This window comes from Actinomyces qiguomingii, from assembly GCF_004102025.1.
In the GTDB taxonomy this organism is placed as follows: Bacteria; Actinomycetota; Actinomycetes; order Actinomycetales; family Actinomycetaceae; genus Actinomyces; species Actinomyces qiguomingii.
In genome coordinates this window covers 1,037,566-1,095,236 of sequence record NZ_CP025228.1, presented here as the reverse complement: position 1 = coordinate 1,095,236, position 57,671 = coordinate 1,037,566, and the positions used below count along the sequence as shown (strand labels likewise).

Genomic DNA, 57,671 nt, shown 5'->3' with positions numbered 1-57,671 from the left:
AACGCGGGCCCTCACACGCGCGGGACGCGGTCCAGCGTGGGTTCGCCAACACGGGTGTCGAGGTACTCGCGCACGCGCTTGCGGCGGTGCATGGCCACGTAGTGGCGCTCGATCTCTCCGGTGTACACCTGCCGGGGACGGCCGATGCGCTTGGCCGGGTCGCTCATCATCTCCCGGTACTGGGCGATCCAACCGGGCAGGCGGCCGAGGGCGAACAGCGGGGTGAACATCTTCGTGGGGAAGCCCATGGCCTGGTAGATCAGCCCGGTGTAAAAGTCCACGTTCGGGTACAGGCTGCGGGAGATGAAGTAATCGTCGGACAGGGCCACCTCCTCCAACTCCATGGCGATCTCCAGCTTGCGGTCCCCGTCCTTGGAGCCCAGGCGCGTGAGCACCTCGTGGGCGGTCTCCTTCACCAGGGCGGCGCGCGGGTCGTAGTTCTTGTAGACGCGGTGCCCGAAGCCCATAAGACGCACCCCGTCCTCCTTGTTCTTCACCTTGCGGACGAATTCAGAGGTGCTCATCCCCTCGGACTGGATGGTGTCCAGCATGCGTAGCACCGCCTCGTTAGCGCCGCCGTGCAGCGGCCCGGACAGGGCGCCGACGCCGGCGGCCACGGAGGCGTACATGTTGGCGTCCGAGGAGCCGACCAGGCGCACCGTGGAGGTGGAGCAGTTCTGCTCGTGGTCGGCGTGCAGGATCAGCAACATGTCCAGGGCGCGCACCACGGTGGGGTCGATGTCACTGGCCTGATAAGGCATGCCGAAGGTCATGTTGAGAAAGTCCTCGACGTAACCGCGCTTGGGATCGGGATACAGCAACGGCAGCCCGATGGCGCGGCGCGCGATATAGCTGATCATCGTCGGCATCTTGCTCAGCAGTAGGACCGTGGCGAGCTCGGTCTCGTAAGGATCGTGCGGATTGAGAGTGTCCTCGTAGTAGGTGGCCAAGCCGGCGATACCCGCCTGGAGGATCGCCATGGGGTGTCCGGAGGAGGGGAAGGAGGTGAAGAAGCTACGGAAGTCCTCGTGCAGCAGGCGGTGGCGGCCGATGCGCCGCTGGAAGCGCTCGAAGGTCTCCGGGTCGGGCAGTTCCCCGTTGATCAGCAGGTAGGCGACCTCCAGGAAGGTGGAGGACTTGGCCAGCTCCTCAATCGGGTAGCCGCGGTAGCGCAGAATGCCGGCGGCGCCGTCGATGTAGGTAATGTCCGAGGTGCAGGCGGCGGTGTTGGTGAAGCCGGGGTCGAGCGTGACCAGGCCCGTGGTCCCCAGCAGTTTGCCGACGGCGAGACCATCCGAGCCGTCGGTCGCGAGGGCTCGCGGCAGTTCCAGGCTCGTCTCGCCGACGGTGAGCATCCCGGGGGCGTCCTGGGCGCGCAGGTCAGTGGGCGTTTCGGTCATTAGTGTCTCCTTGCTGGCGACGGCGGGCCGCGGGAGTGGCCCCGGAACTGTCTGCCCGGAACCATACCGGCCCGCGAGCGCCGTCGCCGCCACGGAGCATGCCGACGGCGCGGTCAGCGGTCCACACCCACCGCGCCATCGGCGTATTAACAGCAGCATTCACGGCAGCGCCGTCGCCGCTACAGCTCCCTGCCGTTGGTGGCGATCACATGCCGGTACCAGTCGAAGGACTGCTTGGGGGTGCGGTGGTATGTGCCGTTGCCCTCATCGTCCGCGTCGACGTACACGAAGCCGTACCGCTTGCTCATCTCGCAGGTGGACATCGACACCAGGTCGATGCAGCCCCAGGGCGTGTATCCCATGAGTTCGACGCCGTCGTCGATCGCCAGACCCATCGCACGAATGTGACGGCGGAAGTAGTCGATGCGCGCCTCGTCCCGGATGGACCTGTCCGCATCCGGCGTCTCCCGGATACCCACCCCGTTCTCCACGATGAACAGCGGCAGCCGGTACTTGTCGTACAAGGACACCAGAGAGTAGCGCAGGCCCTCGGGGTCGATCTGCCAGTTCCATTCGTTGACCTCCAGGTACGGGTTCTTCACCCCTGAGGACAGGTTGCCGCTCACCCGCTCCCGCTCGCCCTCATCGTGGGCGGAGACCAGCGACATGTAGTAGCTGAAGGACAGGAAGTCGACGGTCCCGGCCGCCAGCTCGACCCGGTCGGCATCGGCCACCTCAACGTGCAGTCCCTTACGGACCCAGTCGCGCTCCACCCACCGCGGATACTCGCCATGCACATGGACATCCGCGGCCATCTCGTTGTCCCGGTTGGTGCGCTGGGCCGTCAGCTGGTCCTCCGGGTGGGCGGTGAGCGGGTAGTGCAGCAGCTTGGTGAGCATGCATCCCATACGGGCGTCGGGGACGAGCTCATGCAGGAGGCGGGTCGCACGCGCGGAGGCGAGGAGCTGGTGGTGCAGCGCCTGGTAGCAGACCTCCTCCATGTTCATCCCCTCGAAGTGTTCGGCCAGCAGACCGGCGGTGGTGAAGGGATGCCGGAAGATAGAGTCGACCTCATTGAAGGTCAGCCAGAGCTTCACCGCCTCCCCGTATTCGCGGAAGCAGACCTCGGCGAAACGCATGAACAGGTCGACCATGGCGCGGTCGTACCAGCCCCGATGGTTGAAAACCGTGGCCAGCGGCTGCTCGTAGTGGTGCAGGGTGACTAGCGGCTGAATGTTCCGCTCACGCATGGCACGGAACAGCTCGTGGTAGAAGCGCACTCCGGCGGCATTGGGCTCGGTCTCTTCCCCGGTGGGGAACAGCCGACTCCACTGGATGGACACCCGCAGAGTCTTGAAGCCCATCTGGGCCATGAGGTCCAGGTCCTCCTGGTAGCGGTGGTAGAAGTCGTTGCCGCGCCGCTTGGCGTAGGGACCCTTGGAGTCGGTCCATTCCAGGGCGGCCTGGATGTCCGCCAGGGTGATGGCATGACCGGCCCGGTAGTCGCGCGGGTCGACGTCGGGCTTGTGCCGGGTGACGTCGGCGACCGACGGGCCCTTGCCGTCCTCATCCCAGGCGCCCTCGCACTGGTTGGCGGCCAGCGCCCCTCCCCACAGGAAATCGTCTGGGAAAACCGGGTGCAGTTGGTGTGGTGTGTTCATGCGGAAACAGCCTCCTTGCTGTCGCTGAGGGCGGCGGAGTCCTCCTTGAGGGCCTCCTTCGCGGCGCGGCGGTCATCAATGGCCACGAAGGGCAGCCACATCAGGGTGGTGGCAGCCAGAATGACCGCCTGAACCACTATGCCCTGCCAGCCGAAACCGATGAAGCCGTTGATGAAGATCGGCACCCCGAAGGGAACGTCGACGGTGTTGGCCTGGATGAATCCGAGATTCATCGCACCCAGGGCGATCGCCGCCGAGATGCCGGTGTTGAAGATGAACGGAATAGCGTAAAGGGGGTTGAGCACCAGCGGCACTCCGAAGACAAGCGGCTCGGAGATGCCGCAGACCGCGGGTACAAAACCTAGTCGGGAGATCATTCGCAGATCCTCCTGCTTTGATATCAGCGCCCCCACTATCGTCAGGCCGAGAATGCCACCGGCACCGCCGAGGACAATGAAGGTCACCCAGAAGCCGTATGTGAGCGGCTGGGTTGGCTGCGCACCGGCGTTGACCGCCGCGATATTGGCGGCGATGGCGGTGGCGAACAGCGGGTTGCGGATAGGAGAGATCACCAGTCCACCGTGGATACCAAGGAACCAGAACAGCTGGGCGAATACTGCCATGAGAATGATGCCTGCGGTGGATTGGAAAATGCTCTCCAACGGATGCTGAAGCACCGCGTACACCCACTCATTGAGGTAGCTGCCGGTCCCCAGGCGGAACAGCACGCCGAAGACGGCGGAGAAGGTCAGGATCAGGAAGACCGGGATGAGCGAGTTGAAGGACTGGGTGATGGCGGGCGGGACGGAGTCCGGCATGGTGATGCGCAGGGCCTTGATGCCGGACAGCCAGCGGAACAGCTCGGTGATGGCGACGGTCCAGATGATGCCGATGAACAGGCCCTGGGCGCCCAGGGCGCCGTCGCCCAGGCCCGCCGCAGTGCCGCCGTCGGAGCCGTCCTCGAGCAGAGCCTGCACACTGTGTGGGACGACGGTCACGTATGCGGCCACGCACAGGACGGCGGTGGCCTGCGTGGGCGTGCCGTTGCGTTTGGCCAGCTGCCAGCCGAGCAGGATGACGATAGGGATCGTCATGAAGCTCATGGTGGCGAAGTTCATAGCGGTGAAGGCCCCGTCGAGGCTGGCCAGGGCCGGAACCCAGCGGGCCAGTCCCGTCTCCTGCGAGGACACCAGGGTTCGCAGCAGGCTGGCGAAGGAGCCCACCAGGATGAAGGGCAGGAAGTAGCTGAAGGAGTTCTTCAACGAGTTCAGGTATTTGTTGTCGTCCACCTTCTCGGCGATGGAGGTCAGCCCGTCGGAGAACCGGTCGGAGAGGGAGGGCATGTCATTCGCCCCCGGTCAGCGACTCGGCCTGGGCGATGACGGTGGCGCCGTCTCCGCGGCCGTAGGCGCGAGCGTCGATGACCTCGACCGGGGCGGCGTCGCCGACCACGCCCCGCACCTTGCGCAGAATGTGGCGCACCTGCGGGCCGAGTAGGACGACGTCGAAGTTGCCGAGCTCGGACTCGATGGATGACTGGTCGGCCGCCCAGATCTTGTAGTTCTTGCCCTGTGCGGCGGCCGCCTCCTGCATGCGCTGGACAAGTATGGAGGTGGACATTCCGAGGGCGCAGGCCAGCATGATGCGCAGCGTCGGCCCCTCCTGACTGGTGGCCTTCTCCGGCTGGGAGCTGTGTTCGGTCATTTCAGTTCTCCTTCGTGTTGGTGTTGGTGACGGTGGTCGGGTCCGCTGGTGCGGTCGGGGAGGCGGCCGGGCCGTCTGACGGCCGGAACCGCGCCTCCAGCTTGTGGATTCGGGAGTAGAGCTCAATGAGCATTTCGGCGTTCTCCTTGGCCATGAGCGCCATGGTCAGGTGGTCATTGGCGTGCACCAGAACGATGTCCACGTCCACGTGGTCCTGGCCGGCCTCCTTCTGGAGGAGGGCGAATTGGATGTCATGGGCCTGGCGGAAGTCGTCGTCCGCACGGGCCAGGGCCTGACGGGCCGCGTCCAGCTGTCCCTCCCGGGCGAGTTCAACGGCCTCCATCGCCTTGGACTTCGCCGTCCCGGCGGCGAGGATCAGTTCGAATGACACGGCATAGGGATCGTCTGCTGGTTCGCGCGCCGACTGTGGCTCGCTCATACTTCCTCCTGTGGTTGCTGGGTGATCTCTCGAATCGAATGGACGATGGCGGTGAAGTCGCGGCTATCAATGAGGGTGGTGATGTGTTCCTCGCTCATCAGGTACCTGGACAGGTCCTGGTAGAACTGCTGCAGGTCCTTGCCCTCCCGCGTGGATATGGACACCAGGCATACGACCTGGACCGGGTTGCGCGTCCAACGGATGGGTTCGTCCAGGACGCCGACGGCGATGAAGGTCTCCTTGCTCATGGCCACCTCGCCGTGCGGCATGGCGACCCGATTGCCGAAGTCGGTTGGCGCCAGCGCCTCTCGCCGCAGCACCGAGTCGAGGAACACGGCGGGCAGGTCATATCTGGTGCGCGCGAGCCGGGTCAGTGCCGCTATCGCCTCACGCGCGGTACGGGCCTCCAGGTGCGGAATGAACAGCTCGGCTGAGAACACCCGGTCTATACGGGTGCTCGGTTCACTGACCAGCACCCGCCGAATCCTGCGGATGTCGGCATCATCCAGGAACGGACCGACTTCGATGACGGGGACACCCGGATCGGTTTCGAGGGCGACCGTGGTCAGAACCAGGTCCGTGTCCGGCTGTGCCCGGATCGGCTCCCGCGTGCTGACGGTGATGAGCGACTCGATAAGGTCTCCCAGGCGCTCACGCAGCCGCAGCTCAATGAGCCGGGTGGCGGCGCCGTCGGCGCCGGATACGAGCACCAGGCGCTTGCGCCGTTGCTCGGGCCGACGGCGTTCGAGGGCGAGCGCGAACCACAGGGCGATGTACCCGGCCTCATCCTCAGATACGGTGCCGCCCAGGTGGCGGGCCAGGGCGGTGCAGGCCTGCACGGCCACCGCGTAGGCGAGCGGATAGGCCTGCTTGATGCGTTCCAGGCTCTGGTTGGGCATCCGCATCTGGAAGCGCAGACGTACCAGTAGCGGAATCGTGTGCTGAACCAGGGATGCCCGCAGCTCGTCGTCGGCCGACAGGCCCAGGCCGAAGCCCTCGTCGACTATGCGAAGCATCCCATCCACCACCTGGCGTGCCTCGACGATGCTCTGTGAGTCGGAGGCGTCGGCAGGGCAGGTGAGCACCCTGCGTCCGGCGAAGTGCAGCGCCAGGTAGAAACGCTCCTGCAGCGGGTAGGTCAGCCCCAGGTCCCGCTCCAGGCGGTCGAGGATGTCACCGGCGACGCCTAACTCCGCTTCGGTGATGTACCGCCCCAGTCCGGCGGTCTCCCCCTCTATGGTTCTGCCTGCCCTTACTCGGCTGGTGGCGATGGCGATATGCAATATCACGCTGCGCACCACCGCCGCCGACGCAGGGATGTCATGGGCATCCAGCACCTCACGAACATGGTGTTCCGCCCGGTTCACCCCCGGTTCCAGATCCTCGACCGCGAACCCGGAGCTGCGCTCGGGGTTGTAGACGGTTGCCAGGCAGGTACGTATATCGAGTTCCGCACCGATTACGCGCACGCCCTTGTAGGGGCGCCGGTCCACCAGCAGGCTGTGTTCGGCGAGTATGGACTCCACCTGGGCCAGGTCTGCCGTGACCGTTTTCTTCGAGACGAACAGCGCCTGTGCGATGACCTCGAGTTTGATGTAGTCCTGTGCGGTCAGCAGCAGCCGCAGCAGATAGCGTCGGCGTTCCACCGCCGTCACGGGTGTGCCGTCGACGGCGCCGCGCGTCTCCTTCAGGTCGGCGAAGGCCTCGGCATCGGTGATTGTCAGGGTATAGCCGGTGCCGGGCTTGGACTCGATGCGGGCGCCGCCATCGGCCAGGGCGCGGCGCGAGCGCGACAGGAGGGTGCGCACGGTGCGACTGGTGACGCCCAGGCGGTCGGCGAGTTCTGCGGCGGTGACCACCTCGGTGTCTCCGAAGGCGTCCAGCACGTCCCAGATGCGCTCGTCCACCGCTCGCCTCCTTCGCCGTCGTCGTCGACAACAAAAAAGGTATGAGCATTCGCGGGCGTCCTCCATCCCGTCGTTTTCCGGGGTACTGCGGAAAACCGCGGGTCACGCGGGGCGGCGGGCGGGCGCTGGACCCCGGCGGATGCATCAGGTGCGGCGGGCGAATGAGGTCACCTACTGCCCGCGGCGGCACCGCCGGCGCCGGGGCGGGTGCGCGCAGGGGCTCAGCCGGCGAACAGTGAGGCCGCGCCGGGGTCGTGCAGGCGGCTCACGGCAGCGGCCACGCGCTCGTCGGTGTCGGTCAGGGACATGCGCACGTGTCCGGCGCCGGCCTGGCCGTAGAAGTCCCCGGGTGCCACCACGATCCCCAGTTCGGCAAAGGCCCCCACCAGGTCCCAGGCGCTCATGGACGCCGGGCCGCTCAGCCACAGGTACAGGCCGGCCACAGACTCAGGGTCGTTCACCAGTCCGACGGCGGCGGTCGCCTTCACCAGCGCTTCGCGCCGGGCCCGGTAGACGGCCTGCTGCGCCACCACGTGTGCGTCATCGGCCAGGGTGGCGGCCAGGGCGGCCTGCACGGGCGCGGGCGGGAGCATGCCGGTGTGACGGCGCACCTCGGTGACGGCGGCGACCAGCTTCGGGTCGCCGGCGAGGAAGGCGGCCCGGTAACCGGCGATGTTTGACTGCTTGGACAGGGAGTACAGGGCCAGCAGGCCCGTGAAGTCCGGCGCGCCGTCGGGACCGGTGCCGGTCACGCGCGGATCCAGCAGGCTGGGGACGCCGGCGGTGACCCAGGGCTCCTCCCAGGCCAGTTCGGCGTAGCACTCGTCGGACAGGACGACGACCCCGCGCTCACGCGCCCAGGCGACGATGCGGGCGAGCTGGGCGACGGCGAGGACATGCCCGTCGGGGTTGCCGGGACTGTTGAGCCAGATGGCGACGAGGCGGCCGTCGGGCAGCTCCCAGGTGTCGGGGTCGACGGCGGTGTCGACCGGTACGGGGGTGGCTCCGGCCAGGCGGGCGCCGACGTCGTAAGTGGGGTAGGCGGCGCGTGGGTGGGCGATGAGGTCGCCGGGGCGGGCACCGAGCTGGAGCGGCAGCTGAGCCACCGACTCCTTGGAGCCAATGGTCGGGATGACGGCGGCGTCGCTCAATCCGGGTACGCCGCGACGGCGCCGCATCCAGTCGATGATGGCGGCACGCACCTGGCCCGTGCCGTCGGCGGGCGGGTAGCCGGGGGCGTTGGCGGCGGCCGCGAGGGCCTCGCGGGCGACCGCGGGGCTGGGGTCCACGGGCGTGCCGATGGACAGGTCGACGACGCTGCCCGGATGCTGGGCGGCGCGCTGTCGGTAGGGGCGCAGGGAGTGCCAGGGGAAGTCGGGCAGGGCGAGCGGACGAGGCAGGGCGGTCGCAGTAGAGGTGGCGGGGCCGGCGGGCGTGGAGGCGTTCACGTCGTCATTGTGTCGTGTTCCCACCTCCGCGGCAGCGCTCTGGCGAACCGCGGCGTGAGGCGTCTCATCTTCCGATACCTTTCAAACACTTACTACACCTGATGCATCTGCTGCTCGTCCAAGGAGACCCCGATGGCCACCAAGATCAGCACCGTAACAACCGTTAACGCCTCCTCCATTGATGCGCAGAGCATGGATGTCCTGCTTGACGCCGCTGTCCGCCGAGGATCTCACCGAACTCGAAGAACTCTGATCCGCTCGCCTTGTGGCCGAACAGCTACCGCAGCCGTTCGGCCACAAGGCGAGCGACCGGCAACCTCGTCTCGCAGGCCTCGCATACCGGCAGCCCCTCGTCACACCTGACAACGAACCACTCACCACACAGGGCACGTACAGCCCGTTCCTCCAGCCGGCTACGGTGGAATGAAACCGGTCATGGCGCTGCGCGTAGACGATCCACCCGGTTACGTATTAGTGCCGGTCTCGGTGTGTACTGGTGCCGGTCTCGGTGAGGGGGCGGGGGTCAGTAGCCGTTAGCGGCCCTCCACTCCTCGTTCTGAGGCTCCAGGGCGGCGATCATGGGGTCGTCGTAGTCCTGCGGGCCGACGTTCTGCGCGCCGCCCGGGGAACCCAGGCCCTTCAGGGAGAAGAAGTCGATGTTCGCCCGGGTGTAGTCCTCCCACTCCTCGGGGACGTCGTCCTCGTAGAAGATCGCCTCGGTGGGGCACACCGGCTCGCAGGCACCGCAGTCAACGCACTCGTCGGCGTTGATGTACAGACTGCGTTCACCCTCGTAGATGCAGTCGACCGGACACTCGTCCACACACGCACGATCCTTGACGTCCACGCAGGGCTGAGCGATGACATAGGTCATTGACTGCTTCCTCTCTGTCTCGGAGCGTGCCGCGCGGGGCCGCGGGCGTGCCCCCAAGTATCTCCCCCGCGGTGGCACCGTGCCCAACAGCCACGCAAGGTGTCAGCAAGTCCGCCGGATTCTCCCGGACCAGCGAGCGTTTTTGCGTCACGCACCGAGTGCGAATTGCGTGCGCCGACGCCGGCCCCACCGACCTCAATACCGCCGCCACAACCCGGATCTCCGGTACCGCCCCGCCGAGCTCAGCGACACACCACGGGGTTGTCGGAATCGTAGGCGGTGGTCAGCACGTCGTCAGGCAGGCGCTCGCCGTCGTGACTGCGGGTGCGGGTGACGGTGACGTCGAAACCCTGAGTGCCGCCACCGTAGGGCTCACAACCGGGACCGGACTGGTACTGGGTGCCGTAAGCCCGGTAGTTCGTGTGCTCCCCCTCAGTGATGGCAACCTCGTAGTAGGGGGTGGACCACAGTCGCACATGCACCTCGCCATCACCGGCCCACGCCTGCACCAGCACCGTGTAAGGCGTGGAGTTGCGCCATTTGACATCCTTGACGCCCGTCCAAATGGTGGCCTCGCGCCCGGCCGGGTAGCGGGTGAACCAGTAGGTGTGGGGCCAGTGCTCCACATCGTCCATACCAGCCTCGAAACCAGCGTTGAACACGGTCGTGCCCACTTGGGACAAGCCGCCGCCCATCGCGTCGATGTGCTGCCCGTCGGCCACCACGCCGGCGTAGGTGTAGCCGTTGTCGAGGTCAACCGGGCCTAGGGCGTCGGTGGTGGAGAAGGTCTCCCCAGGGGCCACCAGCGTGCCGTTGATCATCTCGGTGCCGCGCTGGAGATTCTGGTCACGCCCGTACTGGGAGACGTAGGGGGTGGAGTACTCGCCGACGATCTCGGCGATGCCCCATTCCTCCTTCGGCGTGGCCACGGCCGGCTGGAGGACGGTGACGGTCGCGGTCGCGGTACGCTCCCCGTTTGCGTTGGCGCCGGCCGCAAGAACGGCGTCGGTCAGGGCATCGGGGTCGATGCCGGTGCCGGTGGTGGCGGCGTGGAAGACGGGGGTGGCGTCCGCGGCGGTGGCGGGGTCGCCGTCGACACTCCAAGTGGCGTCGGTCGCGGGTGTCTCAAGCCCCTCACCCAGGTCGGCTATAACGACGTCGTGTAGCGCCTCGGCATCGAGGGTTACGGTCAGGATGCCGTCTGGGGCGGTAATGGCGGCCATGGCGGCCAGCGCCTCAGGGGTCAGGATGCTCACGCCGGTGGCGTCCGTGCCGGTACCAGCGGCATTGACGGTGATATCGGCGCTCAGCAGCGGAGTGAGGACGTTGTCAATGAATTCCTCGGCGTCGGCATCGGTGACGGCCGGGTTGGCCGTGCCCGAGGCCAGCGCGATGCTGTCCGCGCCCAGCGGCCAGGTCTCGGCCAGGGCGGTCACGCTCACCGCCACGTCCAGGCCGGCGCCAACCGAGCCGGGAATAAGCACGGGCGTGGTGCCCTCCAGGGCGACGACGGCGTCGGCGGTGCCGGTGGCGAGCGTGTCCAGACGGGAGTTCAAGGCGGTGGTCAGGGCGTCGGCGTCGACCCTGACTACAGCATCAACGCCGGTTCCGGCCAGCCGCCGTACCAGGGTAATGGGGTTGAGGGTGGGGCCGGTTAGTAGGTCTACGCTGGCCGCGGCGTCCACGCTCACGCCTGATTGTGCGGGGATGAGCGTGTCGGTGGCGTCGTCGACCGTGAGCGTGACCGGCCGGTTCAACTGGGCGACAATAGCGGCGTCGACGGCGGCCACCGCCTGGGCGCGGGTCATGCCGGACACATCGACGCCAGCCACCGAGGATCCCGGTGCCAGAGTGCGGGTGGTCGCCCAGGCCAGCCCCAGCCAGGCGATGACCAGGGCAGCGCCCGCAGTGCTCAGCAGTGCGCGGGCGACGGTGCGCGGGGCGCCCGCAGCCGCCCGGGTAGGCGCGGCGTCGGCGGGCGCGTCGTCGCCGTCGGCGGTGTCGCGGTCCGTGCCGCGCGGCTGTAGCTCGTTCATGCGTGCCTTCCGGGGCCGTACGATTCGGAACCCGCGTCAGGCGCCCGCCCGACGACGGCGGGCGGCGTCCTTGAAGCGCTCCTGGGAGTCGAGGATGACCTTGCGTATGCGCACGGCCTGCGGGGTCACCTCCACGCATTCGTCCTCGGCGGCGAATTCGAGGGCCTCCTCCAGGGTGAGACGGCGCGGCGGGGTTAGTGCCTCGTAGACGTCAGCGGTGGACGAGCGCATATTGGTCTGTTGCTTCTCGCGCACGACGTTGACGTCCATGTCCTCATCGCGGGGGTTCTCCCCCACCACCTGGCCCTCGTAGGTCTCCTGGCCGGGCTCAACGAAGAAGGTGCCGCGCTCGCCCAGGCGGGTCAGGGCGTAGGCGGTGACGGCGCCGGCGCGGTCGGAGACCAGGGAGCCGGTTGTGCGGGCGGCGATCGGGCCCGCCCACGGCTCGTAGCCCTCGGAGATGGAGGAGGCGATGCCGGTGCCGCGGGTCTCGGTGAGGAACTGGGTGCGCCAGCCGATCAGGCCGCGGGCGGGCACCAGAAACTCCATGCGGATCCAGCCGGTGCCGTGGTTGGCCATGGTCTCCATGCGGCCCTTGCGGGCGGCCATGAGCTGGGTGACGGCGCCGAGGTGCTCCTCGGGCACGTCAATGGTCATGCGCTCGACCGGCTCGTGGCGCTTGCCGTCGATCATCTTGGTGACCACCTGCGGCTTGCCGACGGTCAGCTCGAAGCCCTCGCGGCGCATCTGCTCCACCAGGATCGCCAGCGCCAGCTCACCGCGGCCCTGCACCTCCCAGGCGTCGGGGCGGGTGGTAGGTAGCACGCGCAGGGAGACATTGCCGACCAGCTCGCGGTCCAGGCGGTCCTTGACCTGCCGGGCGGTGACCTTGGCGCCCTTGGTGCGGCCGGCCATCGGCGAGGTGTTGATACCGATGGTCATGGAGATGGCGGGGTCGTCAACCTTGATTAGCGGCAGGGGCCGCGGGTCTTCGGGGTCGACCAGGGACTCGCCGATGGTGATGTCCTCAATGCCGGCGACGGCGACGATGTCACCGGCGTGGGCCTCCTCGGCGGGCTTGCGCTCCAGGCCCTCGGTGACCAGCAGCTCGGAGACGCGGGCGGAGGTGACGGAGCCGTCGTGGCGGGCCCAGGCGACGGTCTGCCCCTTGCGTAGGGTGCCGGCGTGGATGCGCAGCAGGGCGAGGCGTCCCAGGAATGGGGAGGCGTCCAGGTTGGTCACGTGCGCCTGCAGCGGGGCGGACTCATCGTATGAGGGGCCGGGGATGCGCTCGATTAGGGTGCGGAACAGGGGCTCGAGGTTCTTGGAGGCGGGCAGCTCGCCGTCGGCGGGCTTGACGGTGTCCGCGCGGCGGGCCTTGGCGGAGGCGTAGACCACGGGCACGTCCAGCACGGCGTCCAGGTCGATGTCCGGGTGCTCGTCGGCCAGGTCGGAGGCCAGCGAGAGCAGCAGGTCGGTGGTCTCGGAGACGACCTCGTCCAGGCGGGAGTCGGGGCGGTCCACCTTGTTGACCACCAAGATGACGGGCAGGGAGGCGGCCAGGGCCTTGCGCAGCACGAAGCGGGTCTGGGGCAGCGGCCCCTCGGAGGCGTCCACGAGCAGGAGCACGCCGTCAACCATGGACAGCCCGCGCTCGACCTCGCCGCCGAAGTCGGCGTGGCCGGGGGTGTCGATGACGTTGATGGTGATGCCGGCGGGCAGTCCCGCATCGATGGCGGCGGGACCGGTGTAGTGGACGGCGGTGTTTTTGGCGAGGATGGTGATGCCCTTCTCACGCTCCAGCTCTCCGGAGTCCATGACGCGTTCGGTCGTGTTCTCCTCGGTGGCACGGTTGCCGAAGGCGCCGGCCTCCCAGAGCATCGCGTCGACGAGGGTGGTCTTGCCGTGGTCGACGTGAGCGACGATGGCGACGTTGCGCAGATCCTGGCGCACAGTCATGTGGGCTCTTTCCTCCATTTGGTAAGCGCCCGCGGGCGCACAAACTCAGGCAGGGTACCGCTACTGCGGCCGGCGGACCATGACAGGCGCGACATGCGGCCTGTGCGGCCGCTCACCTCTATTGGCCCGGGATCTGGCGGCGAGCGGAATAATTGCTGCCGCTCTCCCCTTCTCGGGCCGGGAAGTGTCCACGAGCCGGCCGCGACATCGCCGGACGCCCGGAGTGTGGGGCTTCAGAGGGCGATTAGCGCGGCGGCGAGCAGGGCCAGGACGGCGGCGGTGGCGATGCTCGGTACCCGGTCCCACCGGGTACCGAGCCCGAGGTCGGATACGTCCGGTTGCTGGGCGGCGGTGTTAGCCCGGGTGGAACCGGCACGGTCGGGCGAGTCCGTAGAGCCTGCGGGCAGTTTGCCGAGCCGCTGGGCGCGCCGCCGCAGTCGGCGGGTCAGTGCCAGGTGCTCGGCGCGGGCGGCCTGATACAGCTCGATCAGGTGGGCGGCGTCACTGGCGTCCATATGGGTTCGGTAGGTGCGGCGCTCGCCATCCGACGCTTCCTCGGACGGGTCGGTGACCGTGGCGGTCACATAGGCCTCCTCCACATAGACGGCGCGGCGCTCGTGCCGGGCGGCGGTGAATACCCCGCCGCGTTGACAGGCGGACACGTTCACGGTGCTGACAGTAGCAGCAGATTCGATGGCTGCCGCGGCTGCCTCGCCGATTTCCAAGACGAGTCCCCAGCGGGTACGGGTGCCGCGCAGCGACTCCCAGGGGATGCGATGGCTGCGGAAGGCGTTGCGTACCTCGATCTCGTCCTCTGCCACCACTGCTTGCGGACGCCACCACAGCAGCCAGACCGCAAGGACAACCACTGCTGCCACCGCCAGCGCCTTCAGGCCGTTGCCGTAGCCGTCAGCTAGCCAGATGACCATGACCGGGTAGAGGCAGGCAAGCGCGACCAGCACGGTCCCGATCCGGCCGACCAGTGAACGCAGAACAATCGTAGGCACTGCACCATTCTGTCTCATCCTCTTGGCGGGTGGAGATCCCCTGAGTAAGTGGCGGCGCCCGCCACAACCGTCTGGGTTGGGGCGGGCGCCGGAGTCCAGAACACCGGCTGCGAATCCGCACGGTTTCCACGCAGCACATGAGCGCCGATGAGAACCGACGCCCGGCGCAGTCGCGTCACTCAGCCATGTAGCCCACGTCCTCCGCTCGTCCGGTGGACAGGCCGAAGGCGCCGTAGTTGGCAAGCTTCTTCGGCAGGGCAGCGTAATCAGCGCGCGAGTAGATGGGCGTGACTGTGGCGAGTTCCCAGATCTTGACGTCGGCCTGGTTGGCCAACTCGACGCGCTTGTCCGGATCGGCCTCGACCGCCACCTGGCCGATGAGCTTCTGCAGCTCCGGGTCGGACACGCCGGTGTAGTTGGAGGCAGAGCCCTCGCCGTAGATCTGGCCGATGTTGTTCATCGGGTACGGAGTGCCGACCCACGTGAACGCCGTGATTTCAAACTTGCCGTCACGCAGGCGGGCATTGAACTCATCGGGATTGGTGTCGTCCATGACAATCTCCACGCCGATTGCCGCCATATTGGCCTGCAGAATACGGCCCTCGGTGGCGGAGGTGGAGATGTCGGGCATGCGCAGATACTTGATGGAGAGCCGCTGCCCGTCCTTCTCCCGGAACTCGGCGCCCTCGGCCAGAGTCCAGCCAGCGGCGTCGAGCTCGGCGGCGGCCGCCTCCGGGTTGTAGGCGTAGTCGCCGGTGTTGTCCTTGTAGCCCTGGTTGTGGGGCATGAACAGGTGGTTGCCGAGTTGCAGCTGGGAGGCCGGCACCGGCAGGCCCTGCAGATCGCCCTCGGTGATGGTGAGGCGGTCCATGCCCTTGACCAGGGCCTGGCGCACGGCCTGATCGGCCAGGACACCCGAGGAGCCGTTCATGGTGAAGTGGCGCCACTGCAGGCCGGCTGCCTGGCGGATCTCGCCGTCGGTCCGCTGTTGGCACTGTTGATACGTGGCCGAATCGGTGATTGGGGAGACGTAGTCGATCTCGGAGTTGCCGAAGGCGGTGCCGAACTGGGAGGTGTTCATGACTCGCATGGTGATCTTGTCCAGCAGCGGGGCGTCGCCCCACCAGTTCGGGTTGGGCTCCAGGGTGAGGACCTGCTTGGCGGAGTCGGCGTCCGTAACGATGTAGGGGCCGGTCCAGTGGTCGGTGACGGAGGCGTCGGTCCAGGAGGAGAAGGTCTCCGCGTCGGTGGTGAGCGACGCCGGAACGAGGGCGGCCTCGCCGAAGATGGCGGACCAGTCGGGGAAGACGCCGTCGAAGGTGGTGATCATCTCGAACTCGTCGGCACCGGCCTCAATGGACTCGATGTGCTCCCAGCCGTCGGTGGAGGCGACCACGGCGTTGAAGTCCTCATCCGTGCCCCTGCAGGCCTGCCAGCAGCCCTGATAGTCGGCAACCTGGATCGCGTCGCCGCTATTCCACTTGGCCTCGGGGTTGAGGTGCATGGTGATGACGGTCTTGCCATCCACCTCCGCCTCGGTGTAGTCGAGGCAGAAGTTGGTGTTCACCTCGAAGGTGCCGTCCTCGTGGTACAGCCAATTGCGCACACCGGTGAAGCCCAGCAGGGTGGTGCCGTTGTCAGCAACGTTGCCGTCGATGTGCAGCGGGTTGTAGTTGGGGATCATGGCATTGATGGGGATGCGGAACTCACCGCCCTGTTGCAGGGCGGAGCGCTCCTGCCGGTTGATGTCCGATGCGGCCAGCTCCACCGGCTCGGCGGACGCATTTGATGAGGAAGAGCCCCCTCCGCAGGCGGCCAGGGCGGCCAGGGCCGCCGCCGAGGCGGTGCCCGAGAGGAAGAGGCGTCGGTTGATTTGCATGGTGGTGCTCCGTTTCTGGATCGGGTGAGCGGATTTGCTGGGGGCCTTCGTTGGCGAACGGAACGCGTACGCGCCCGGCAGCTGAGAAAACCATATGAGTTTGTTTGACAGTCAGGTTGGTATTCACTCCCGATTCGCGCCTGCCCGGTAGCGCTCGAAGAGGCTCAGAACACGTTGGCGTGTTCCGAATAGTGACAGGCGGACCGGTGGTCTTCCCCCATTGATGAGAAATCGGGCAGCCGGGTCAGGCAGGCCTCCCGCTGCTCATCGTTCAGCTCGCCCGCGAACTTCTGGCAGCGGGTGCGGAAGGGGCAGCCCGAGGGCGGGTTGGCCGGCGAGGGCAGATCGCCCTGCAGAATGATGCGACTACGGGTGCGCTCCTTCACCGGGTCCGGGATCGGGATGGCCGAGAGCAGTGCCTGGGTGTAGGGATGGGCGGGCGCGGAGAACACGGCATCGACGTCGCCGATCTCCACGATGCGTCCCAGGTACATAACTGCCACCCGGTCGGCGATATGCCGCACCACGGACAGATCGTGCGCCACGAACAGGTAGCTCAGCCCCAGGGTGGCGCGCAGCTCATCGAGCAGGTTGATCACGCCGGCCTGAATGGACACGTCCAGGGCTGAGACCGGCTCATCCAGCACCAGTAGGCTCGGTTCCAGCGCCAGCGCCCTGGCGATGCCGATGCGTTGACGCTGACCGCCGGAGAAGTTGCGCGGGTAGCGGTTGACGTGGCTGGGTTCCAGGCCCACCAGTTCCATGAGTTCAGACACCCGGTCGGCGATCTCCCGCTTGGGGCGTTTGAAGGCGCGCAGCGGCTCGGCGATCAGTTCGAAGACCGGTAGGCGCGGGTCGAGCGATGCCATGGGGTCCTGGAAGACGATCTGGACGTCCTGACGCAACCGGCGGCGCTCGGCGCGGGAGAGCTCATCGGTCTGCCTGCCGAGCACCACGATCCTGCCTTCCTGGGGCGCCTTTAGATCGAGCACCTCCAGCAGGGTGGTGGTCTTGCCGCAGCCGGACTCCCCCACCAGCGCCAGGGTCTCCCCCTTGCGCACGTCGAAGGACACATCCGCGACGGCGTGGACGGTACCCACGCGGCGCTTGAACACGGCGCCCTTCATCAGCGGGAAGTCCTTGACCAGGTCGGTGACTCGCAGGACCTCCTCGCGCTGTGCGTGCGGCAGATCGAGGGCCTGCGGAGTCTTGAGCCTGGGCACCGGGAAAATGTCCCGGTAACTCAGGTTATCGGCCTCGATCTCCGAGAAGCGGCGGCAGGCGGCCAGCTGCGGGCCCGCAGGAGCCTCACCGGCCGCGTCGAGTCCGCCGTCGGGACGCACGAGCGCCAGTTCCGGCTCCTCATCCAGGCAGGCGTCCTGCGTCATGGGGCAGCGCGGAGCGAAGGGGCAGCCGGCGGGCTCTGCCAGCAGCGAGGGCGGGTTGCCCTCCAGAGTGGCCAGGGCGGAGTCCTTCCTGGCGTCCAGGCGGGGCAGCGCCCCGAGCAGCCCGATCGTGTAAGGCATGCGGGAGCGGTAGAACACGTCGTCGACGTCGCCGGACTCCACGATCCGGCCGGCGTACATGACGGCGACGCGGTCGGCCATACCGGCAACGACCCCCAGATCGTGGGTGATCATGATGACGCCGGCGCCGGTCTCCTGCTTGGCGGTGCGCAGCACGTCCAGAATCTGTGCCTGGATGGTCACGTCGAGCGCGGTGGTCGGCTCGTCGGCGATGATCAGATCGGGGTTGTTGGCAATCGCGATGGCGATTACCGCACGCTGCCGCATGCCGCCGGAGAACTCGTGCGGGTAGGCATTGACGCGCACCGGGGGATTGGGGATACCCACCAGGTCCAGCAGCTCGATGGCGCGCCGGTTCGCATCCTTGTCGGACATGCCGCGGTTGTGGATCTTCAGGGCCTCCACGATCTGCCTCCCCACGGTGTACACGGGGGTCAGGGCGGACAGCGGATCCTGGAAGACCATGGAAACCTGAGTGCCGCGGATCTTGGACATGTAGGCGTCCGAGCGGCCCAGGAGCTCGGTGCCGTGCAGCTTCACCGCGCCCGACACGGCCGCCGACTCGTCCAGCAGGCCCATGATGGCGGTGGAGGTGACCGACTTGCCGGAGCCGGACTCGCCGACGAGGGCGAGGACCTCGCCGCGGGCCAGTTCCAGATTCACGCCGCGCACGGCATGCACCAGGCCGTCTTCGGACGGGAAGCTGACGCGCAGATCCCGCACCTCCAGCAGCGGTGCGGCCGATTCCGGGTCCGGCATGGCGTCGGAGTCGAATGCGGGGTTCTGCTTGCGGGAGCGGCTCATGCCCTACCTCCGGACTTGGACGAGGAGTCGAGGGCGTCACGCACGCCGTCGCCAATCAGGTTTACGCATACCAGCATGACCATCAGGACGACGGCCGGGGCGATGAAGGTCCAGGGATAGACGGCGACGTCGCCCTGAGACTGCTGGATCAGCGTGCCCAGGGAGGTGTTCGGCGGCTTCACGCCGAAGCCGAAATAGGACAGGGTCGTCTCACTCAGCACCGCGCTCGCGACGCCGAGCGTGGCGTCGATGATGATGTAGGAGGAGACGTTGGGCAGGATGTGGCGGGCGATGATCCGCGGGGCGCTGACACCCATGTAGCGTGCGGCCGTCACGTACTCCATGTTCCGCACGGACAGCGTCATGGAGCGGATCACGCGGGCCGTGAGCATCCAGCCGAAGGCCGCCAGCAAAATGATGAACAGCGGGATGGAGCCCTTGGACTGGCCACTGACCGACTGGCTGACGATGGCTATGATCAGGAAGGACGGCACCACCAGCAGCAGGTCGACTACCCACAGGGCCACCTTGTCGAACCAGCCGCCGAAGTAGGCGGCGGCACTGCCGACGATTGCGGCCACCGCGGTCTGGATCGCGGCGACGCTCAAACCGATGATGAGAGACTTGCGCAGGCCCTCGATCACCATGGCGAACACGTCCGAGCCGTCCTTGGTGGTGCCCAGCCAGTGGTCGGCATTCGGCGCCACATGGAATGCCAGGAAGTCCGGCTCGGTGTAGTGATAGCGGGCGACAAGCGGGCCTATGCCGGCCAGCAGCACGATCAGGCCGAAACCCACGAGTCCGGCGACGGCACTCTTGTTGCGGAAGAAGCGGCGCCGCAGAATCTGGCCGCGGGTCAGCCGCGCACTCCCGGCGGTCGAGCTATCGGACATATCAGCTCACCCTCACCCGCGGATCGATGACCGCCACCAGGACGTCAGACAGAAGGGCGCCGATCAATGTCATCATTCCTGAGAAGGCGACCACGGCGACGGTGCCGTTGATGTCGAAGGTGGAGATGGAGGTCACGGCATACTCGCCCAGGCCGTGCCAGCTGAAGACGGTCTCTGTGATGGAGGCGCCGACGAACAGGGTGGCCAGGGCGAAGGCGAAGTAGGTGCCCATGGGGATCAGGGAGGTGCGCAGAGCGTGGCGAGTGATGGCTTGGCGTTTGCGCAGTCCCTTGGCCCGAGCCGTGCGCACGTAGTCGGCGCCAAGGGTGTCGAGCATGAGATTGCGCTGGTAGCGGGAATAGGTGGCGATGCCCGTGAGCGACATGGAGATGGTCGGCAGCAGCAGATGCTGGGCCCTGCCGACAAGGCCGGAGCCCTCTCCGACGAACTCGAAGACCTGCCCACCCAGGGCCGCGTTGGCCTTGATGGCACCGAGTTTGAGGAACAGGGCAATGACCATCACCGGCGTGGAGAAGACGATCAGTGAGAGCACGGTGATGATGCGGTCTGCGACGGAGTACTGCTTGGTGGCGGTCCAGGCGCCCAGTGCAGTGCCGACGCCCATGCCGATGAAGGAGCCGAGAAAGACCAGTCGCACAGACACCCACATGCGACGGGAGATGATGGCGTTGACGGACTCGCCCTTGGGGGTCTTGCCCCAATCCCATTCGGTCAGCACACCCGTGGCCCAGACCTTGAAGCGGTCCATGACCGGGTCATTGGGGTTGATGTTGTAGGAGGTGAACGTGGCGTATATGCCGTCCCAGTTGAGCTTGGTGTTGCTCAAGTCGTACAACCCCAGCGGGTTGAGCTGCGTCGCGGCGAGGAAGTACGCCAAGACAGTCGCTATGACCAACAGAATCGCGTAGTTGGCGATCCTGCGCATCAGGTAGGGGAACATGCGGTCTTCTCTTAGACGGGGCCGCCGGAGGATGCGGCCCCGCGCGGGGAACCGGTTCCAGTACGGCTATGGACGTGCCGCCCGGACGCTGCCACCTGTCGAGGGCCTCGGGGCCGAACGGTTCGCCTCACGATACCCGTACTTCGAAACCTACCTGACACCATTGACGCCGCAACCGAAGTGGCATGCTCCGTGAAAGCCGCATGAAAACGGCATATGACGGCACCAAAGTAAGCTCCGCCACACCCCGCTCACTCAGCGGCGGGCGGGGTGTACCGGTATACCCCAGTCTGCGCCACCGCACTCGTCAGTTCACGGCGCGCACATCCCGGCGGCGGAACAGTGCGGCCACCACGGCGCCGGAGAGGTTGTGCCAGATGGAGAATACGGCCCCAGGCAGTGCGGCCTCGGCCGTGAAGTACTGGGCGGCGAGCCCGGCCGCCAGGCCGGAGTTCTGCATGCCCACCTCAATGGCGGTGGTGCGCGAGGCCCTCTCGTCGTGGCTGGTCACCCGGCCGATCAGGTAGCCGAGCAGGTAGCCCAGGCAGTTGTGCAGGGCAACCACCGCCAGCACTATCGCCCCAGCGGTGGCGATCCTGTCGGCGGAGCCGGAGACGACGGCGATCACCACGTAACAGATGCCGAGGACCGAAATCCAAGGCATGACCGGCAGTACCCGCTCCACGAATCGTCCCAGGAGGGTGCGGATGACCAGGCCGCCGATCACCGGCACCAACACGATTCTGACGATCGACAGCGCCATGGCGCCGGCGTCGACGGGCATGTACTGCCCGGCGAGCCACTGGGTGAGCAGCGGTGTCATCAGCGGGGCCAACAGTGTGGAGATCGACGTCATGGTCACCGACAGCGCGACGTCTCCACGGGAGAGGTAGGAGATGACGTTGGAGGAGGTGCCGCCGGGAGCGCAGCCAACCAGGATCACGCCGGCTGCCAGGACCGGGTCCAGCTGGAAGATGCGGGTCAGTGTCCAGGCAATGACTGGCATGACCACGAACTGGGCGGCCACACCCACCAGCACCGGCAGCGGACGACGCACCACCAGGGCGAAGTCGGGGACGGTCAGGGTCAGGCCCATGCCGAACATGATGATGCCCAGGGCGTAGTTGGTGCCGACCGCCAGCGGGCTGAGTGCCTCGGGGGCGAGCATCGCGGCGCCGAAGGCCGCCAGGATCAACAACGGGAAAACGGTAACGGCTACGTACGCCGAACGGTCCTCGCCGCTGCGACTTACGGCCGCAGACCGCAAGTCGGGCTTAGTGGAGCTGGAGGGATCTACCGGGGAGGTCATGCCATCTCCTAATGCCGCCCGCAGCCCGGGAGGGCCGGACGCGAGACCTCGGACACGTCAGTGCAGCCCGGCCGGGCGGGGCAACAGAGCGGCCACCAAAGACTTCAGCAGGTCACCAATGATGAAGGGCGCTAATCCGAGGGCGAAGGTGGTCCCCCACGGCGCTCCCGTGGCGACATGCAGCCAAACCAGTCCAGGGACGTACACCAGCGCGGAGGCGGCCAACATCAACCCCACACGGGCGGCCAGCCGACGCAGTCCCAGGGCGGGGCCCGCGGCGGCGCCGATGGAGATGGCCCCGGCCCGTCCGGCCAGCATCGCCGCCAGCCCATAACCAATCACATAGCCGAAGGAGGCAGTGATGCCGCTGTTCCAGCCCGCCAACACCGGCGCGCCAAGCGCGGCCGCAGCGGCGAACAGTGCCGCGGCCGCCAGACCGCGGCGAGAGCCGAGCACTCCGCCCACGCCCAGGGCCGCCAAGGTCCCGAGACTGACCGGAACCGGAGTGAAGGGCAGGGGCAGGGCGATCTGGCCGATCAGTGCGATCGCGGCGGCTCCGCCGATGACCAGAACCGCCTCACGGGCGGCGCGACGAACCAGGGAAGAGGCTGCGATCTCGGAGGCTTCGACGTGGAGGGCGGGAGGCGGGTTTGTGCTCATGTCACCACCGTAGGGGCAGCACCCGCCGCGATGCATCGCCGTTTGGTGCCCGTATCGGCGAACACAACTTGTTGGATTCCTCCAAGCCCGCCACAGAAGGCACTCCCATGTACCGAGCAGTTGCCTGTCTGTCCCCCACTCGGCACGCCTGGCGTGAGCGATGTTGCCTGCCCCAAGCCGTGGAAATGCTCCGGCACGGAGCTGTGCGTGTCACAAAATGCAGCACTTTCACCCGTCACGGCCGCCTGCCCATCGCATCAGGGCGCATGTTTCCCGGGAAAGCCGCACCGGTGTCGTTGAGAACAGACTCGAAAGCGCTGCATTCTTTGACAAGGATTGGCCCGGGAGCTTGTGGGGCGCCTCCGTTGGAGCCGGATCGGCCACACCGGTGCTCATCGGCGGCGTCCCCGGCATGGACTGATGCGGCATCACCCCAGCGGTGACGGAGGCGGTGGTCGAAGCCAGTGACGCCTATGCCGTGATGGGCGTCGTGGGAGGTGGCCGGGAGTCATAGGGATGCCCTTGACGCGCGAATGCGTGCTCCGCCGGAAAGGGATCTGATGGCCCGCTCGGCGGCCAGGGGCGGCGGTGAGGGGCTGCTGGGTGACTCCGCTGCGTCGTGTAGCGGTCTACTACGCTACTTCGGCGTTGCAAACGGCCCCTGCCGGCAACAGCGCGAGGAGACCCACCAGCCACAGCGCCCGGAGATCCACCAGCACCAACGCGGCAACCACAACCCCACCAAACCCCCAAACCGGATAAGCCGGGTTTGCTGAAGACCTAACGGGTGTACAGACAGCCGCAAACTGTCTTAGTTGACGACCAGTGGCGGCGCAGAGGCACTAGCGTTCAGGTATGCCAGCTCTTCCCCGTCCTGCTGCCCCCGACGGTGGTGTGCCCTTCGCCCTGGTGCCCGCCGCCTATGTACTGCTGCTGCGCCCGCGAGAGCGCGCCGCCGCGTCCACACTCGGCGGTGGCCGTCCCACCCGCGCGGGCCGGGAGCACCGCCCTCACGGCGGGTCCTGCCTCGGCCGCCCCGCTAATACCGAGGTCCTGCTGCAACTGCGCCGCAACACCGGCTTCATGGACGGGCACTGGGCCGCCGCCATCGCCGGACACGTCGAGCCGGGCGAGTCGGTAACCGCGACGGCCGTACGGGAGGGGGCCGAGGAGATGGGCGTCGTGATCGACCCCGGCGAGCTGATGCCGCTGACCGCCATGCACCGCTCAAATGCGGTCGACGGGCCGGCACTGGAGCAGCGCGTAGACTTCTTCTTCACCCTCACCCGGTGGCGCGGCACCCCCGAAATCCGGGAGCCCGCGAAATGCGGCGGCCTGGAATGGTTCGCGTTGGACGCCCTGCCGGAGCCGATTCCCCCGCATGAGCTCGCAGCGCTACGGCTCCTGGCTGAAGCGCTCGACAACGGGCGACCGACCCCGGCGATCACATCCTTCGGCTTCACCACACGTTGAAGCACCAGCCCGGGTCCCGCCCCGAGGCGATGCCGGCGGGGCACGAACCGGTGTCCGCGCCCCGCCGGCAATAAATGTTCTCCCCAGGCGGTCTGTCACCGCACCCGGGCTAGACGGCCCCTCAAGCCTTGCGCGCGTTGACGGAGGCGACCACAGCATCGAGCGTGGCGGCGAGCTCACCGTCGCGCAGGTCCACGGGGGTGAAGGTGCTCATGTCCGCGGAGGCGTCGGTGTACAGCATCAGCTGCACCGCCGGGTGAACGGTATGCACGTTCCATCCTCCGAGCACCACGCGCCACTGCTCAATCGCGCGGATGGCACCGTCGCCGGAATAACCGACGAAGCCGACCGTCTTGTTGACGAATTCGGAGAAGAGATGATCGGTGGCGTTCTTGAAGGCGCCGGGAATCCCGTGGTCGTACTCGGAGGTGACGAACACGAAGCCGTCCTGGGAGTCGATGGCGTCGGACCAGGCCTGCACGCGCGGATCGTCGTACTGCTTGTTCGCCATCATCGGCGGCAGCGTCGAGGTGAACAGCGGCAAGTCGAAGGACTTGACATCAATGATCGAGTACTCGGCGTCACCGCGAGCGCGCGCGTGCTCAAGCACCCACTCGGCAACCTGTTCGCCTAGACGAACCTCTCGTACTGATCCAAGGACAATCCCGATCTTGGGCTTACTGGTCATGCATTGCTCCCTTCAAGCCGTGCATATGCCCGGATCCGGGCCGCACAAGGCTCAACTCAACACGGCCCACAGCACCTGAACCAGAGAAACCTAACGTTGACCTTGTCACAGTTCCAGGAATGCCAGGATGTCAGGCAGCTCCCGGCGCGCCTGAGCCAGGCCCGCCTCATACGTGCTCACTACGCGGTCGTATCGCAGCTCCCCGTTCTCGATGGCCATGCGGTCGGGTTGGAACAGGTAGACACGCCCCTCGCGCCGCCCCTGTTCCAGCTCCTGAAGGGTCCTGTTGTATGCCTCTGGCCGATTGATGATGGCCTCGGCAACCTCGGGCCACTTGCGGAACATGCGCCGGTAGGTGGCGGCCCGTTTCTCCGCGGGCTTGCGATAGTCGGCCGGGCGAGTGGAAACCACGAGCATGCGCTCATATCCGTCGGCGGCGGCGGCGTCGGTGGCGAAGCCGCCGGTCGGGCCCAGGGCGCCGTCCAGGTAAGGGACGGAGTCGATGTGGACGGTAGGCATGAGCACCGGCATGGATGAGGACGCCTGGCAACGCACCAGCAAGTCTTCCATGACCTCCATGTCATCCTTACCCCAGTAGACCTCCTCGCCGGTGTCGCAACGGAAGGAGCCGATGCGCACGGTCGCCTCAGATGCCTTGAAGGTATCCCAGTCAAAGGGAAACAGCTCGCCCGGCTGAGAGGTGTGCCGGTAGATGTGATCGGAGTTGAAGTACCCGCGCCCGCGGGCGAAACTGCCCCAGCCACCCGCATCCGGATCGGTTGTCAGTCCGACGAATGCCTCACGGGCGCGCCACAGGTCGCGTGAAACCATGTTTACGGTGTGCGTGGACCCCGCGGAGATGCCGCCCACCCAGGGGAAGAACAACCCCTCCTCCAGTAGCACCTGCACCAGGGCGGCGGTATAGGTGCCGCGCATGCCTCCGCCCTCGAATACGAGGGCGACGTCGTCTACACGCCGTGTGATCGGAGCGGGCACGTGGTCGGGATCGCCGAAGGGTACGGGACGGGCTGGGCTGAGGGTCGCAGTGGCCATAGTGGGTCAAGGCTAACGAGCCGCACGGGCGGGCGGCAGTGATCCCGGCCGCATTACGCACGCGCTACCCCCTTACGGATTACGGCCATGTCGCGTAGCGTTGACTCATGGCACATCCCTTACTGTTGGACTCCCTGACCATGCGGCGGCTCACGGCCCGCAACCGCCTATGGCTCCCACCTATGTGCATGTACTCGGTCACCAATGAGGACGGTATCCCGGGCAACTGGCATGCGCTGCACTACGGCACACGCGCCCAGGGCGGTTTCGGAACCATCATCGTGGAGGCCAGCGCCGTCACCCCGGAGGGGCGCCTATCCCCCAATGACCTGGGCCTGTGGGATGACACCCAGATCGCGGGGCATGAGTATCTGGTAAAGGCCATCCACATCGGCGGCGCATTGGCGGGCGTGCAGCTCGGTCACGGCGGGCGCAAAGCAGGTACACCGCCGTGGCGGCCAGATGTTGAGGGCGCACGCGCCGGAACCCTGCCCGGCTGGGAGCTGGTGGCTCCCAGCGCGGTGCCCTACCCCGAGCACGCCACCCCCCGGGAGCTGACAACCGAGGAGATTGCCGACACCATCCGGGCTTTCGCCGACGCGGCCCGCCGCGCCGTGGCCGCCGGCTACGACGTCATCGAGTTGCACGGCGCCCACGGCTACCTGATCCACCAGTTCCTCTCACCGCTGTCCAATACACGCACCGACACCTACGGGGGTTCGGATGAGGCGCGGCGCCGTTTCGTACTGGAGGTGGTCGAGGCCGTACGCGAGGCCATCGGGCAGGACAAGGTCCTGGACATCCGATTGTCGGCCACCGACTGGGCCGAGGGCGGGATCACCGGGGAGGACACGGCGGAGCTGGCCCGCCAGCTGGTTCAGGCTGGCGTAGACGTGCTGCACGTGTCCACCGGCGGGAACGTGCCTGCGAAGGTACCGGCGGGCCCCGGCTACCAGGTGCCCTTCGCCGCGCAGGTCAAGCAGGCTGTGGCCGGGATGACGACGCCGGGCGGCGGGCAGCCACAGGTGGTCACCGTCGGCGTTATCGATTCCGGCCTGCAGGCCGAGCAGATCCTGGCAGCAGGACTGGCCGACGCCGTAGCCGCGGGTCGGGCCGCGCTGCGCGACCCGTACCTGCCGGTGCGTTGGACCCACGAACTGGGAATCAACGATTGGCAGGCCGCTCATCTGCCGATCCAGTACTGGCGCGGCGCCTGGCGCTGAGCCACGCATGCTGGCGGCACCGGACCGGGACGGCGCCTTGGGCCCGCGGCACTCAGGCGCTCAACCAGTAGGAGCGCATGGCCCGCGCCAGGAGGGGCCCGTCTGCAACGGCGCACATCTCCCGCTGGGAGTGCATCGACAGCAACCCCTGGCCGACGTCTACCGTGGAGACGCCCAAGCGGGTGGCGGTGATCGGGCCGATGGTGGTGCCGCAGGGCACGGCGTTGTTAGACACGAAGTCCTGACTGGGTACGCCCGCCGCGCGGCAGGCGCGCACCCAGGCGGCCACGGCCGCGGCGTCGGTGGCGTAACGCTGCTGGGCGTTGATCTTCAGCAGTGGCCCGCCGCCGAGTACGGGCCGCACCGCCGGGTCGTGCAGCTGGGGGTGGTTCGGGTGCGCCGCATGCCCGGCGTCTGCGGACAGGCACACTGAATGAGCCAGGAGTGCCGCATAGGCGTCATCGGCCACACCCATTGACCTGGCTAGGCGCTCCAGGGCGGTCTGCAAGAGGGGACCGGCGGCACCGGACCTAGTTCCGCTGCCGACCTCCTCATGGTCGTTGGCCACAAAGATGATCGGGGCTTTCGGCTCACCATCGGCGCCTTCGCGGGCCAGCGACTCCAGAGCGACCAGGGCGGCATGCACGGAAGAGAGGTTGTCCAGACGGGAGGAGGCAAGGAACTCACCGTGAAGCCCGAAGCGGGCCGGCGGCTCGGTGGGGTAGGTGAGGATGTCGGCGAAGGCCAGGTCGGCGGGATCGATGCCGGCCTGCTCGCAGAGGTAACGCTCGGGGGCGTCGGAGGCGGGCCGGGTATTCACGTCGTGGTGGCCGGCACCGACCAGTGTCCACAGCGGCAGCAGGTGGGCCTGCCTATCCAAATGAAGGGACTCATTCACGGAGCGGTCCAGGTGTGGGGCCACCTGGGCCACGCGGGCGATCGGCCCGGTGCGAACCAGCCGGGTGGCGCCGCTGCGAGTGACCAGGCGCCCGGCCAGGCCAAGCTCCCGGTCCAGGAAGGAGTTCAACAGCGGGCCGCCGTAGACCTCGACGTTGAGTAGTTGCACGCCGTCGCGCTCGATGGCGGCGCTGGGCTTGAGCCGCAGGGCGGGCGAGTCCGTGTGGGCACCGATGATTCGCAGGCCGGCGCCCGCCTCCAGGCGCGCGGGCAACAGCCAGGCGATAACGGCTCCGTCGCGGAGCATGTAGCCGCGCCTTGGCAGATCGGCACCCCATGGCTTGCACTCATCGACCTCGGTCATGCCCACCGCGTCCAGCCGGCGCGCGACCTCGGCGGCTGTGTGGTAGGAGGTGGGCGAGGCGGTAATGAAGTCGATGATGGAGTCGGCGTAGGCGTCGTCGCCGTACAGGGCGGGTGTTTCGGGGTCGGTCATGGGCCCAGTATGGGCCCGCCAGGTGGAGCCGCCGCCAAAGAACGTCCAAATCCGGCATAAACGCGTCCGGCGCCTCCAACAGCCGCGAGCACACCGTTGGAATCATGCGGGCGCCGCGGGCGCACTCGCGGGCACAGGCGGCGTTTATGCCGATTCTGGACATTGCGCTACTCCACCGAGCTTCATTCCTAGGCCCTACAACCTATAGACATGCGCAAGCGCCCCGCAGGACCGCTACCGGACCATCTACGAGGAGACCGGCCTGAACGAAATCCTCTTCCGGTACCCGGACAACACCAAGTGCAGCTACGACCTGGACACCCAGTTGGAGATCGCCGCCGCCCTGGCGGCCGCAGGAATCGTCAAGGAGCAGATCCCGGCCTGACCGGGCCCCGCGTGACGGTCGCGGCATTGCGCCCGCGGCCGTGGTGTTCCGGTCCGGCCAGCTGGAGGAGACGAACACCGGGTGGACCTTCATCGATCTGATCCTGGTGTCCATCCCGGCTACCTTCCTGGGCACGACGACCACGGCGCTGGCCTTCATGCTCTGGGACAAGGCACGCGGCACCGACCGGCTCGACGCCGTGCCGGAGTATCAGCGCCGACTGGCGGCGGGCGAGGTCTCCCCGCCACGGCACGAGGTCCGCGAGCTGCGTCCGGGCGCCAAACTGTCGGTGCTGATCTTCGTAGCCGCCCTGATTGTGGTGCTCACCTAATCCATCATCATCTCCGAGAAGGTGGGCCTGATCACCGACCCCGTCATGGACGCCGGGCAGTGCCGTATCGCGGTGATGCTGGCCGCGGCCGGGTCGCTCGATCTGCTGGCCGCACAGACCAGCGGCGTCGCTTATAAGGCGGCCGACCGCGTCGCCACGCCGACGCTGATCCCCCGCCGCTCCGCCATCACCCTGGCCCGATGAACATCCCCACTCGCCCTCTGGCACTTCGGCCCGCCTTGCGCCACGATCACCCCATGACGCAACGCTCCCTCCCGGCCCCGCCCGCCATCCCACCCCTCGGCACGAGCCCGGTGCGCGCCGTGCTGCTGGACGCCGACGGCGTACTGCAGCTGATCGGCACGCCCTGGGAGCAAGCGCTGACCGAAAGCGGCGGAGAGCTGTTCAGCCGTCGTCTGCTCGCCGAGGAGGGACCCGCCCTGATGGGCGAGGAGGATCTGCGCACGCTGCTGGCGCGACTAGTGGAGGAGCTGGAGCTCACCACCGGCGTGGAGGACTTGCTGGAACTGTGGTGGCGGGCCACGCCGGATCCGCTCGCCTGGCAGACGGTCCGCGATCTAAAGGCGGCCGGTTACACCACCGTGCTGGCCACCAACCAACAGCGCGAGCGCCGTGCCTGGATGCGCAGTGCACTGGGCTATGACGGTCTTTGTGACGTGGACGCCTACTCGTGCACGCTCGGGGTGGCCAAGCCCAGCCCGGACTACTTCCGCACCGTGCTGGAGCTAGTGGGGGCTTCCCCGCAGGAGGCATTATTCGTGGATGACAATGCCGCCAATGTGGATACGGCCGCCGCACTGGGGATCCGCACGATTCTCCACCCGGCAGACGCGGGAGGCGATCTGCTGCGCCACGAGCTCGCCGCCGCACTGACGAACGGGGCTCATCCTTGAGGAGGAGAATCAAGGCCGCAGCCTCATACTTTCGGAATCAACACTTCATCCGCACGGAGTTGCGACGATCCCGAGGAGCCACAAGACTCGGCCACATAGGTGCCGCGAGGGCGGCACCCGGAAGGATCGCCATGACGAGCATTACGACGTCCGAGAACGTGCTGGGGCGGCGTTCGTCATCGACCGCGAGCCGGAGGACGGCGGATGCCGTGAAGGCGACAGCGGCCGCCCACGAGCGGATCAACGCCCATCTGGACAACCCGACCCGCCGCGCCCCGCGCGTGTTCCGGAAGCTGCTCGGCAGCATCCATCGACTGCTCCCGGGAATCGTACGCCGTCGCGTCCCGATCACCTTCATCGGCTACGCGCTGATCAACGGTTCCGGATTCCTCATAGACATAGCCTTCCTGTGGCTGTTCTACGAACGCCTGCACTGGTTCTACCCGCTGGCCGTCACCGTCGGCTACGCGATCGCCGGCGTGTACTCCCTGCTGCTGAACCGGTGGTTGAACTTCCAATCCCACGGCTCCCTGACGGCCCAGGGATCGCGCTATGCCGTCGGCCTGGTGTCGCAGTACGTCATCTTCATCCTGGGGCTTTCCAGCCTGTTGCATCTGGTCGGGGTCAATGCCGAACTGGCGCGTTTCCTGTCCGCCTGCTGCGAGGGCGTGTTCCTGTATGTGCTGATGCGGCTGTGGGTGTTTCGCGGCACGCCCGAGCCTGCGACCGAGGCTGCCTGAACCTGCGCCCTGCGCTGCACTCACCAGTAGGCGCGTGTAGTCTCCGCGGGCCCGTCCAATTCGGTGAAGCCCGCATCCACCACAGACACCGGCCGCGGCCGCTGCCGCCAGGACGACTCCGGCGGGAAAACCACCCGCACCCGAAAGTCCTGCTCGACCCACTGCTTGCGCAGCTCGGTCGGCATTAGTGGACTGAGCCAGGCCAGCTGCGCCGCATGAGCCACCTGGGCGCACAGTTTCCCGCTGGTCATCTCCTCCATTGGAGTGACCTCGACCGTCACCAGGGCCTGCCGGGAGACCGACTCAGCGGACAGGGTGATCCCGCCGGAGGCACCGGGGTCCCTGGCGATGGCAGCCGTGATCGCTGCCGGTGGCGGGGGCAGCTCATCGCCGTGCGGGAAGTGCGTACCCTCCACCTGAGTCTTGGCCAGTGCCAACGGCAGCGGCCGCACGGGTCCGGGCACGATGGCACGAGCCTCAGCCACACCCCAGCCATCCGGTCCGTCCTGGGCGACCGTTACCCCGGGCAGTTCTTGGATCTCCTCCCAGCGCCGACCGCGAGCGCGGCGTACCAGCTTGCGGATGCGTCCGTCCGTCCAGTACTCCACGGCGTCGTGCCAGTCCCCGCCCGGGGCCGCCTCGGGGGCGGCCAGCAGCGCGACCACGGCACGGGCGGCCGCCTCGGCCACGTCTATGCGGCGCGGCGGGTGGACCTTGTCATAGTGGACGGCGATTTGCATGGCCCAGGGCACGTCATGGTCGGCAGGCAGGGATGACGACCACGAATCGCCACCTGCGGGGACGTTTTGAGGGGACAATGGCTGCATGCGTCACATTATCTGGGACATGGGCGGCACGCTGGTGAACACCTATCCGGAGGTCGACCGGGTTCTGTGCGAGGCGGCCTTCGGCGACACCTCCCCCGAGCACCTACGACATGTGACCGATCTGACCCGCCGTTCCATCGCCCATGCAGTCGCCGCGCTGAGCGCCGAGCAGCACCTTGAGCCCGAGGTCTTGGAGGCGGCGTATAACGATTTGAAGGAGCGGTGGCGCAGCCGGCCGGCGCCAGTGATGGACGGCGCCCGGGAGGTGATGGCGCGCGTGAGCGAACTGGGCGGCCTGAATCTGGTGGCCACCCACCGGGATCGGAGTTCCGCCACCGCACTGCTGCAAGGACTGCACTTGGAGATGGATGACATCGTCTGTGCGCCCGACGGGATGGCCCGCAAGCCCAGCCCGGACATGAACCTGTTATTGGCGCAGCGGCACGGTCTTAACCCGGCGGAAGTGCTGTGCGTCGGAGACCGGCCGATCGACGTCGTCGCCGCCAAGCAGGCGGGGATGCCCGCGGCGCTGCTGGTGCGGCCGGGCACCTCCGTGACACTGCCAGATGACGCCCCCGGTGCGCTCGTAGTCGCCAGCCTGAGGGACCTACTGCCCCTACTGGACTGAGCCCCCTTGGGCCGGGGCACGCGGTCCGAACCCGAATCTGAAGCCAAAGGATCGGCGCCTAAAGCAGAACCGGCTGCTCAGGTCTGCGCCACGCCCGGCAGACGCATTAGCAGGGCGTCGCCGTCGAAGACGAGGCCCGCGTAGCCGTCCACATGTGCGGCCTGCTCGAAGCCCGCGGCGAGATGGGCGGCAACAGAGGCGTGATTGGCGGTTTCCACTACGCTGAACAGGTCCTCCCCCGGCTCGATCTCCTGCACGGCGGCACCCACCGCGGCCAGCAGGGTGCGGCCGATACCACGGCGGCGGGCATCCGGATCCACGATTAGGCCGGAGACCATCCACCTCTCCGCACGCCCCTCCTCCAGGTCGCCGGGAAGCAGGAAGGCGCCGGACAGGGCCACCGGGGCGGCCCTGTCATCATCCTCAGCCGACTGGGCTGCCGCATCAGCCTCGGCGAGCCGCGAGGCCCGGTCGTCAACTCCGGCGGGCTCGGCGTCGTCGGCGCAGAGACAGGCCAGCAGCAGCACCGGCAGCACGTCGATCATGCGGGGCGCCTGCTCCAGTGCCTCTTGCACGGTAATGCCCCGCAGAGCAAGCAGGCGGGCCACCCGCGGAACGTCGTCGGGGCGGGCGGGGCGGATAAGCACATGCGACTGCGCGTTCATGCCCGCTCCTTTCGCGCGACGCTGGTAATCGGGACGGTGCTCAAGCGGATGTGGTCGATGCCGGTGACGCCCATGGGTGCCATCATGCACCCGCGGGCCTCGTCGTCGCCGCAATGACGACGCCGAGGCCCGCGTCATATGGCGGACGCCAGTCCCATGGATCCCGCAATGGGCGGATCCGCCGACGGCAATGGCCGGCACGGTCGGCCTTGCCGACCTGCCCTTACCGGGCTAGGAGGCCCGTCCCAAACTGTGGTGTCCGGATCGGTGGGAGATCAGCCGCAGATGCCGTCTAGCCGTGCGATTGTGGTCGACGTCGTCGGGCTCCCGTGGATCAGGCGGGTTGACTAAGATGGCGTCGCCGACGGCGTGGTCCGGCTCCAGCTGCCAGGCGGGGCGGCGCAGCGCGTAGAAGACCAGCGGAGGCACCCCCAGGACCACGATCACCAGAGCCACCACCAGGGCGTAACCTGCGGTGCTCAGCCCGGTGAACCCCGACGGGCGCACGAAGGAGAGCACGAAAGCCACCGCGCAGGCAACGAAGCCGACGCCGGCCACGAACCCCATGGCGGGGGTGCGGTAGGTGCGCCGCACCTGCGGACGGGTGGTACGCAGCCGGATGGCGGCGGCGAACAGCATCATGTACATGATCAGGTAGAGCGCCGCAGCCATGTCGATCAGGGTGACGAAGGCGGTGTTGCCGTTGGGGATGACCACAAACAGCAGCGCCAGGATCGTCACAATCACGCCCTGCAGCAGCAGGATGGAGCGCTGCACGCCGGCCCGGTTGCGCTTTTGCAGGGCGGGCGGCAGCAGGCCGGTGCGGGCGGCGGCAAGCAGGCCCTTGGACGGGCCGGCGATCCAGGTGACCACCGAGGCGAAGGCGCCCAGGGCGATCAGTAGCGAAATCACCGCAGTGCCCCAGGACAGGTGCCAGTGGTCGAAGAAGGTCTGGAAGGCCAAGTTGATGCCGTCCACCACTCCCAGGTTCGCCCTGGGGACCGCAACGGCAATTGCCAGGGTCGGCAGGATGAAGATCGCCAGGATCACAACCGCCGAGATCAGGACCGTGCGCGGGTAGCCGCGGCCGGGATCGGACAGGTCATTGGCGTGGACGGCGTTTACCTCCATGCCTGCGTAGGCGAGCACATTGGATACGATCAGCACAATGGAGGCCAGGCCGGTCCACGGCGGCAGGATCGCCGACGTCGTCAGTTCCGTCTGGGAGGGCGTGCCAGTCGCCAGCCAGACGGCGCCAAGGATGATCAGCAACGCCGCCGGGAAGAGCGTGCCGATGATACCGCTCCACGAGCCGACCTTGGCGAACAGGTTGCCTCCAGCCAAGGTAATCAGGGTGGAAACCCAGTACAGGACGATGATGACCCCGGCCAGGTAGGCGCCATTGTTAGCCAGGGCGCCGCCGCCCACCACGTAGGACAGGCTCACGGCGATGAAGGCGATCTGGGTGGGATACCAAACCACGTTCTGCACCCATTGTAGCCAGATGGCCACAAAGCCCCAGCGTTCGCCGAAGGCCTCGCGCACCCAGATGAACACTCCGCCCTTCCAGCCGGTGGCCAGCTCGGCGGCTACCAGCGCCGTCGGCACCATGAACAGCGCCGCCGGGATCAGGTAAAGCACCATGGAGGCCAGGCCGTAGCCGGCCATGGCGGGCAGGGAGCGCAGCGAGGCCACCGCCACGACGGTGAGCATGGCCAGGTTGAACACGCTCATCGCGGCAGGCGGGCGGTTGGCGGCCGTGCCGGCGGACATGCTGGCGGTGGCGTCGTCGGCAGGCGCGCGGGTGGACATCGGGTGGGCAGCGGGCCGGTCCTCGAGCGAGCCGGCGGGTGGACGGGAGCAGGAGTCGGCGGTGTTGCCGGAGGTTTTGACGGACATTTCAACCCCTCAGTGGTGGAAGGCGGCGGGACGGTCGGACTCGTGGGGCAGTGGCCCGTCGAGCCGGTCAAGGTAGGCGACCTCGGCGCGCATGTCTTCTAAGAGGGCGTCGGCCAGGTCGTGGCTGAGCCCGTTGCGCACCACGATCCGCTGCACGGTGACATCGGTGAGGTCATCGGGCATCGGGTAGGCGGGGACCAGCCAGCCCTTCATGCGCAGCCGGTCGGACAGGTCGTACAGGTCCCATTTGTCCGTATGGTCGGCGCGCAGCCGCCAGGCGAATACGGGGATGTCCGAACCGTCGTTCCACAGGTCGAAGGGTCCCATGGCAGAGATCTCGGAGGCCAGGTAGCGGGCGACGTCGCGGCTGTTGGACTGTACCCGCCGGTAACCGTCAAAACCGAGCCGCAGGAACATGTAGTACTGCAGCAGCACCTGGGCGCCGGGGCGGGAGAAATTCAGGGCGAAGGTGGGCATCTGCCCGCCGAGGTAGGAGACCTCGAAGATCAGCTCCTCGGGCAGGGCGGCCTCCTCACGCCACACCACCCAGCCGATACCGGGGTAGACCAGCCCGTACTTGTGGCCGGAGGTGGAGATGGAGGCCACGCGGCCCACGCGGAAGTCCCACTCCAGTTCCGGCTGCACGAAGGGCGCGATCATGGCCCCGGAGGCACCGTCGACGTGAATGGGAATATCCAGGCCGGTACGCTCCTGGATATTGTCCAGCGACCGGGCAATCTGGGCTACCGGCTCGTACATTCCGGTGTAGGTCACTCCCATGATGGCCACGACACCGATGGTGTTCTCGTCCACGTACTCCTCCAGGGCGTGGCCGTCCAGGACCTTGTGCTCCTCGCTGATAGGCACATACCGGGGTTCAACGTCGAAGTAGTTGCAGAACTTCTCCCAACACACCTGCACGGCGCTGGACATGACCAGGTTGGGACGGTCTGTTGGCTTGCCGGCGGCGCGGCGGGCATTGCGCCAGCGGCGCTTAAGGGCTAATCCGCCCAGCATGCAGGCCTCGGAGGAGCCAATGGTGGAGGTGCCAATGGTGTGGCACGGGTCGGGGGCGTGCCACAGGTCCGCGAGCATGGTCCAGCAGCGGGTTTCGATCTCCGCGGTGCGCGGGTACTCGTCCTTGTCGATCATGTTCTTGTCGGCCGCCTCCAGGTAGAGGCGGCCCGCGCACTCGTCCATCCAGGTGCTGACGAAGGTGGCCAGGTTCTGGCGGGCATTGCCGTCCAGCATCGCCTCGTCGTGAACCACCTGGTAGGCGGTTTCGGGAAGCACCTCCCCGGCGGGGAAGCGGAACTTCGGCAGGTCATAGGCCTCACCGGGGCGGGCGAACAGCGGGTTGAGCTCGCTGTTGCCCGGGTCCGGGGCGGAAGAACCGTCGAATAGTGGCCGCGACATGTCGGATTCTCCTCTCGGTTGGCAACGATTGACATAGGCATATCACTGCACTGCGGCGGAAACCATTCCAAGGAGCCGATGCGTCAATACTTGCAATTTACCGGGACCATTCTCCTAGCCCTCTGAAACAATTGCTACATCTGCCAGCATTCTTCAAGCTTTTCTTTATAGCGGGCACCGCCGCAAATACAACCAGAATCACCCGAGAACTCCCTGGAAGCACCCCACATCACTCACCGAAGACGCCCGCCGCCCCCTGAATATGAATGACACCTGGAGGAAGTCGCAGGGATTCCCGAACCACCAAACGGGCTCTGCGCATTTGTGGCGCGCTGGATCAGCTGGGACTGCCATACGGCGGTCGGTCGCACTCGGGCGGACAAGGGCGTGTCCGCATCCGGGCCAGAAGGGGCACAGCCGCACCCACGCCAATACGGGCACAGCCACAACCACGTCGGAAGGCACGAACCGTCACAGCACCACGTGGCCGAGTAGGCCCAAACCGGCTCTTCGTGTTTGGGGGTGTGGTGGGTGGTGTGTTCTGGCCTGTCCGGGCGGAACTCTCCCGCGTCCGAAGGCGCCGCCCCGTGTCCGAGCGCGGTCTCCCCGCGTCCGGAGGCGCCGTCCCGTGTTCGGGCGTGGTCTGCCCGTGTTCGGGCGTGGTCTGCCCGTGTTCGGGCGTGGTCTGCCCGTATCCGGGCTGGAACGCCAGGTTGTTTTGGGACTTGGGGATGGCTAGCATTTCCCGTGATCTGATAGTTAGGATGGATGACTATGACGAAGGCGAAGTACTCCGACGAGCTGCTGCGAGCAAGTGGCCCGTGAGGTGGTGGAAGGGGACCGGTCGATCGCGTCGGTCGCGGCCTCCTATGGTCTGGTGGCCCAGAGGGTGGGCAACTGGGTCGCTAAATACCGCAAGCAACACGCCGACGCCCAGGAGCAGAAAAACGAGTCCGAGGCGCAGGAACTGGCCCGGCTGAAGGCCGAGCTGCACGAGGCGCGGATGGAGCAGTGAGTTCCCACAAGAAAGCGGCGGCCTTCTTCGCGAAGGAACACGAGTGACTCGCATCTACGAGTTCATTCACAGCGAAGAGGGCAACTTCCCGATCGCCTGGATGTGCCAGTGGGCCAAGGTTTCCAAGTCCGGCTACCACACGACTGGCGCAGCAGACCCGAGTCCGCCACAGCCATCAGGCGCCGGGAGCTGGCCGGGCACATCAAGAAGATCTTCGAAGAGTCCGACGGCACCTACGGGTACAGGCGCATCGCCGCCACACTGGACTGGCAGGGCATCCCCGCCGACCCCGACACGGTATTGTCCATCATGCGTGAGCTGGGCCTGAAAGCAGCACGGACACGCCGAAAGGTGCGCACCACCGTGCCGGCCCAGGACCTGGACTAGCGCCTCGACCTCGTGCGCCGCAACTCCCGCCGCTGACATCCCAGGCGTGAAGTGGGTCGGGGATACTCCCCCACTTCGGGGGAGGTGCCCCCACCTACATTCTGGGGTGCGTGGCTGCTTGCGGCCTGGCTGACTGGTCCGCTGCTTGGACGGCCTGAGCTGCATTTGGACCGCCCCAGACGCACTCCCAGACGGTCCAAGCGCACAATCGCGGTCCAACTGGGGCGACGCGGGCCGAAGGCGGAGGCGTTGGGTACGCCCCATCGGCGTCTACTACGCCGGTTAGACCTTTGCTGAAGGCTTCCGAGCCCTTCAACACACACCTAACCGGCGTACTACAGAGCGAACCGGCGTAGTAGACGACCCTCAGCCCACGGGCACCAACACACCGCCGGACCCGCTTTGCGGCCTTGGCATGCGCAGGAGAGCGCGCAGTACACCCACGGCAACGGACACCCTGAGATGACGACCTTAGTGCGGGCATGGGAGCACCCCAGGTGCCCGACCCCGCGGATACGCTGCGCGGAGCCATCAGCACAGCCAGCACCCCACCACACCCAAAACCGGAAAAGCCGGTTTTGTCCGGCTGACAGCAGACCGGATGGGCAGGCCCTGGACACAGGCAGCCCTACTCGCCGCCCAGAAGCTCGCGGATCTCCTGGGCGGTCAGCCGAGCACGGCTGGCCGGTGCTGCACCGGGGCGCTCACCCGGTTCACCCGACACAGCGTCATCCCGCGCGCCCTCGACCACCCGGTCGAACAGTTCGGCCTTCTTCTCCTTCAGGGCCATAACCTTCTCCTCAATGGTCCCGACGGACACGAGCCGGTAGACCATGACGGACTTGTCCTGGCCGATGCGGTGGGTGCGATCCACCGCCTGTTCCTCGGCCTGCGGGTTCCACCACGGATCCAGCAGGAACACATAGTCGGCCTCCGTCAGCGTCAGGCCGAAGCCACCGGCCTTGAGCGAGATGAGGAACACTTCGGCCTCACCGTCCCGGAAGGCGTCGATCACCTGTTGCCGGTTGGCAGTAGCGCCGTCCAAGTAGGCGGTGCGAATGCCAGCGGCCTCCAGCGCCTCACGCACGCCAGTCAGGTAGCGGGTGAACTGGCTGAAAATCAGGGCCCGGTGCCCCTCGGCCACCACCGGCTGCAGCGTCTCCAGCAGCACCTCGACCTTGGCCGTGGGCTTGCGGCGCCGACCGGTCTTCGAGTTCCCGGCGACGTCGTCTCCCTCCACCAGGTCAGGGTCCAAGGCCATCTGCCGCAGAATCATCAGGGACTTCAAGGCCGTGAACCGTGACTGGGCGGTGTCCTCCTCCAGCAGACCCAGTACCTTCTGCCGTTCGCGAGCCAGGCGCCGGTCGTAGGCGCGCCGGTGCGCCGGAGCCAGTTCCACCGACAGTATCTGCTCGTTCTTGGCCGGCAGCTCGGTGGCGACTTCCTCCTTGGCGCGGCGCAGCATGAAGGGGCGGATGCGGGCGCGCAACGCCGCCAGGGCGGCCTCGTCCCCGCGGTCCACGGGACGCCGGTAGAGCTCGCCGAAGCGCTCCGGTCCGGGTAGCAGCCCGGGGGCGGTGATGGACAGCAGACTCCACAGGTCCATTAGCGAGTTCTCCAGGGGCGTGCCGGTGATCGCCACCGTCGACGGCGTGCGCAGGCGCCGCATGGTCTTATAGGTTGCGGCGTTGTGGTTCTTCACGAACTGGGCCTCATCCAGCACCACCCAGGCCCAGTCGACCCCCGTGAAGTCCTCCTCCTCGATCCGCGCGATGGTGTAGCTGGTAACCACCAGGTCCGCATCGGCGCGGATCGTCTCCAGGTCCTCTCCCCGTTTGGCGCGGGTGCGGGTTATCGTGCGCAGCCTCAGATCGGGACAGAAGCGTGCGGCCTGCTCCGCCCAGGAGCCGACGACGCTGGTGGGTGCCACCACTAACACCGGGCAGTCCGGGTGGGCCGCGGTCTGCCGGGAGACTGAGTCATCCACAGTCCTGTCCGAAGTCGCGTCCGCTGCCGCCTGCTCCCGCATGCGTTGGACTACGGCAAGCACCTGAACGGTTTTTCCCAGGCCCATGTCGTCGGCGAGGATGCCGCCGAGCCCGGTGGACTGTAACAGGGCGAGCCAGCGGTATCCGTCAAGCTGGTAGGGGCGCAGCCGCGCATGCAGTCCCGCGGGAACCGGTGCATCCACTGCATGTGCGGGGTCATCCCCACTGCCGCCGTCAGCCTCGGCGGCATCGGCCGCGGCGGCAACCGTCAAGAGCCGTTCCACTCCCTCACGCCAGCGACGGGTGGCCTCCCCGATCACCCCGAGTCGTTCCAGCTCGGCGTACAGACCCGCCTGGAAGGCCGTGACCGACAGGTCACCGGCATTGCGGGACTGCGGGTCACGCAGATCACGGCCCTCTTCCATGAGCCGTGCCAGACGCACGATCTCGGGCCGGTCGGCAAGGTCGATCCAGCGTCCCGAGTCCAGCAGCACCGCGTCCGCACCGGTGGCGACGGCGGTCATCAGCCGTTCGATGGGCACGTCCTCATCCCCGACCTGCACACGCACCTGCAGGGAGAACCAGTCCGGCCGCTCGCCGTCGTCGGCAACGTCGGTGGTGATCAGCGCAGTCTCCTCCGCCTGCCGGTAGTCGGGCACCTGCCCGGTTACCTCGACGACGACGCCTGCAACCGCCTCCAGGGAGGGCAGGGCCTGAGCCATGAGCCGGGCGGTGCCCATACCGGTGAAACTGCCCGGCAGCCACAGGGGACCGTGGGTGGGCGCCAGCGTCAGGCAAGCTTCGACGACACGACGGGCGAGGTCATCCTCTGCCTTGACGTCACGTACCGCGGGCGCCCGCCGGGAGCGACTGCCCGAGGGTGCCGGCCCGTCCGCACCACCGTCATTCACCCCGGCTGAGGCGGCACCGTCCGGCCAGTCCCAGCCCAGCGGTCCGGAGCCGCTGAGGACCTCCGTAATGCTGCCGACGGCGAGCTCGCCGCGGCTGGCGCCGGATGCGGTCACGTAACGGAGGGACCAGGAGGTTTCGGCGCGGTGCCGGGAGGCGTCAACGCTCACGTGCAGCACGGCTACAGGTGCCCCCGGGTCGGGCACCGTCAGGGTGGGGTCGAGGTCAACGATGGGCACGGCGGCGGCCAGCCGCCCCAAGTGCTTGGACTCGAAGCGCTCCACGTCCGCCGCTGGCACGGTGATCTTCTCGTTTCGCGACAGCAGTCTGCCCAACACTTCGTCCGGCGGAGGGTCCAGGGGCATGAGGTTCAGGGCGCCGTCGGGGTCCGTTAGCGCGTAGCCGTGAGTCGGGTTGCCCAGGGCACGGGCCTTGGGGCTGCGCCCTGGACCGAGTACGAGACCTTCGACCGTGCTGTAATCCAATGCGGGACCGATCAGGGCAGTGCCGTCCTTGCGACGTTTTACGCCGATGCCGGCCCGCAGCCCGGACCTGATGTGCACCGGGTTACCGCCGTGCTGCGCCGTCGTCAGCGTCACCCCAGCGGCGACGGCTCGGCCCAGCACGTCCCAGACGCGTACCGGCAGCGACTCCAAGTTGATGCCGGCGTCTGTGTAGTAGATGTCGGCGTCGGGGTCCATGACAGCCAGGTCCGTCAAGGCCTCCAGCACATCTGGAGCCACCTCGCTGTCCAAGTCACCGTTCATGATGGCGCGCCAAGAGATGCCCTGTTTGATCCATCCGCGTTTCCCGGCTATCAGCGGGCGCAGGCGCAGACGGCCCGCGACGGAGGGGCTGCTGAAACGACTCATACCGTAGGCGCTGGTGTTTCGACGTCCGTTCCCGCCGGTGACGAACTCAATGGCAACCGCCCGCCGCGCATTATGTGACACACGCAGCAGGTGGGTCAGACGGCGTTCCCAGTCCGCGTCCCCGGGAGGGGCCGCAGCCTCCCGCGCCTGGCGGCGGGCGGTCAGTACCAGCGCCGCCGTGTGCTTGCAGTTGCCGCCCACCGGGCAGGAGCAGGTGCCAGACCAGTTCACGCGCTTGCCCGTGAGCGCCGCGTAGATCATGGTCTGGTAGACGTGGCCATACGAGCCGCGCACCGTGCCAGCCAGAATCTCGGCATTGCCCGACAACGACACCCCGGTGACACGGCGCTCCTCCGCGTAACGGCGCCCACGGCCAAAGGCCGCCGCGCCGACCACGGCCTTGATCTCGGCGTCGGTCACACTACCGAGCCAGTCCTGGCTGGTTACCCTACGAGCCACATTCCCACGTTACTGCCGAGGTCTGACACGTTGCGAATCCGGTCGCACGAGCCGACGCGGGACGCTATGACCACTCGGCCTGCTCACTTTCGACCTGCGCCAGCGCGGACATAAGGGCGTCCTTCACGCCACGAGCGCTAAGTCGGCGCTTCTTGGTGCTCAGCCTTCGTAGCGCCCCGGCGCACAGTTCCTCCGGGGAGGCCCATGAGGGCGTATCCGCCCTAACCTCACGCATAAGCGCCACCAGCTCACGCGGATGTATCTCCGCAATGGAGTCGAGGTGGTCGAGCGCATTGCGCCGGTAGGGTACCGCCAGTCGAGCGGCGTCCTGGTTGCGCCACACGAAGCCGTCCGCGTCGGTGTAGGCGAAGGCGTCCCCCAGGACCGCGTCGACCCTTAGCTCGCGGGACCGCGTCACGCGGGTAAGCCCGTAGGCGCGGCATATCTTGACAATCAGCCGGCGCCTTCGCAGCGGTGCTTCGACGTCGCAGATGGCTCGCGCTGTCTCAATGACCTGAGCCCATTCAGGCGAATCCCGGTCATCGGCGCGATCGAGTACGGCTGTCGGCTGCACGCCTGCCGGATGCCAGGTCCGGTACTCGAGCGCTCCGGTCACTGCCACCGGCGCTCCGGGCTCCGGAGCCTCGGATGCCGCCCCAGCAGCGGTTGACTCATCGGATTCCGGGGCTTCGGGTTCCGGGGCCCCGGGCACCGGCCTCTTGGGCTCGCCGGGGTCCGGCGCATCGGGTTCGTGCGCCTGTACCACCGGCCCTGCGGGCGCAGGCACATTCGACGCGGCCGCCCTACTGCCGCCAACAGCCTGGACCAGTCGGGCGATCACGTCCTGTTCGCCTGTCACCCATTCGGGTGTCCACACGCGCTCAACCCGTTCCCAGCCCATGGTGCGCAATACCTGGACCGGGAGCAGATCACGGTCTGTGACGCTGGCGCGTCGGTGCCAGCCGGGCCCGTCCAGCAGCACGGCCACGCGCGGCCCTCGAGGCCCGGTGAGCACCAGGTCGATCTCGAAGGAGGAGTGGCCAACACCCACCGTCACGTCCAGCCCCTCCTCCCGCAGCCGCTCGGCGATCTCGTTGCGATGAAAGTCCACGGCACTGCGTGAAGCCGGCAGAGCACGCGGTGCGACACCGCTGCGCGCCCGTATGAGGTATTCGCGCAGGTCCTTCAACCCCTGATGGGTGGAGCGCTCGGCGTGCAGGTCCTCCGGGTCGAAGCTGGAGAAGAGAATGATCTGCCTGCGGGCGCGGGTAATGGCCACGTTGAGCCGTCGCTGCCCGCCGGCGTGCCCGAGTGATCCGAAGTTGAGTGGCAAGTCACCGCGCTCATTGGCGGAGAAGGTGACCGAGATGAGAATTGTGTCGCGCTCTTCCCCCTGCACGTTCTCCAGGTTGCGCACGAACAGGCCATCGCGGTCCTCCAGTGCCGCGATGATGCGTTCGGAGCCGACGGCGCGCAACTCGGCCTCAATGAGTTCGCACTGGCGGGCGTTGAAGGTGATGATGCCCAGCGACGGCATGTCCTTCGGTGAGGCCTCGAAGCGCTTCTTGACCTCATCCACGATCTGCCGCGCCTCCACCGGATTGGTGTTGGGGCGGATGCCGGGGTGCTTGGCCGCTCCGGCGCGGTAGTACGTCCCCGCGACGCGGCGCAGCGAGATCCCATAATCGCCTTCTGCGTCGTGGTGCCCAGCGGTTATGGCCGGCGGGCTGGGGAAGGACAGCAGTCTGCCGTCGTAGTAATGGCGGTTTGAGAAAGCGATCAGGGATTCGGCTCGGCTCCGGTAATGCCAAGTGAGCCTACGGGCGAGCACCCCTTCCGCCAGGCAGCGGTCCAGGATCGAGTCGGCAGCGCCGTCACCAGGGGCCACCCTTCCCGTTGCGGCGAGCACGCCGGAAGAAGGCGGGGGCGGCATCTGCTTGGGATCCCCGACCACCACCACACTTGTCCCTCTCCCCATGGCGCCGACGGCGTTGGCGACGGTGATCTGCGAGGCCTCGTCGAATACCACCACGTCGACGTAGCGACGGTGGGCGGGGAAGAAACGCGCCACGGAGTCCGGCGACACCAGGATGCACGGGGTGATCGCGGTGATCAGGTCCCAATAGGAGTCGATCAGATCTCGCACGTTCATGGTGCCCTTGCGGCGATCCAGTTCACGGCGCAACTCTTCGGTTCGCTTCCCGGCCTGCCCTAGCACCCGTTCGCGGCGGGCTAGGACCGCGTCCAGCAGCTCTGGGGTGAGCCTGTCGCGCAGCTGGTCCTGCAATCGTCGGTACCGGGTGAGCAGCTCGGTGTGGGAGGCTGCATCGAAGCGGTCGAGTCCGGTCCTTGAGGTGCAGGCGGCGAAGGTCTGCCGCGCCTTGAGGGCGGTGGCGCCATCTTCTTCACGCGACCCGACCAGTTCCTGGCGCGCCCGGTAGTAGGATTTGCCGTCCTGTCCCGGGGCGTGCAGTCGCTCCCGATAGTCCTCCAGTTCCGAGCGCGCCGCCTGCAACTGCTGGCGCAGGCCGTTAGCCGCGGCGACGGCCTCACGCTCCGGCGCACGCAGTTCCAGCGCCCGACGCAGCGCCTCCCTGACCTGGGCCGGCCGCATGCCGTTGTCATGCAGGTTGAGCAGGAGTTCGCCGATGCCGGTCTCCTCATGCAGGCGGCGGGCGACGACGTCGAGCGCGGAGAGCTTCTCCGCCACGAACATGACCGTGCGCCCGGTGGCCAGGGCGCGGAAGATCAGATTGGCGACAGTCTGCGACTTTCCTGTGCCGGGCGGTCCTTCGACCACGAGGCTGCGTCCGGCTACGGCGTCGGCGACCACACGCGCCTGGTCGGAGTCGGCCACCAACGGCAGGTTCTCGGCCACTGCGTCGAGATCCTCGGGCCCCTGGAGGTCGAGGCTGTCCGGGCAGTGCTCCACCGCCCCTCCCCCATCTACCTCATCGGCTTTGCCGAGTAGCCGGGCCACCAGCGGGTTGGTGGTGATGGTAGGCCAATCCTCCGACAGGTCCCGCCACATGCGGTAGGTGGAGAAACTGAACAGACCGAGGTGGACGGTGGGTTCAACCCGGTCGCGTCGACGCGCCGCGCGCAGCTGCTCGCGCAGGTTGTCCAAAGTCGCCGGAACGTTGACCCCGTACTCGTCGTATACGGGTTCACGTAGCGCGGTCAATTCCATGCCCGTATCCGACTGAAAGCGCGCCAACAGCGAATAGTTGGGGGTGGAGGTGCCGGCCTCGTCCAGCACGATGCCGAAGGTGTCACCCGCACGTTCCAGCTTTACAGGGATGAGGATCAGCGGAGAACGAACCCGTCGACCGTCTAGGTGCCACACCAGCGTGCCGATGCTGAGGTAGAGGTTATTGGCCCCGGTCTCCTCCAAGGTGGTGCGGGCGGAAGCCGCCAGCGCAGGCAGGCGTCTGTCGTACTCCTTCCTGCCCATGACAACGTCGACGGTGTGATCCGCCAGCAGTCGCTCCGGCCCACCTGCGGTGGGCCGACCATTGGCATGAGCCCCGGTGCGGCCAGTCGTGGCGGGCCGCAGGGTCACCAGTTCGCGTTTGTTGACGATGTTCTCCAGTTCCCCGATAAGAGCCGAGGAGGACTTGATCTCAATGGCGCTGCGTGGGGCCCGATCGATGAGCGGGTTACGCAGGGACAAGTCCAGCAGACCGCGTTTCCAGTCCTCCACCTGGGGCGGCGCGGATGAATCAGTCACGGGGAGAGCCGACTCCTGGGCCGGTGTTGCTGCATCCGGCTCGCCCACGGTGTCTGCGCCTGCTCCGGGCAAGTCCACATCCCCGGTATCCTCGACCATGGGCGGGGTCACCTCGACGACGACGTCGTCCTCGTCACGTTCCAGCAGCGGCTGTGGGGCAGCGCCGTCGAAACGCGCAGCGCTGACCGGAACGACCAGGGTCAGCTCAGAAAGGGAATCCAGCACCGCCTCGCGCGCATCGGCATCCAAGGCGTGCAGGAGGCCGGCGGGTGAACGCACCGCGATGCTCGGGTCTACCAGACCGATATCCCCCTGCCGGACCAACTCGGCGAGCGCCTGCGGGGACTGGTCCGGCTGCGCCGCGCCGTCCCTGGCGTAACCGAGCATCACCGCGGCGGGAGTGAACAGCAGTATCGGGTCGACTCCCATTCTTTCCAGAACGCCGCCCAGCAGGACCGCCGCGTCAAGGGCACCGCCGCTGCGCGCGTCAAGCAGTGCCGCGGCGGTAAGAATCGTCTGCGGATGTTGTCGCCATGCCGTTGTCGTGGGCGGGGCGAGCCGTCGGTTCCGCAGCACGGCGCAGGCCGCCGCGACCAATTCATCTGGTTTTGTCTCCTCCTGGCCCCTCCGACCGGCATTCGCGCGCGAGAGTGCCTCGGCGGCCAGAGCCCGCACGATGGGCTGATCGGGCTGTATGAAGGTCGCCAGCGCCGGGGCAGCCCAAGGGTTGCCGCCCACCAGTTGCCATTGTCGCGGCGCCAGTGCGGATGGGCCACCAATCCGCCGAATCACCGTGCGCCCCGCACTGCGCAGCTCTACACGCACATGGGCACTGCCCGGCTGTTCCACCTGCGCCAGCGTCTGACGGCTCAATGCCATGCGGCGGCTGATCCGTAGATCCGAGTGGCGGCGTGCGTCCCAGACGAAATGCCAGGGCTCAACCAGTTCATTCCCGCCGTCGTCCTCAATGATGGTGAGGGTGACCTCGATGGACTCAAGGTCCAGGTCCTCCCAAACGGGGGCCTGATCAGATGGGCCCGGCTGCGACCGCGGGTCCCGGTCGATCGCGGCGAAGCGCAACGCAGTATCCGTCGCAATCCCAGGCATGCACAGGCGGAGGGACACCTCGGGCTTCAGTCCCGCAACGGCGTGCGCATAACCGATCACGGGCACGGTGTCTACATTGATATCGACGGCGTCGAGTGGGTCATGGTGTACGCCCCGGCCGTCGTTTATGACGCTTATCAGTTCGCGGATCTGCGCGCGCCCCGCCTCGGCGCCGATGAGCCGCAGCAGCTCGCTCACGGCCACGAGGGCGGCCAGAGTCTTATCGGCGTCGAAGCGGGCGCCGTGGACCGCTTCATTGCGGAAACGCCGCACCTCGTGCAGCTTGCTGCCCGCACCGGGTGGAAGCGGCAACAGGTAGCGGGAGTCGGCACCCCGCGCGGTGAGGATGCGGATCTGGGTGGACAGGTCCGCCAGATCCGGAAACTCGGGTACCGGGCCGGAGCCGGCAAGAAGAGTGCGCAGTGTCCCGGGTGTGCAACGATCACCCAGTGCGGATCGCAGATAGCGCTCCAGCTGAGGGGGAAGGACGCTGAACAGTCCGCGTAGGACCAGGTCGTGGTTGTCGAGCTTCATTGATATCGGTGCGGAGATGGTTGAGATTGCCCTGTTTCTCCCGGGAGTGTCGGTACGACCCCAACACTCCCCGGAGGACGGCCCGGCCGGGCTGGAAACGGGTCGACTCGGGCAGGCTACAGCGTCTCTACGACATCTATTGCCAGTGGCTTGTTTCGCGGACGAGCTTCAACGTTGCCGGCGCACGATCTGGGCGATCAGTTCTCGGCTGCAACCGAGCGCCTGGGCAAGGGCGGTGTAGGACCAGCGTTTGGGCTCGGCCGCCCGGAGTCGGTCGATGAGTTCATCGCGCTCGGCCCGGTAGCGGGCAGCCAGGGCATCGGCCTCGAGGGCCTGGGCGTGCAGCTCGGCGGCCCTGGCTGCCAGCGGGTCGGACACGCCCATTGAACGCACCGAAGGGCGACCGTCCCTGTTGGGGACGGCCGCCCTCCGGCTGCGTACGGTGCGCAGCGGGTCAGAGCCCACCTGACAGCCCCCGCGAGAACTCCGTGATCAGGCTCGGCACCGCGGTGTCGAAGCCGACGACGTCGAGCATGCCCGCGTCGTCCGGGTCGGCGATGGAAAAGCCCGTGGAGGTCATTCCCGCCACAACCAGGCGGGCGGGGATGCCGCTGTGCTCGCGGTAGCGGCGCAGCGCCTGGAACGGGTGGATGTCACCGGCCCAGGTCTCGTTGTCGGTGTAGATGACGAAGGTGTCCACCTCCGCGTCGTGCTCGGTGGCGTACAGCATGGGCAGTGCGCAGTCCGTGCCGCCGAAGGGCATCGCATCCACCACCCTCAGCGCGTCGTCGAGACGACGCTTGGGGCTGATGTCTAGCGGCGCCATGGCGGCCGGCTGCCAGTATCCCGGGCGAGCACTGGAGAAAGCGAAAGCGGCAGAGCCCGGTTCGGTGGCCAGCTGCACCAGCGCCAGCGCAGCCGCCGCCTCGCGGGCCGTTAAAGCCATGCCGGAGATGGGCATGGTCATGGAGCCGGAGATGTCCACGGCCAGCATGGTGCGCTTCCCCGCGGGCTGGACGGAGCCGAAGGCCGCGTAGAAGGCGGTATCCAGGGCGTCGGCGATCTTCGTCGTCGGCGTCCAGGAGGCCGTGCCGCGCCGGGAGAACCCGGAGGCGTAGGTGCGCTGTGCGAGCAGCACACTCACCGGGTGCACGCGGGCGGCGCGCAGGCGGGCGACGTCGGTCAGTCGTCCCGCGACCTCGTCGGTGCGCCCGCCCATGGCGGGCAGCAGACCCAGTCGGGTCAGGCGCGGCAGCTGGCGCATGAGCGCGGTCAGCGGTACGCCGACGTCGAGCAGCGCCTCCCAGACCTCGGGTCGGGTCAGTGCCCCGTCCGGCAGCATCTCCCAGGTCAGCCGGTAGTCGTGGACGATCCGCGCCCAGGTGCGGGCGGCATCGGCCCGGGCGGCATCCACCTCCTGGGCCTTGGTGAAGCCCTCGATCAGGGCGGGGGTCTCCTCCCCTACGGTGCCATGGGCGATCCAGTCGAGGGTGGCGCGCAACGCGGGATCCGTGGCCTGCGGGTGCGCCAGGCGCAGCAGGTCTCGGTGGGACCAGCCGTCGCGCCGGCGGTACTTGACCGCCTGGTAGGCCAGGGCGTCGGCGTCGCGGCCGGTGTACCAGGAGCCGACGGCGCGGCGCAGTCCCCGTCCCCAGCCACGGAACTGCTCGACGTAGGTAGCAAAAGTGAACAGGTGCGTTCCGGTACGGGCCACCCGCGGCAGCGCCGCGAGCGCGGCGTCTCTGGCCGCGGGCACGGAAGCGGCGTATGCCAGCGCGAAAAGAGCCGGGTTCTGCTTCGGTGCGGCACCGCTGGTGGAAACCTCAAGGATCGCGTCCACCAGGCCCTGCGGGTCGGCGGTGGCCATGCGACATACGACCTCGGCATTGTCCAGCGCCAGCGTCTGCGCATCGGTGTAATAGGTGCCGCCGTCCACCCCCAGGATCAGGAAGCGACGCAGCCGGGCGGCGTCGTCGAGCGCGAAGGCGTAGCCGCCTGCGGAGTTCTCGACCTGGCCGGCCATGGCCGGACGGCTCTGCGGCGTGCGCCTGGTGCTGATTCCCTTCAAGTAATCCATTTCTCCCCTCTCCTTTCCTGCTTCCGGGGATGTAGATGCACCGGGGTGACGGCGGGCGTGGCATGCCTGCCGGACAAGCGGTGTCAACCGCGCTGTTCGAGAGCGATAACCGACGGGCCTCGGCCCGCATCACCCCGGCGGGCGCAGGAGTGCACCCGCCTTCCGGCTGCGTGTACGGCCAGGCGCGGCATGTGTTCGGCCTCCGGATCCTCCGAAGAGTGCTGGAGTCGAACCAGCTAATACCGATAACCGAAGACCTTTCGGCCCACCTTTACGCCATTCACGCATGTCGACCGTGGCCGACTCGCAGGAGTGTAGACCCCTACACACCCGGAACGCAACACCCTACCCACACTCTCTTTGAATGTGACGTAGCCAACAAATGGCGGCCTGCGGGCACAGGGGAAACGGCTCTTCGGGTTGACGAATACGCGAGCCGTCACGCCTCACCGCGCAGGCCCCGCACCCACCGAGACACGCCTGCACAGCCACAGTGGCCTCCACCCGGCGACCGTCAACATCGACGTCGGCAGCCGACTAATGCATTGGGATCAGCGATGAGGGGTAAGGTCTGGGCGGTCATGGCGCGATGACCGGAGCCGACCGCTCTACCCTTGAGCTACCGACGAAATGCCGACGAGGAATCGAACCCCGAACCTGCCGGTCCGATAACCGACCATCTCCGGCCCGCCCAGACCTCAGCAACGGTAACGAGCAGATGACTCACTGTCAACCACTCGACGAGACTCATCTCAGGTGCCCGAGAAAGTGGTTCGGTACCTCATCTAGAGCTGCTGGCACGCCGCCACGCATCGGACTTCTCCACGGCGGTGACCACCAGATTCCACACTCCTCTCCTCCGCGCCCCCTCCTCCACTGCAGCGGGCGGGTTCAGCCGGCGTCCCTCAGGCCAGGAAACCGTAGCCGTGCCCCGACCCTACCCCGGGGGCACGGCCTCCGAGATTATGTCGCGGCAGCACCAGCACCCTCATCGGAAGACGATTAACTAGGACCAGAGCCTGTGGCCACGAGTCAGGCGCGCACCGGGGGCACCGGGCCGGTGCAGGGTCGGTGCGGGGCCGGCGTTGGGTACGCCCCTTCGGCGTCTACTACTCCTGTTAGACCTATCCTGAAGGCCCCCGAACCCTTCAGCAGACACCTAACCCGCGTAGTAGACACCTAACCGGCGCATCGCACTCCTAGCCGGCGTAGCAAACACCTAACCGGCGCAGCAGAGCACGAACTGCCGTAGCAAACGCCCCCGGGCCACGGCCACCAGCACACCGCCACCCTCCAAACACCAGCAAGCTCATTAACCAGTTCTCCCAGTTTGAGGACGCTTGTGAGTTAGGTGGGAGCTGACGACCCGACGAGCCGCCCGGCGAACAGGGCGCCAGCGGATTTCATAGCGGCCGGACTGACGCCAGCGGGACTAGTGCCAGCGGGGGATGATGCCGGCGGGATTCGTGCCGGCCGGAGCGACGCCGGCGGGACTAGTGCCGGCCGGTCTGATGCCAGCGGGGGTGATCGGTGCACCCGCGCTCCTTAGCCACGATCTGCACCGCCGTAGCACCAGAAGCGGTACGCACCTCACGAATATACGGAGTCACGCCCCCGCACTCTACAAGCCACCGGATTAGTGCCCCACGACCACCAACCCAACCGCACCACACCAACGAAAACCCCAACCACCCCAACAACCTGTCAGGACTCAGGACTGGGGCAGGTGATGACGAAGTTGAAGGCCTGGGTCTCGGTCTCGGTCGAGCCGCTCGGAGCCGCCTCACCCGTCACAGTGTATGTGGAATCGTTCACCTCCACCTGCGCGCTGCCCACACCACTGCTGTAGCCCCCGATATTCGTGTAGTTGAGCGTTGTACCGCCAGCCGGAACAATCGTGATCAGCGTGACGTCATTCGATGCCTCGTCGATGACGAGAGACACCGAGCTCACGTCTGTATCAGTTAACAAGGCGTCGACCGGGGCGACACCAATCGAAGTCTGACCGTCCCCCGATAGGCAGGCTACTCCCACATCGTCAATCTCGAACGGCTCGCCGTTGAGGGTGCCGGAGAAGGAACCACCAACCTTCACGTCGTCCGCGGAGATCGCTGAGTCAGTCTCAGCCGTCGCCGAGCCAGCAGACGATTCCTCGGCGTCGTTCGAGCTACTGCTTCCGCAGGCACTAATGCCAAAGCCAAGTACCAGCGCAACCGTGGTTGTAGCGGCCTTCACGATGGAAGTCTTCATGATATTGGGGTTCCTGTCGATCTGTCGGGACGGGGCCGTTACCTGGGAGCCCCGGCTACGACTATATCAAGACTATGGGAACTTTCAGTTTGCATGCGTGGAGAGATGTGACCTCGGGAGCATGTGAGCCGGATGCCGGCCTACTCACCTGCGGGGCGCAGCTCACTGTCACCGGCAAGCGATTCGGCATTGACGCGGATTCCGGGGCCTTCCGGTCTGAGGGTGCGCTAATGGGGCTCTTCCGGTTTGAGGGTGTAGTGGGTGGGTGTGGGCCCGGCCGGCTGCTGGCCGCGTACTTGGACCGCGTTCCTGCGCTTGGACCGCGCTCCTGCGGTTGGACCGTCTGAGAGTGCGTTTCAGGTGGTCCAACCGCAGCCAGACGGTCCAACGGCAGGCAGACGGTCCAACCGCAGCCAGACGGTCCGGGTGTGGGGGTGCTGACTCGGGCCGGTGGGGTTGCCTTGGACGCCGGCGCACCCAAGGTCAACAGTCAAGATGCTCTAGCCCTAGGCCGCGGACGTCGCCGGCATCGCCGGCAGCCAGGCCCGGCCTGGCAGCGGCCGGGCTGGACTGTGGGCCGGGCCGGACTGTGGGCCGGGCCGGGCCGCGCGCCCGGCTGGGCCACGGGCCAAGTTCATCGCCAAAAATGTCCCAACCGATCGGACAAGGGGGGCCAGTCGGCAACCAGAGGCCCTGGCCTGCTCACCACATCAGGGCGGTAGGCCGGAACCAGGGAGTCAAAGTGTCCAAAATCGGCACAAACACCCCGCACCTCCCAACACACACCCTCAGAATCGTCGGAATCATACGGATCTGGCGGAAGGCGTCGGGCGGGGAACCTCGTTCATGCCGAATCTGGACACTTCCCCCACCCCGCCAGCCCCACCAACCGAACTCGATGGTAATAACGACCGAACTCGATCGTCATACCGACCGAACTCGATCGTCATACCGACCGAACTCGATGGTTATATCTACCGAACTCGATGGTTATATCTACCGAACTCGATGGTTATATCTACCGAACTCGGCGAACACACCCATAAACCGGAAGAACCTGATAACTGAGGAACAGATCCAAGAGTGGGTAGATAAGGCCGAACGCGGCTACGACGTGGACGAGCCGAAGCGCCGCGGTCGTGGACGCCCCAGTCGCGGGGCTACCCCATCGCAGGTGATTGCTGTGCGCCTCACAGAAGAGGAGCTTCGGGCCGTTGATGAGGCAGCCACACGCGTAGGCCTTAACCGCTCCGATTTCATCCGGCGGGCACTTGCCACCTCGTCGGTATGAGAGTACATCCCGCCGCGAGCAAACACGGCGTCACGCATGACGACGTCATCCAGGCGGCAACTTGGGCGCTACAGAGCTATTGCCGTAGGCATTCAGCCGGGTGATATCACCCATGGACACCGTCAATCAGTGGAGTGAGGTGTCGGCCTCGGTTACCCGCCAGGCATGGAAGGGCACAGTCAGTCCGGCTCGGCTGGGAGCGCACAGGAAGGGTCCGGCCTGGGCAACGGCATTCTCAGGGAAGGGCAGCAGACGCACCATGTGCAGGGCGGCGGTGCCGTCGGGCGAAATGCGCCCCGCACGCATTGTGAGCGCGTCACCTTTGCGGCTGACGCGGATGCGCACACGCTTGCCCTGCCAGTCGGGCACGGGGGCCACCGACCAGTCTGAGCTGCCGGCCGTGACGACGGCGCCCAGCTGACAAGTGCCGTCGGAGAACTCAACCCCGGCCTTCACCCAGTTCTCGGCGTCCACGCGCACCATAATGCCGGCCTGGTCGAAGTTGTCGGTGAAGGCCGCGGTCATGTCCACCTCAACCGCGGTGTTTTGCTCGAAGGGAGCCAGCAGAGCGTGGGCAGTGTCGACGATGAAGCCGTAGCTGGTGCGCCTCCACGCATCGGACTTCTCCACGGCGGTGACCAGCAGGTCCCCATCCCTTTCCTCGACTGCGGCGGGCGGGTTCAGCCAGCGTCCTGCGGACCAGGGAAGCGTCGTCGTCATGCCCCGACCCTACCCCGGCGCAGGCCCGCCGGGATTCTGTCGTGGCGATGTCCATCCCCTCCAGACGACAATGAACTAGGACCTGAGCCTTCAGGCGCAGCGCCCCCGATACAGGCCGTTGCAGATGGGGCGGGAGCCGCAGGTCAGGCAGTCGCCGTCGAATTGGGGTACGTGCAGATCGGCAGCCGGGATCTCCCAACCGAGCGGGGCGCGCAGGTGCCAGGGTCGGCGGCCCTGCGCCGCGTAGGACAAGCCGGAGCGGTGGGCCTGCACGGACTGGTTGCGCTTGGAGCCCATCCGGTAGGTGCGCCCATCCTTGATAAGCGTGGAGCCGGTCTCGATGAAGGTCATGGACACGTCCGCCTGCTCGCACTGTGCACGCAGGGAGCGGACCCAGTCGACGTCGAGGGGCCGGGCGCCGCCGTAGTTCTCCCCGCCCACGATCAGTTGCTCGATCTGTCCGTCAGCCAAGTAGCCGGCCAGCTCTATGGGGCCGATCAGGGGCGCCGCCATGGCGCCCTTGTGGGCGAAGGGCAGGTCGAGCAGCACGGGCAGGCGCTGATCGGTGCGGCGCTGGTTCTCGATGGACACCGAGAGCATGACGTTGTCCCAACCGTCGCCCCAATCATCGGGTAGGCAGCGGGCCACGCGGTGCGGGCGCTTTGTCAGCAGGAAGAACTTCACGTCCGGGCGGGCGCGGATGATATCCCAGGCCTCCTCGCGCCAGGGGTCGGCCTGGCGCAGGAAGAAGTCGCTGGTCATGCATACGCGCAGCATCTCGCCGGCGCGGACCTTATACGCACCCGCGCGGTCGACGGCGAGCGGGTAGCGGAAACCGTCGTCGCCGACACGGCGGATGACTTCGCCGTCGACGCCCCAAGAGGCGTCGCGGAACATCATGAAGCAGTTGTCGCAGCCCTCGGAGACACGGCGGCAGCCGTGCCAGGGATTCCAGGTGTCGTGCACGATCCTCCTGTTGCGTCATGCGGGCGCACCCAAGGAGGTACAACCCACGCAGTCTCGTCAGCCTGCAGGACACAGACGATTTTACATCGATTCGAACCTACAGGACGGCGCCGTGTTCCATGCCTCTCCCCCACCTGCACACCGGTGCCTGTAGATCCCGCGCAATCTTGGGAGAACCAAGCACCGATGACGGGGACGATGGTGAGAAGTCGGACCTCGCTTGAGGCGTCGTCGATCGCCAGGGACACCGAGCGCACCCCCGCGTCCGAAATCACGGAATCCGTCGGGCCCACACCCATCGTGGTCTGGCCGTCCTGCGAGCCGCAGGCCACCCCGGCATTCTCGATATCGAAGGGCTCGCCGTCGAGAGTGCCAGAGAAAGAGCCCCCAACCTTGATGTCCTCCAAAGGCAGTGGCGCGTCCGCACCTGCATCCGGCTGAGAGCCTGCTCCCCCCTCGGCTGCGGTTACCGAGTCCGCGACCGCTGGAGATGCGGACTGCTCAGCGTCATTCGAGCTGTTGCTGCCGCAGGCGCTCAGGCCAAGTGCGAGAACGAGCGCAGCGGCCGTGGTGGTGGTCTTCAGAAAGGAGTCTTCATGTCGGGATCCTGTCTACTGTCGGGATGGAAACACGGCGCCTCGGGAGCGCCCGCAGCTGCGAAGCTATCAAGATAACGGTTCAGGCGCGCTCCCTCGTGCGCTCGGCTCAGCTCGGGGCCGAGGATGCGCCTCCTGGCGGTATCCGCCAGCTGCCCCGCCGCCCCACCGCTGCAATGAGCTCGCAGACAGCCGCGGCTAAGAGCCCTGAGCTGACTACCAGCGGCCCCAGTCAGCCGCCTGGCCAGCAGCCCCGGACAATGACCGTGGACGATAACCGTGAGCCTTGGCACGGACTGCACCACTTTCAGCCGGCGGTGGTGATGCATCCCGGATGTAGCAGCGCGATCATGCGGTTTGCCTCCGCGGTTCAGGTCGGCGCGGGGTAAAAGTGGTGCAATCCGTGACACCTCACTCAGCAGGGAGAGCCTGCCAACGCGCCCTTGGGCCCTGCTGGAGCCGCAGCCGTTCCCACTGGGCCACTGCGTCCACCTCTCCTGGCGCGTGCAGCCAGTGGGCGCCGCCCGGAACAACCGTCAGGTCCGCGCCGAAGCGGCTGCAGAAGTCCTCTACCGACTTGCGCGAAATCAGTTCATCCCGCTCCCCCACAATGATCCACGTCGGCACCTCCCAGGCAGCCACGCAGTTCGCCTCCGCATAGGCGAGATAGCGCCAGGACAGCACGCCCGCATCGGTGCGAATTGCTCCCCGATCGGCCAACCGCTCCCGGGACACCCCCACCTGGCGCATCATCTGCTCGATCATGCCGGCCATGTCCAACAACGGAGACTGGAACAGGGCCAGCGTCAGGGGCACATCACGCAGCGCCACCAGAGACAGCCAGGCCCCGATGCTGGTGGCGCGCAAGCCAAGCACTGGCCACCGCTGCCGCATCCGCGCAACCAGATCCCGCAGGTACGGCACGCAGTCCCAAGGCAGCAGTCCCTCGGGCAGGTCGCATGCGACCGTCTGCCAGCCTGCCTGCACGGCCCGCAGAGCGAATCCCTCGGCGTCGCGCCGCGAGCCGCCCACCCCATGGCGCGCGGAGCGCTCTCGCCCCAGACAGTCACGTCATCGAGGCCAGGAACGTCGAACGCTTTCACCGCCGTCATTGCTATCGGGCTGCGGGCACGGACGGTCACGCCTACCCACTCGCGTGAGGGATCGGCGGGACGCCCGTGCCCGGTCGCGCCTCACAGGTAGTGGGCGCGCAGGTCCTCAGGGGACTTGGCGGACAGGTCCGCCAGCGTCACGTCGAAGACGGTACGCGCACCGGACTCGCCGCGCGCAGCCATCCTCGCCACCGCCCGCCCCATGGCGGCCACTACAGAGCCGGTGAACTCCGGGTTGGAGTCAAGTTGCAGCTCGAAGTTCACGGTCTCGGCCACGCCGTCGGAGGTGTGACCGCGGCGAACCACGGTGCCGCCGTGCGGGATGCCGGCGTGCTCGGCGGTCAGTTCCTCGGCGGTGATGAAGTTGACGGCGGTGTCGTAGTCGGCGAAGTAGTTGGGCATCTCCTTGATCTCCCGCTCGATACGGGCCAGGTCGGCGCCTTCCTCGGCCACCACGTAGCACTCGCGGGTGTGCATGGAGCGAGTGGTGAGTTCGACGTCGTCGCCCGCCTTGACCGCGGCGACGGTCGCCTCGACCGGCCGGGTGTACTGCTTGGCGTCGATCACGCCGTCGATGCGGCGCAGGGCGTCGGAGTGCCCCTGCGAGACGCCGGGACCCCAGAAGGTGGTGGTGGCGCCGTCGGGCAGGACGGACTCGCCCAGGACCCGCAGCATGGAGAACAGACCGGGGTCCCAGCCGGTGGAGATCAGGGCGACGTGTCCGCCGGCCCTGGCGGCGGCGTCGACGGCCGCGAAGTGCTCGGGGATGCGGGCGTGGGTGTCGAAGGAGTCGACCGTGTTGAACAGGGCGGCGGCGGCCGGGGTCTGCTCGACCAGGTCGGTGGCTGAGCCGCCGCAGTTCAGGCAGACGTCCACCTTGTCGGCCCAGGCGGGCATGTCGTTCACGTGGGCGACGGGCGCGCCCTGAGTGGTCACCGTCGCCGGGTCGCGCCGGGTGAAGACGACGACGAGCTCCATGTCCTCGTTCTTGGTGACGGCCTGCTCGGCGCCGCGCCCGAGGTTGCCGTATCCGTTGATCGCTACCCTGATCATGCTTCCTCCCTTTGTGTCTGCTACGGGAGCGATCCTAGAGAGCGTCCGTGTTGCCGTCGCGTGACGGGCCGGGGAGTGATCCGCAGCTCCATCCGCCACACCGCGGAGCCTGCCCCGCGGCACGCCCGGATAAGCGACAATGAGCCCGGCCAATGGCACAGCTGGACGAGGGGACGACATGATAGACGTGCTCAGGGCCCGTTTTGAGGCGCATCCGCACCGGCACGAGGGCATCTCCTGGGATGCGGTCGCCACGCGCCTGGCTGCGCGTCCCGAGGCACTGACCGTGCTCAGGCGCATGGAGGACACGGGTGGGGAGCCCGACGTCGTCGCCTATGACGCGCAGGCGGACGAATTCGTCTTCTACGACTGCGCGACCGAGTCCCCCGCAGGCCGGCGCAGCCTCTGCCTGGATGAGGAGGCGCTGCGCTCCCGCAAGAGGAACCCACCGCGGGGCAGCGCCGCGGGCGAGGCGGCGGCCTTCGGCGCCCAGCTCATGGGCG

Annotated in this window: 45 protein-coding genes (1 of these 45 running past the window's edge); 11 read left to right on the top strand and 34 right to left on the bottom strand. The window is 67.2% G+C overall.

The window, feature by feature from the left end:
- Positions 1 to 11: 11 nt before the first annotated feature.
- The 18 genes from CWT10_RS04445 to CWT10_RS04360 all read right to left on the bottom strand — a co-directional run bounded on the left by CWT10_RS04445 (position 12) and on the right by CWT10_RS04360 (position 22,467).
- Complete coding sequence (locus CWT10_RS04445) at positions 12 to 1,400, bottom strand: citrate synthase (protein ID WP_103063464.1); 1,389 nt, start codon at positions 1,398 to 1,400, stop codon at positions 12 to 14.
- 179 nt (positions 1,401 to 1,579) lie between these two features.
- Positions 1,580 to 3,061 carry a glycoside hydrolase family 1 protein gene (locus tag CWT10_RS04440; RefSeq protein WP_103063463.1) on the bottom strand — a complete coding sequence of 494 codons (1,482 nt, stop codon included), beginning with the start codon at positions 3,059 to 3,061 and terminating at the stop codon, positions 1,580 to 1,582.
- Positions 3,058 to 4,404, bottom strand: coding sequence for a PTS sugar transporter subunit IIC (locus tag CWT10_RS04435; protein WP_103063462.1), 1,347 nt, complete (start codon positions 4,402 to 4,404; stop codon positions 3,058 to 3,060). Before CWT10_RS04435 ends, CWT10_RS04440 begins: the two co-directional genes overlap by 4 nt.
- Position 4,405: 1 nt before the next feature.
- Entirely contained in the window at positions 4,406 to 4,765 is a 360-nt protein-coding gene (locus CWT10_RS04430) for a PTS sugar transporter subunit IIB (protein WP_199176351.1), read from the bottom strand.
- A gap of 1 nt (position 4,766) precedes the next feature.
- Positions 4,767 to 5,204, bottom strand: coding sequence for a PTS lactose/cellobiose transporter subunit IIA (locus tag CWT10_RS04425; RefSeq protein ID WP_103063461.1), 438 nt, complete (start codon positions 5,202 to 5,204; stop codon positions 4,767 to 4,769).
- Complete coding sequence (locus tag CWT10_RS04420; protein ID WP_158247666.1) at positions 5,201 to 7,111, bottom strand: BglG family transcription antiterminator; 1,911 nt, start codon at positions 7,109 to 7,111, stop codon at positions 5,201 to 5,203. The genes CWT10_RS04425 and CWT10_RS04420 overlap by 4 nt, the downstream gene beginning before the upstream one ends.
- A 221-nt stretch (positions 7,112 to 7,332) precedes the next feature.
- Complete coding sequence (gene dapC / locus CWT10_RS04415) at positions 7,333 to 8,559, bottom strand: succinyldiaminopimelate transaminase (RefSeq protein WP_103063459.1); 1,227 nt, start codon at positions 8,557 to 8,559, stop codon at positions 7,333 to 7,335.
- Between the two features lie 277 nt (positions 8,560 to 8,836).
- Positions 8,837 to 8,968: a DUF3039 domain-containing protein gene (locus CWT10_RS17890; protein ID WP_128683651.1), complete on the bottom strand. Its 132-nt coding sequence runs from the start codon at positions 8,966 to 8,968 to the stop codon at positions 8,837 to 8,839.
- Between the two features lie 114 nt (positions 8,969 to 9,082).
- The gene (gene fdxA, locus CWT10_RS04405; RefSeq protein ID WP_103063458.1) at positions 9,083 to 9,433 is read right to left on the bottom strand and encodes a ferredoxin; all 351 of its coding nucleotides are present in this window, start codon (positions 9,431 to 9,433) and stop codon (positions 9,083 to 9,085) included.
- A gap of 242 nt (positions 9,434 to 9,675) precedes the next feature.
- Positions 9,676 to 11,469, bottom strand: coding sequence for a VanW family protein (locus CWT10_RS04400; protein ID WP_103063457.1), 1,794 nt, complete (start codon positions 11,467 to 11,469; stop codon positions 9,676 to 9,678).
- A 36-nt stretch (positions 11,470 to 11,505) separates the two neighbouring features.
- On the bottom strand, positions 11,506 to 13,428 hold the full coding sequence (gene typA, locus CWT10_RS04395; RefSeq protein ID WP_103063456.1) for a translational GTPase TypA: 1,923 nt from the start codon (positions 13,426 to 13,428) through the stop codon (positions 11,506 to 11,508).
- Positions 13,429 to 13,661: 233 nt separating this feature from the next.
- Complete coding sequence (locus CWT10_RS04390; protein WP_158247665.1) at positions 13,662 to 14,435, bottom strand: PH domain-containing protein; 774 nt, start codon at positions 14,433 to 14,435, stop codon at positions 13,662 to 13,664.
- 175 nt (positions 14,436 to 14,610) lie between these two features.
- A complete protein-coding gene (locus CWT10_RS04385) occupies positions 14,611 to 16,314 on the bottom strand; it encodes an ABC transporter family substrate-binding protein (protein ID WP_103063454.1) in 1,704 nt (567 codons plus the stop codon).
- Between the two features lie 164 nt (positions 16,315 to 16,478).
- Positions 16,479 to 18,644 (bottom strand): dipeptide ABC transporter ATP-binding protein, encoded by a 2,166-nt coding sequence (locus CWT10_RS04380; protein WP_103063453.1) that lies wholly within the window; start codon positions 18,642 to 18,644, stop codon positions 16,479 to 16,481.
- Positions 18,641 to 19,537: an ABC transporter permease gene (locus CWT10_RS04375; RefSeq protein ID WP_103063452.1), complete on the bottom strand. Its 897-nt coding sequence runs from the start codon at positions 19,535 to 19,537 to the stop codon at positions 18,641 to 18,643. Before CWT10_RS04375 ends, CWT10_RS04380 begins: the two co-directional genes overlap by 4 nt.
- Before the next feature lies 1 nt (position 19,538).
- On the bottom strand, positions 19,539 to 20,498 hold the full coding sequence (locus tag CWT10_RS04370) for an ABC transporter permease (protein WP_103063451.1): 960 nt from the start codon (positions 20,496 to 20,498) through the stop codon (positions 19,539 to 19,541).
- 307 nt (positions 20,499 to 20,805) lie between these two features.
- Positions 20,806 to 21,807 carry a bile acid:sodium symporter family protein gene (locus tag CWT10_RS04365; RefSeq protein ID WP_103063450.1) on the bottom strand — a complete coding sequence of 334 codons (1,002 nt, stop codon included), beginning with the start codon at positions 21,805 to 21,807 and terminating at the stop codon, positions 20,806 to 20,808.
- Between the two features lie 57 nt (positions 21,808 to 21,864).
- Positions 21,865 to 22,467, bottom strand: a complete 603-nt coding sequence (locus CWT10_RS04360) for a biotin transporter BioY (RefSeq protein ID WP_103063449.1) — start codon at positions 22,465 to 22,467, stop codon at positions 21,865 to 21,867.
- Between the two features lie 855 nt (positions 22,468 to 23,322).
- Here CWT10_RS04360 and CWT10_RS04355 point away from each other — a divergent pair.
- Positions 23,323 to 23,940 (top strand): NUDIX domain-containing protein, encoded by a 618-nt coding sequence (locus tag CWT10_RS04355; protein WP_103063448.1) that lies wholly within the window; start codon positions 23,323 to 23,325, stop codon positions 23,938 to 23,940.
- Positions 23,941 to 24,061: 121 nt separating this feature from the next.
- Here the strand turns inward: CWT10_RS04355 and CWT10_RS04350 are convergent, their stop codons facing one another.
- On the bottom strand, positions 24,062 to 24,628 hold the full coding sequence (locus CWT10_RS04350) for an NADPH-dependent FMN reductase (RefSeq protein ID WP_103063447.1): 567 nt from the start codon (positions 24,626 to 24,628) through the stop codon (positions 24,062 to 24,064).
- 105 nt (positions 24,629 to 24,733) lie between these two features.
- Positions 24,734 to 25,681 (bottom strand): patatin-like phospholipase family protein, encoded by a 948-nt coding sequence (locus CWT10_RS04345; RefSeq protein WP_103063446.1) that lies wholly within the window; start codon positions 25,679 to 25,681, stop codon positions 24,734 to 24,736.
- A gap of 107 nt (positions 25,682 to 25,788) precedes the next feature.
- On the opposite strand from CWT10_RS04345, the gene CWT10_RS04340 reads away from it, so the two are divergent.
- Complete coding sequence (locus CWT10_RS04340) at positions 25,789 to 26,904, top strand: oxidoreductase (protein ID WP_168190754.1); 1,116 nt, start codon at positions 25,789 to 25,791, stop codon at positions 26,902 to 26,904.
- A gap of 52 nt (positions 26,905 to 26,956) precedes the next feature.
- Here CWT10_RS04340 and CWT10_RS04335 read toward each other — a convergent pair whose 3' ends face one another.
- Positions 26,957 to 28,297, bottom strand: a complete 1,341-nt coding sequence (locus CWT10_RS04335; RefSeq protein WP_103063445.1) for a M18 family aminopeptidase — start codon at positions 28,295 to 28,297, stop codon at positions 26,957 to 26,959.
- 425 nt (positions 28,298 to 28,722) lie between these two features.
- Between CWT10_RS04335 and CWT10_RS04325 the strand changes: the two genes are divergently transcribed.
- The 4 genes from CWT10_RS04325 (at position 28,723) to CWT10_RS04310 (ending at position 30,667) form a co-directional block, all read left to right on the top strand.
- The gene (locus CWT10_RS04325) at positions 28,723 to 29,013 is read left to right on the top strand and encodes an anaerobic C4-dicarboxylate transporter family protein (protein ID WP_158247664.1); all 291 of its coding nucleotides are present in this window, start codon (positions 28,723 to 28,725) and stop codon (positions 29,011 to 29,013) included.
- Positions 29,014 to 29,034: 21 nt separating this feature from the next.
- Positions 29,035 to 29,217 (top strand): hypothetical protein, encoded by a 183-nt coding sequence (locus CWT10_RS04320; RefSeq protein ID WP_103063443.1) that lies wholly within the window; start codon positions 29,035 to 29,037, stop codon positions 29,215 to 29,217.
- Between the two features lie 53 nt (positions 29,218 to 29,270).
- Positions 29,271 to 29,927: an HAD family hydrolase gene (locus CWT10_RS04315; RefSeq protein ID WP_103063442.1), complete on the top strand. Its 657-nt coding sequence runs from the start codon at positions 29,271 to 29,273 to the stop codon at positions 29,925 to 29,927.
- A 131-nt stretch (positions 29,928 to 30,058) separates the two neighbouring features.
- Positions 30,059 to 30,667, top strand: a complete 609-nt coding sequence (locus CWT10_RS04310; RefSeq protein ID WP_103063441.1) for a GtrA family protein — start codon at positions 30,059 to 30,061, stop codon at positions 30,665 to 30,667.
- Between the two features lie 20 nt (positions 30,668 to 30,687).
- Here CWT10_RS04310 and CWT10_RS04305 read toward each other — a convergent pair whose 3' ends face one another.
- On the bottom strand, positions 30,688 to 31,407 hold the full coding sequence (locus CWT10_RS04305) for a peptidyl-tRNA hydrolase (RefSeq protein ID WP_103063440.1): 720 nt from the start codon (positions 31,405 to 31,407) through the stop codon (positions 30,688 to 30,690).
- Positions 31,408 to 31,492: 85 nt separating this feature from the next.
- Between CWT10_RS04305 and CWT10_RS04300 the strand changes: the two genes are divergently transcribed.
- Entirely contained in the window at positions 31,493 to 32,122 is a 630-nt protein-coding gene (locus CWT10_RS04300) for an HAD-IA family hydrolase (protein WP_103063439.1), read from the top strand.
- 77 nt (positions 32,123 to 32,199) lie between these two features.
- Here the strand turns inward: CWT10_RS04300 and CWT10_RS04295 are convergent, their stop codons facing one another.
- The 3 genes from CWT10_RS04295 to gad form a co-directional block, all read right to left on the bottom strand.
- Positions 32,200 to 32,787 carry a GNAT family N-acetyltransferase gene (locus tag CWT10_RS04295; protein WP_103063438.1) on the bottom strand — a complete coding sequence of 196 codons (588 nt, stop codon included), beginning with the start codon at positions 32,785 to 32,787 and terminating at the stop codon, positions 32,200 to 32,202.
- A 231-nt stretch (positions 32,788 to 33,018) separates the two neighbouring features.
- Positions 33,019 to 34,686: a glutamate/gamma-aminobutyrate antiporter GadC gene (gene gadC / locus CWT10_RS04290; protein WP_199176350.1), complete on the bottom strand. Its 1,668-nt coding sequence runs from the start codon at positions 34,684 to 34,686 to the stop codon at positions 33,019 to 33,021.
- Positions 34,687 to 34,695: 9 nt separating this feature from the next.
- Positions 34,696 to 36,102, bottom strand: a complete 1,407-nt coding sequence (gad, locus tag CWT10_RS04285) for a glutamate decarboxylase (protein ID WP_103063437.1) — start codon at positions 36,100 to 36,102, stop codon at positions 34,696 to 34,698.
- Between the two features lie 814 nt (positions 36,103 to 36,916).
- Between gad and CWT10_RS04280 the strand changes: the two genes are divergently transcribed.
- On the top strand, positions 36,917 to 37,117 hold the full coding sequence (locus CWT10_RS04280; RefSeq protein WP_103063436.1) for a transposase: 201 nt from the start codon (positions 36,917 to 36,919) through the stop codon (positions 37,115 to 37,117).
- A 108-nt stretch (positions 37,118 to 37,225) separates the two neighbouring features.
- The gene (locus tag CWT10_RS04275) at positions 37,226 to 37,504 is read left to right on the top strand and encodes an IS3 family transposase (protein ID WP_158247663.1); all 279 of its coding nucleotides are present in this window, start codon (positions 37,226 to 37,228) and stop codon (positions 37,502 to 37,504) included.
- A 628-nt stretch (positions 37,505 to 38,132) separates the two neighbouring features.
- On the opposite strand, the gene CWT10_RS04270 is transcribed toward CWT10_RS04275, so the two are convergent.
- The 5 genes from CWT10_RS04270 to CWT10_RS04250 all read right to left on the bottom strand — a co-directional run bounded on the left by CWT10_RS04270 (position 38,133) and on the right by CWT10_RS04250 (position 51,430).
- A complete protein-coding gene (locus CWT10_RS04270) occupies positions 38,133 to 41,732 on the bottom strand; it encodes a DEAD/DEAH box helicase (protein ID WP_103063434.1) in 3,600 nt (1,199 codons plus the stop codon).
- Positions 41,733 to 41,796: 64 nt separating this feature from the next.
- Positions 41,797 to 47,103 carry a DUF4011 domain-containing protein gene (locus CWT10_RS04265; RefSeq protein WP_233188190.1) on the bottom strand — a complete coding sequence of 1,769 codons (5,307 nt, stop codon included), beginning with the start codon at positions 47,101 to 47,103 and terminating at the stop codon, positions 41,797 to 41,799.
- A 168-nt stretch (positions 47,104 to 47,271) separates the two neighbouring features.
- Positions 47,272 to 47,487, bottom strand: a complete 216-nt coding sequence (locus CWT10_RS04260) for a hypothetical protein (protein WP_103063433.1) — start codon at positions 47,485 to 47,487, stop codon at positions 47,272 to 47,274.
- Between the two features lie 70 nt (positions 47,488 to 47,557).
- Positions 47,558 to 49,180, bottom strand: coding sequence for a TROVE domain-containing protein (locus CWT10_RS04255; protein ID WP_103063432.1), 1,623 nt, complete (start codon positions 49,178 to 49,180; stop codon positions 47,558 to 47,560).
- A 1,704-nt stretch (positions 49,181 to 50,884) separates the two neighbouring features.
- A complete protein-coding gene (locus tag CWT10_RS04250; protein WP_103063431.1) occupies positions 50,885 to 51,430 on the bottom strand; it encodes a lipoprotein LpqH in 546 nt (181 codons plus the stop codon).
- A gap of 646 nt (positions 51,431 to 52,076) precedes the next feature.
- Here CWT10_RS04250 and CWT10_RS17770 point away from each other — a divergent pair.
- Positions 52,077 to 52,721, top strand: a complete 645-nt coding sequence (locus CWT10_RS17770) for a ribbon-helix-helix domain-containing protein (RefSeq protein WP_332881192.1) — start codon at positions 52,077 to 52,079, stop codon at positions 52,719 to 52,721.
- Between the two features lie 126 nt (positions 52,722 to 52,847).
- Here the strand turns inward: CWT10_RS17770 and CWT10_RS04240 are convergent, their stop codons facing one another.
- The 4 genes from CWT10_RS04240 to CWT10_RS04225 all read right to left on the bottom strand — a co-directional run bounded on the left by CWT10_RS04240 (position 52,848) and on the right by CWT10_RS04225 (position 57,168).
- Positions 52,848 to 53,441 (bottom strand): DUF1349 domain-containing protein, encoded by a 594-nt coding sequence (locus CWT10_RS04240; RefSeq protein ID WP_103063429.1) that lies wholly within the window; start codon positions 53,439 to 53,441, stop codon positions 52,848 to 52,850.
- A gap of 90 nt (positions 53,442 to 53,531) precedes the next feature.
- The gene (locus CWT10_RS04235; RefSeq protein WP_103063428.1) at positions 53,532 to 54,407 is read right to left on the bottom strand and encodes a DUF5131 family protein; all 876 of its coding nucleotides are present in this window, start codon (positions 54,405 to 54,407) and stop codon (positions 53,532 to 53,534) included.
- Positions 54,408 to 55,414: 1,007 nt separating this feature from the next.
- A complete protein-coding gene (locus CWT10_RS04230; RefSeq protein WP_103063426.1) occupies positions 55,415 to 56,035 on the bottom strand; it encodes an alpha/beta fold hydrolase in 621 nt (206 codons plus the stop codon).
- 161 nt (positions 56,036 to 56,196) lie between these two features.
- Complete coding sequence (locus tag CWT10_RS04225; protein WP_103063425.1) at positions 56,197 to 57,168, bottom strand: diaminopimelate dehydrogenase; 972 nt, start codon at positions 57,166 to 57,168, stop codon at positions 56,197 to 56,199.
- Positions 57,169 to 57,346: 178 nt separating this feature from the next.
- Between CWT10_RS04225 and CWT10_RS04220 the strand changes: the two genes are divergently transcribed.
- Positions 57,347 to 57,671, top strand: the 5' portion of a protein-coding gene (locus tag CWT10_RS04220; protein ID WP_199176349.1) for a DUF4256 domain-containing protein. It continues 197 nt past the right edge of the window; 325 of the gene's 522 nt are visible here — the first part of the coding sequence; the start codon lies at positions 57,347 to 57,349; its stop codon lies off the right edge, out of view.

Excerpts from the sequence above, each read along its gene's own strand:
- CWT10_RS04445 (WP_103063464.1), bottom strand. The coding sequence starts at position 1,400 with ATGACCGAAACGCCCACTGACCTGCGCGCCCAGGACGCCCCCGGGATG.
- CWT10_RS04440 (WP_103063463.1), bottom strand. The coding sequence starts at position 3,061 with ATGAACACACCACACCAACTGCACCCGGTTTTCCCAGACGATTTCCTG.
- CWT10_RS04435 (WP_103063462.1), bottom strand. The coding sequence starts at position 4,404 with ATGCCCTCCCTCTCCGACCGGTTCTCCGACGGGCTGACCTCCATCGCC.
- CWT10_RS04430 (WP_199176351.1), bottom strand. The coding sequence starts at position 4,765 with ATGACCGAACACAGCTCCCAGCCGGAGAAGGCCACCAGTCAGGAGGGG.
- CWT10_RS04425 (WP_103063461.1), bottom strand. The coding sequence starts at position 5,204 with ATGAGCGAGCCACAGTCGGCGCGCGAACCAGCAGACGATCCCTATGCC.
- fdxA (WP_103063458.1), bottom strand. The coding sequence starts at position 9,433 with ATGACCTATGTCATCGCTCAGCCCTGCGTGGACGTCAAGGATCGTGCG.
- CWT10_RS04400 (WP_103063457.1), bottom strand. The coding sequence starts at position 11,469 with ATGAACGAGCTACAGCCGCGCGGCACGGACCGCGACACCGCCGACGGC.
- typA (WP_103063456.1), bottom strand. The coding sequence starts at position 13,428 with ATGACTGTGCGCCAGGATCTGCGCAACGTCGCCATCGTCGCTCACGTC.
- CWT10_RS04385 (WP_103063454.1), bottom strand. The coding sequence starts at position 16,314 with ATGCAAATCAACCGACGCCTCTTCCTCTCGGGCACCGCCTCGGCGGCG.
- CWT10_RS04380 (WP_103063453.1), bottom strand. The coding sequence starts at position 18,644 with ATGAGCCGCTCCCGCAAGCAGAACCCCGCATTCGACTCCGACGCCATG.
- CWT10_RS04375 (WP_103063452.1), bottom strand. The coding sequence starts at position 19,537 with ATGTCCGATAGCTCGACCGCCGGGAGTGCGCGGCTGACCCGCGGCCAG.
- CWT10_RS04370 (WP_103063451.1), bottom strand. The coding sequence starts at position 20,498 with ATGTTCCCCTACCTGATGCGCAGGATCGCCAACTACGCGATTCTGTTG.
- CWT10_RS04365 (WP_103063450.1), bottom strand. The coding sequence starts at position 21,807 with ATGACCTCCCCGGTAGATCCCTCCAGCTCCACTAAGCCCGACTTGCGG.
- CWT10_RS04360 (WP_103063449.1), bottom strand. The coding sequence starts at position 22,467 with ATGAGCACAAACCCGCCTCCCGCCCTCCACGTCGAAGCCTCCGAGATC.
- CWT10_RS04355 (WP_103063448.1), top strand. The coding sequence starts at position 23,323 with ATGCCAGCTCTTCCCCGTCCTGCTGCCCCCGACGGTGGTGTGCCCTTC.
- CWT10_RS04350 (WP_103063447.1), bottom strand. The coding sequence starts at position 24,628 with ATGACCAGTAAGCCCAAGATCGGGATTGTCCTTGGATCAGTACGAGAG.
- CWT10_RS04345 (WP_103063446.1), bottom strand. The coding sequence starts at position 25,681 with ATGGCCACTGCGACCCTCAGCCCAGCCCGTCCCGTACCCTTCGGCGAT.
- CWT10_RS04340 (WP_168190754.1), top strand. The coding sequence starts at position 25,789 with ATGGCACATCCCTTACTGTTGGACTCCCTGACCATGCGGCGGCTCACG.
- CWT10_RS04335 (WP_103063445.1), bottom strand. The coding sequence starts at position 28,297 with ATGACCGACCCCGAAACACCCGCCCTGTACGGCGACGACGCCTACGCC.
- CWT10_RS04315 (WP_103063442.1), top strand. The coding sequence starts at position 29,271 with ATGACGCAACGCTCCCTCCCGGCCCCGCCCGCCATCCCACCCCTCGGC.
- CWT10_RS04310 (WP_103063441.1), top strand. The coding sequence starts at position 30,059 with ATGACGAGCATTACGACGTCCGAGAACGTGCTGGGGCGGCGTTCGTCA.
- CWT10_RS04305 (WP_103063440.1), bottom strand. The coding sequence starts at position 31,407 with ATGCAAATCGCCGTCCACTATGACAAGGTCCACCCGCCGCGCCGCATA.
- CWT10_RS04300 (WP_103063439.1), top strand. The coding sequence starts at position 31,493 with ATGCGTCACATTATCTGGGACATGGGCGGCACGCTGGTGAACACCTAT.
- CWT10_RS04295 (WP_103063438.1), bottom strand. The coding sequence starts at position 32,787 with ATGAACGCGCAGTCGCATGTGCTTATCCGCCCCGCCCGCCCCGACGAC.
- gadC (WP_199176350.1), bottom strand. The coding sequence starts at position 34,686 with ATGTCCGTCAAAACCTCCGGCAACACCGCCGACTCCTGCTCCCGTCCA.
- gad (WP_103063437.1), bottom strand. The coding sequence starts at position 36,102 with ATGTCGCGGCCACTATTCGACGGTTCTTCCGCCCCGGACCCGGGCAAC.
- CWT10_RS04265 (WP_233188190.1), bottom strand. The coding sequence starts at position 47,103 with ATGAAGCTCGACAACCACGACCTGGTCCTACGCGGACTGTTCAGCGTC.
- CWT10_RS04260 (WP_103063433.1), bottom strand. The coding sequence starts at position 47,487 with ATGGGCGTGTCCGACCCGCTGGCAGCCAGGGCCGCCGAGCTGCACGCC.
- CWT10_RS04255 (WP_103063432.1), bottom strand. The coding sequence starts at position 49,180 with ATGGATTACTTGAAGGGAATCAGCACCAGGCGCACGCCGCAGAGCCGT.
- CWT10_RS04250 (WP_103063431.1), bottom strand. The coding sequence starts at position 51,430 with ATGAAGACTTCCATCGTGAAGGCCGCTACAACCACGGTTGCGCTGGTA.
- CWT10_RS17770 (WP_332881192.1), top strand. The coding sequence starts at position 52,077 with ATGTCCCAACCGATCGGACAAGGGGGGCCAGTCGGCAACCAGAGGCCC.
- CWT10_RS04240 (WP_103063429.1), bottom strand. The coding sequence starts at position 53,441 with ATGACGACGACGCTTCCCTGGTCCGCAGGACGCTGGCTGAACCCGCCC.
- CWT10_RS04225 (WP_103063425.1), bottom strand. The coding sequence starts at position 57,168 with ATGATCAGGGTAGCGATCAACGGATACGGCAACCTCGGGCGCGGCGCC.